General features: G+C 69.7%; 45 protein-coding genes (1 of these 45 running past the window's edge). 14 read left to right on the plus strand and 31 right to left on the minus strand.

Features of this window, described 5'->3' with window-relative positions; genetic code table 11:
* Positions 1-368: 368 nt before the first annotated feature.
* The 3 genes from AB6V31_RS00005 to AB6V31_RS00015 are packed head-to-tail and all read right to left on the minus strand — an operon-like array spanning position 369 to position 3,561.
* Positions 369-1,682: a glycosyltransferase family 2 protein gene (locus AB6V31_RS00005; protein WP_369363227.1), complete on the minus strand. Its 1,314-nt coding sequence runs from the start codon at positions 1,680-1,682 to the stop codon at positions 369-371.
* On the minus strand, positions 1,679-2,653 hold the full coding sequence (locus tag AB6V31_RS00010; protein WP_369363228.1) for a hypothetical protein: 975 nt from the start codon (positions 2,651-2,653) through the stop codon (positions 1,679-1,681). Before AB6V31_RS00010 ends, AB6V31_RS00005 begins: the two co-directional genes overlap by 4 nt.
* 17 nt (positions 2,654-2,670) lie before the next feature.
* Complete coding sequence (locus AB6V31_RS00015; RefSeq protein ID WP_369363230.1) at positions 2,671-3,561, minus strand: WcbI family polysaccharide biosynthesis putative acetyltransferase; 891 nt, start codon at positions 3,559-3,561, stop codon at positions 2,671-2,673.
* A gap of 109 nt (positions 3,562-3,670) precedes the next feature.
* Between AB6V31_RS00015 and AB6V31_RS00020 the strand changes: the two genes are divergently transcribed.
* Genes AB6V31_RS00020 through AB6V31_RS00035 form a run of 4 tightly spaced genes read left to right on the plus strand, consistent with a single transcriptional unit; the run spans position 3,671 to position 7,759 of the window.
* A complete protein-coding gene (locus AB6V31_RS00020; RefSeq protein WP_369363232.1) occupies positions 3,671-4,816 on the plus strand; it encodes a glycosyltransferase in 1,146 nt (381 codons plus the stop codon).
* Positions 4,813-5,949, plus strand: coding sequence for a glycosyltransferase (locus tag AB6V31_RS00025; RefSeq protein WP_369363234.1), 1,137 nt, complete (start codon positions 4,813-4,815; stop codon positions 5,947-5,949). The genes AB6V31_RS00020 and AB6V31_RS00025 overlap by 4 nt, the downstream gene beginning before the upstream one ends.
* The gene (locus AB6V31_RS00030) at positions 5,943-6,950 is read left to right on the plus strand and encodes a hypothetical protein (RefSeq protein ID WP_369363235.1); all 1,008 of its coding nucleotides are present in this window, start codon (positions 5,943-5,945) and stop codon (positions 6,948-6,950) included. Before AB6V31_RS00025 ends, AB6V31_RS00030 begins: the two co-directional genes overlap by 7 nt.
* Entirely contained in the window at positions 6,947-7,759 is an 813-nt protein-coding gene (locus tag AB6V31_RS00035; RefSeq protein WP_369363237.1) for a glycosyltransferase family 2 protein, read from the plus strand. Before AB6V31_RS00030 ends, AB6V31_RS00035 begins: the two co-directional genes overlap by 4 nt.
* Positions 7,760-7,768: 9 nt before the next feature.
* On the opposite strand, the gene AB6V31_RS00040 is transcribed toward AB6V31_RS00035, so the two are convergent.
* Genes AB6V31_RS00040 through AB6V31_RS00060 form a run of 5 tightly spaced genes read right to left on the minus strand, consistent with a single transcriptional unit; the run spans position 7,769 to position 13,056 of the window.
* Complete coding sequence (locus AB6V31_RS00040) at positions 7,769-8,929, minus strand: serine hydrolase domain-containing protein (protein ID WP_369363238.1); 1,161 nt, start codon at positions 8,927-8,929, stop codon at positions 7,769-7,771.
* Entirely contained in the window at positions 8,926-9,882 is a 957-nt protein-coding gene (locus AB6V31_RS00045) for a glycosyl hydrolase family 32 (protein WP_369363240.1), read from the minus strand. Before AB6V31_RS00045 ends, AB6V31_RS00040 begins: the two co-directional genes overlap by 4 nt.
* A 29-nt stretch (positions 9,883-9,911) precedes the next feature.
* Positions 9,912-10,736: a carbohydrate ABC transporter permease gene (locus AB6V31_RS00050; protein WP_056224270.1), complete on the minus strand. Its 825-nt coding sequence runs from the start codon at positions 10,734-10,736 to the stop codon at positions 9,912-9,914.
* Positions 10,733-11,704, minus strand: a complete 972-nt coding sequence (locus AB6V31_RS00055; protein ID WP_369363242.1) for a carbohydrate ABC transporter permease — start codon at positions 11,702-11,704, stop codon at positions 10,733-10,735. The genes AB6V31_RS00050 and AB6V31_RS00055 overlap by 4 nt, the downstream gene beginning before the upstream one ends.
* Positions 11,704-13,056 (minus strand): ABC transporter substrate-binding protein, encoded by a 1,353-nt coding sequence (locus tag AB6V31_RS00060; RefSeq protein ID WP_369363244.1) that lies wholly within the window; start codon positions 13,054-13,056, stop codon positions 11,704-11,706. The genes AB6V31_RS00055 and AB6V31_RS00060 overlap by 1 nt, the downstream gene beginning before the upstream one ends.
* Before the next feature lie 181 nt (positions 13,057-13,237).
* Here AB6V31_RS00060 and AB6V31_RS00065 point away from each other — a divergent pair, with 181 nt between their 5' ends.
* Positions 13,238-14,260 carry a LacI family DNA-binding transcriptional regulator gene (locus tag AB6V31_RS00065; protein ID WP_369363246.1) on the plus strand — a complete coding sequence of 341 codons (1,023 nt, stop codon included), beginning with the start codon at positions 13,238-13,240 and terminating at the stop codon, positions 14,258-14,260.
* Between the two features lie 164 nt (positions 14,261-14,424).
* Here the strand turns inward: AB6V31_RS00065 and AB6V31_RS00070 are convergent, their stop codons facing one another.
* The 4 genes from AB6V31_RS00070 to AB6V31_RS00085 form a co-directional block, all read right to left on the minus strand.
* A complete protein-coding gene (locus tag AB6V31_RS00070) occupies positions 14,425-16,107 on the minus strand; it encodes a glycoside hydrolase family 13 protein (protein ID WP_369363247.1) in 1,683 nt (560 codons plus the stop codon).
* A gap of 26 nt (positions 16,108-16,133) precedes the next feature.
* Positions 16,134-16,955 carry a carbohydrate ABC transporter permease gene (locus AB6V31_RS00075; RefSeq protein ID WP_369364106.1) on the minus strand — a complete coding sequence of 274 codons (822 nt, stop codon included), beginning with the start codon at positions 16,953-16,955 and terminating at the stop codon, positions 16,134-16,136.
* 110 nt (positions 16,956-17,065) lie between these two features.
* Positions 17,066-17,980: a carbohydrate ABC transporter permease gene (locus tag AB6V31_RS00080; RefSeq protein WP_369363249.1), complete on the minus strand. Its 915-nt coding sequence runs from the start codon at positions 17,978-17,980 to the stop codon at positions 17,066-17,068.
* Complete coding sequence (locus AB6V31_RS00085) at positions 17,977-19,290, minus strand: ABC transporter substrate-binding protein (RefSeq protein WP_369363251.1); 1,314 nt, start codon at positions 19,288-19,290, stop codon at positions 17,977-17,979. Before AB6V31_RS00085 ends, AB6V31_RS00080 begins: the two co-directional genes overlap by 4 nt.
* 145 nt (positions 19,291-19,435) lie before the next feature.
* Between AB6V31_RS00085 and AB6V31_RS00090 the strand changes: the two genes are divergently transcribed.
* Both AB6V31_RS00090 and AB6V31_RS00095 read left to right on the plus strand, forming a co-directional pair.
* Entirely contained in the window at positions 19,436-20,662 is a 1,227-nt protein-coding gene (locus AB6V31_RS00090) for an ROK family protein (protein ID WP_369363253.1), read from the plus strand.
* A 100-nt stretch (positions 20,663-20,762) separates the two neighbouring features.
* Positions 20,763-22,049 carry an alpha-amylase family glycosyl hydrolase gene (locus AB6V31_RS00095; RefSeq protein ID WP_369363255.1) on the plus strand — a complete coding sequence of 429 codons (1,287 nt, stop codon included), beginning with the start codon at positions 20,763-20,765 and terminating at the stop codon, positions 22,047-22,049.
* A 3-nt stretch (positions 22,050-22,052) separates the two neighbouring features.
* Here AB6V31_RS00095 and AB6V31_RS00100 read toward each other — a convergent pair whose 3' ends face one another.
* Together AB6V31_RS00100 and AB6V31_RS00105 are read right to left on the minus strand one after the other, a co-directional pair.
* Complete coding sequence (locus AB6V31_RS00100) at positions 22,053-22,703, minus strand: response regulator (RefSeq protein ID WP_074694788.1); 651 nt, start codon at positions 22,701-22,703, stop codon at positions 22,053-22,055.
* Entirely contained in the window at positions 22,700-24,331 is a 1,632-nt protein-coding gene (locus AB6V31_RS00105; protein ID WP_369363257.1) for an ATP-binding protein, read from the minus strand. Before AB6V31_RS00105 ends, AB6V31_RS00100 begins: the two co-directional genes overlap by 4 nt.
* A 168-nt stretch (positions 24,332-24,499) precedes the next feature.
* Here AB6V31_RS00105 and AB6V31_RS00110 point away from each other — a divergent pair, with 168 nt between their 5' ends.
* Positions 24,500-26,026 carry a CitMHS family transporter gene (locus AB6V31_RS00110; RefSeq protein WP_056224281.1) on the plus strand — a complete coding sequence of 509 codons (1,527 nt, stop codon included), beginning with the start codon at positions 24,500-24,502 and terminating at the stop codon, positions 26,024-26,026.
* Between the two features lie 165 nt (positions 26,027-26,191).
* On the opposite strand, the gene AB6V31_RS00115 is transcribed toward AB6V31_RS00110, so the two are convergent.
* The 14 genes from AB6V31_RS00115 to AB6V31_RS00180 form a co-directional block, all read right to left on the minus strand.
* The gene (locus tag AB6V31_RS00115) at positions 26,192-28,246 is read right to left on the minus strand and encodes a TIM-barrel domain-containing protein (protein ID WP_369363260.1); all 2,055 of its coding nucleotides are present in this window, start codon (positions 28,244-28,246) and stop codon (positions 26,192-26,194) included.
* Entirely contained in the window at positions 28,243-30,000 is a 1,758-nt protein-coding gene (locus tag AB6V31_RS00120; protein WP_369363262.1) for an amylo-alpha-1,6-glucosidase, read from the minus strand. Before AB6V31_RS00120 ends, AB6V31_RS00115 begins: the two co-directional genes overlap by 4 nt.
* Positions 30,001-30,017: 17 nt before the next feature.
* Positions 30,018-30,833, minus strand: coding sequence for a carbohydrate ABC transporter permease (locus AB6V31_RS00125; protein WP_369363264.1), 816 nt, complete (start codon positions 30,831-30,833; stop codon positions 30,018-30,020).
* A complete protein-coding gene (locus AB6V31_RS00130; RefSeq protein WP_144784450.1) occupies positions 30,833-31,807 on the minus strand; it encodes a carbohydrate ABC transporter permease in 975 nt (324 codons plus the stop codon). Before AB6V31_RS00130 ends, AB6V31_RS00125 begins: the two co-directional genes overlap by 1 nt.
* A gap of 28 nt (positions 31,808-31,835) precedes the next feature.
* Positions 31,836-33,086 carry an extracellular solute-binding protein gene (locus tag AB6V31_RS00135; protein WP_369363267.1) on the minus strand — a complete coding sequence of 417 codons (1,251 nt, stop codon included), beginning with the start codon at positions 33,084-33,086 and terminating at the stop codon, positions 31,836-31,838.
* A 101-nt stretch (positions 33,087-33,187) separates the two neighbouring features.
* Entirely contained in the window at positions 33,188-34,189 is a 1,002-nt protein-coding gene (locus AB6V31_RS00140) for a LacI family DNA-binding transcriptional regulator (protein ID WP_369363268.1), read from the minus strand.
* A gap of 171 nt (positions 34,190-34,360) precedes the next feature.
* On the minus strand, positions 34,361-38,521 hold the full coding sequence (locus tag AB6V31_RS00145; RefSeq protein WP_369363270.1) for a LamG-like jellyroll fold domain-containing protein: 4,161 nt from the start codon (positions 38,519-38,521) through the stop codon (positions 34,361-34,363).
* A gap of 233 nt (positions 38,522-38,754) precedes the next feature.
* Positions 38,755-43,095: a family 43 glycosylhydrolase gene (locus AB6V31_RS00150; protein ID WP_369363272.1), complete on the minus strand. Its 4,341-nt coding sequence runs from the start codon at positions 43,093-43,095 to the stop codon at positions 38,755-38,757.
* 254 nt (positions 43,096-43,349) lie between these two features.
* Positions 43,350-44,387 (minus strand): LacI family DNA-binding transcriptional regulator, encoded by a 1,038-nt coding sequence (locus AB6V31_RS00155; protein ID WP_056224297.1) that lies wholly within the window; start codon positions 44,385-44,387, stop codon positions 43,350-43,352.
* Positions 44,380-45,915 carry a sugar ABC transporter ATP-binding protein gene (locus AB6V31_RS00160; RefSeq protein WP_327037356.1) on the minus strand — a complete coding sequence of 512 codons (1,536 nt, stop codon included), beginning with the start codon at positions 45,913-45,915 and terminating at the stop codon, positions 44,380-44,382. The genes AB6V31_RS00155 and AB6V31_RS00160 overlap by 8 nt, the downstream gene beginning before the upstream one ends.
* 79 nt (positions 45,916-45,994) lie before the next feature.
* Positions 45,995-47,014 (minus strand): ABC transporter permease, encoded by a 1,020-nt coding sequence (locus tag AB6V31_RS00165; RefSeq protein WP_056224301.1) that lies wholly within the window; start codon positions 47,012-47,014, stop codon positions 45,995-45,997.
* The gene (locus AB6V31_RS00170) at positions 47,014-48,057 is read right to left on the minus strand and encodes an ABC transporter permease (RefSeq protein WP_056224302.1); all 1,044 of its coding nucleotides are present in this window, start codon (positions 48,055-48,057) and stop codon (positions 47,014-47,016) included. The genes AB6V31_RS00165 and AB6V31_RS00170 overlap by 1 nt, the downstream gene beginning before the upstream one ends.
* Positions 48,054-49,661 (minus strand): sugar ABC transporter ATP-binding protein, encoded by a 1,608-nt coding sequence (locus tag AB6V31_RS00175; protein ID WP_056224304.1) that lies wholly within the window; start codon positions 49,659-49,661, stop codon positions 48,054-48,056. Before AB6V31_RS00175 ends, AB6V31_RS00170 begins: the two co-directional genes overlap by 4 nt.
* A gap of 136 nt (positions 49,662-49,797) precedes the next feature.
* Positions 49,798-50,781 (minus strand): ABC transporter substrate-binding protein, encoded by a 984-nt coding sequence (locus tag AB6V31_RS00180; protein WP_056224306.1) that lies wholly within the window; start codon positions 50,779-50,781, stop codon positions 49,798-49,800.
* Between the two features lie 247 nt (positions 50,782-51,028).
* On the opposite strand from AB6V31_RS00180, the gene AB6V31_RS00185 reads away from it, so the two are divergent.
* Positions 51,029-51,592: a flavin reductase family protein gene (locus AB6V31_RS00185; protein WP_369363276.1), complete on the plus strand. Its 564-nt coding sequence runs from the start codon at positions 51,029-51,031 to the stop codon at positions 51,590-51,592.
* A gap of 104 nt (positions 51,593-51,696) precedes the next feature.
* Here AB6V31_RS00185 and AB6V31_RS00190 read toward each other — a convergent pair whose 3' ends face one another.
* Complete coding sequence (locus AB6V31_RS00190; RefSeq protein ID WP_074694784.1) at positions 51,697-52,680, minus strand: PDR/VanB family oxidoreductase; 984 nt, start codon at positions 52,678-52,680, stop codon at positions 51,697-51,699.
* Position 52,681: 1 nt separating this feature from the next.
* Positions 52,682-53,791, minus strand: coding sequence for a Rieske 2Fe-2S domain-containing protein (locus tag AB6V31_RS00195; protein ID WP_369363279.1), 1,110 nt, complete (start codon positions 53,789-53,791; stop codon positions 52,682-52,684).
* A 56-nt stretch (positions 53,792-53,847) separates the two neighbouring features.
* On the opposite strand from AB6V31_RS00195, the gene AB6V31_RS00200 reads away from it, so the two are divergent.
* A complete protein-coding gene (locus AB6V31_RS00200) occupies positions 53,848-54,471 on the plus strand; it encodes a PadR family transcriptional regulator (protein WP_369363281.1) in 624 nt (207 codons plus the stop codon).
* A gap of 61 nt (positions 54,472-54,532) precedes the next feature.
* Here the strand turns inward: AB6V31_RS00200 and AB6V31_RS00205 are convergent, their stop codons facing one another.
* Positions 54,533-55,006, minus strand: coding sequence for a MarR family winged helix-turn-helix transcriptional regulator (locus tag AB6V31_RS00205; RefSeq protein ID WP_369363283.1), 474 nt, complete (start codon positions 55,004-55,006; stop codon positions 54,533-54,535).
* Between the two features lie 78 nt (positions 55,007-55,084).
* Here AB6V31_RS00205 and AB6V31_RS00210 point away from each other — a divergent pair, with 78 nt between their 5' ends.
* The 4 genes in view from AB6V31_RS00210 to AB6V31_RS00225 are tightly spaced (at most 59 nt apart) and all read left to right on the plus strand, a layout consistent with a single transcriptional unit that may run on beyond the window.
* Positions 55,085-56,014 carry an SDR family NAD(P)-dependent oxidoreductase gene (locus AB6V31_RS00210; RefSeq protein ID WP_074694837.1) on the plus strand — a complete coding sequence of 310 codons (930 nt, stop codon included), beginning with the start codon at positions 55,085-55,087 and terminating at the stop codon, positions 56,012-56,014.
* A 5-nt stretch (positions 56,015-56,019) separates the two neighbouring features.
* Positions 56,020-56,922: an amidohydrolase family protein gene (locus tag AB6V31_RS00215; RefSeq protein ID WP_074694836.1), complete on the plus strand. Its 903-nt coding sequence runs from the start codon at positions 56,020-56,022 to the stop codon at positions 56,920-56,922.
* Positions 56,919-57,371: a MaoC family dehydratase gene (locus tag AB6V31_RS00220; protein ID WP_369363285.1), complete on the plus strand. Its 453-nt coding sequence runs from the start codon at positions 56,919-56,921 to the stop codon at positions 57,369-57,371. The genes AB6V31_RS00215 and AB6V31_RS00220 overlap by 4 nt, the downstream gene beginning before the upstream one ends.
* A gap of 59 nt (positions 57,372-57,430) precedes the next feature.
* Positions 57,431-57,671: the 5' end (the start) of a long-chain fatty acid--CoA ligase gene (locus AB6V31_RS00225; protein WP_369363287.1), read on the plus strand. Its footprint extends 1,295 nt past the window's final position; only the first 241 of its 1,536 coding nucleotides appear in the window; the start codon lies at positions 57,431-57,433; its stop codon lies beyond the right edge, outside the window.

Genomic DNA, 57,671 nt, shown 5'->3' on the forward strand with positions numbered 1-57,671 from the left:
GCACGCTGTTGAGTTCTCAAGGAACGGACGCACCCACAGAAACGATCTCTCGACCTACCCGTGAGGCAGTTCACTTCTATATGTCCACCATGGCGACACGCCAATAACTTCTCGCAAAACCCCAGAAAGGGTATCGCTGCAGTAAGGGTGTGTGCCGATTGGCAGGATCCCAACTCTAGACCAAAGAGTCGAAACTCTCAAGTGCTGATGTTGGGGGCCGTTCGCTGCTTGAGAGGACGCGGGGCCTTTCGGCCGCTCCGCTCTCCCCTGTGGGGCGAACAGGTAATAAGTTACGCGGGAACGACCGACGCGTCGAATCCAGGCACGTCCCGGGCGTGTCGCGCTCGTTCGAGAAAGCACGACGCGAGTCAGAGATACCTGTCGGGCCCTCCCCACCCGCCGACCCAGGCTTCGAGGTGCGGCCGCGCGCCGACGATGTGTGCGCCGTCCACGCGCACCCTCACGGTATCGAGCGCGTCATCCGTACCCCAGCGCTTCGCGCGACGACGCGCCCGTCGATTCACCGCGCGGCCCACGGTCTCTCCCCCGCCGGAGACGAACACGACCCCTCCGACGTCGGCACCCGACAGCAGCGTGAGAGCCCTCGCGAATGGGGCGGCATCCAGGACCACGATCGGCTGCTCGAGCTCGATCGTCACCCGGGGATCGACGCCCCCCGCGGGTGCCACCCGCGGGTCGGCCGCGAGCAGGGGGTGGTCTGCGGCATCCGTCACGACGCGCAGATGAGGAAGGGCCGCGAGCAGGGAGTCCACGGAGAGGAAGGCGGCATCGGCGGGGATCCCCGTGGGGAGATGTACTTCCACGTCGATGGCTCGTGACAGCAATCCACGGGGCCGCGACCCTTCGATCGGGATCTTCTCGGCCAGGCTGAGAGTCTGCCTGTTGCCCTGCGCGGCGTGCTCTTCGGGGCGGCCGGCCCAATCGGGACCGGCGTGCCAGGCCACGGCATCCGGAACATGAGCGAGCACTCCCCCCGCCTGCCACGCACGGTGCGCCCACTCCCAGTCTTCTCCGCCGTAGGTCGAGAACGTCTCGTCGAACCCGCCTACCTCGTCGAAGAAGGCCCGGGAACACGCGAGTACCGCGCTGATGACGTGGCGGTACGACCGGTCGTCGGCGTCGAGCAGATTTCGACTCGCGGCGTAGGCGTCGCGGAGCCAGGCCGGCTCGGTCAACTCGCGAACCGGGCCGAGCGCGGCGATCGGCGCGTCGACGCTCGCTCCCGCCAGGTCGGCGTGACGCCGTCGCCCCACGGTCACCGCCTCGAGGAGCAACGCGGGCAGGCGCGTGAGCCGGCGAACGTAATCGGGCTCCGGCGTCGTGTCGGCATCGAGGAAACACAGCACGTCACCGGATGCCGCCGCTGCTCCGAGGTTCCGCGCCGCGGCGGCGCGGAAGCCGCGGTCTTCCTGACGGACCAGACGCACCCCCGCGGGCACGACCGGTGTCTCGGGCGAACCGTCGTCGGCCACGATGACCTCGAGACGGTCAGCCGGGTGGTCCTGCCGAGCGAGCGCGGTGAGGGTGCGCTGCAGCTCGGTCGGCTGGGCGTAGTGCGTGACGATCACGCTCACGCGCGGAGGCTCGGGCTCGCGGTGGGCGAGCAGGTCCCAGCGATTGCCAGGGACCCACGGCATCCGGTCGTTCCAGGTGTCGCTCATGCGGTGAGGGCTCCCCACCACTCCAGATAGGCGCGAGCGGCGTCGGTTCGTCCAAAGGGCACGGGATGGATGCCGTGCCACGTGCTGTCGCCGGTGGCGCGCGCGAAAGCGATGGCGTCGGCGAGGCCCGCCTCGTCGACCGTGCTCACCGTGCCGGGGCGGAGAGCGGCCATCTCGTCCACGTACCGGTTGCGCAGGGCGAGGGGGCGACGTCCCCAGCCGATCCACGAGGCGAGGGAGCCGGAAGCGGAGACATGGCGGTGCGCGATCACGGGGACGGCGATGCGCCGGACGCGGGAAGCCATGTCGGCCTCGTCGAGCCAACCGGTGACCTCGACGGCGAGCCCGGCTGCCGCGGCCCGCCCGACGAAGGCGGAGAGGTCGTCGGCATGCCCGTCCGAGGCTCGACCGAGCACGGTCAGCCTCTTCAGGCCCGCTTCTGCAGCGGCAGCGAGCGCCTCGTCGTGCCCCTTGCCGGGGTAGAAGTAGCCGAGCACGCCGACGGACTCGTCGGGAACGGGGCGCTCTCTGACCGGCGAGGACTCCACCGGCAGGGGAACGACCTCGACCGGGCCGGTCCAGACTCCTTCTTCGCGGAGAAGGCTGCGCTCGTGGGCGCTGTTCACGGCGACGCCCACGGCCGCCTCCGTCACCGCGCGGTAGAACGCCCGGCGACGCGGGAGGTTGCGCGGTCCGTCGGAGGACTGGGGCACGTCGTGGAGGGTGACGGCGAGCGGGTGGCGCCGCGCCAGCTCTCGGACGCGCTCGGTGGCCTCCTCGGGAGAGGCACCCCACAAACGATCCGTGACGTGAGCGTGCACGGGGGTTCCGGGGACGAGCTCGGCGATCGCGTCGGGGGTCACGACGCGGGTCCCGGGGCTCTCGCGCTGCACCTCGACCGCGATCTCGCGGGCGTAGACGGCGACCCCGTGCGGCCCGGGCTGGGCGAGGAGCACGGGGGTGGCATCCATCCCCGGTGTCGAGGCGGTCACGCCGCGGCCGCCCAGGTGCGCAGGAGCGGTGTCATGCGCTCGACGACGGCGGCGAGAAGGGCGGGCCGTTCGCGGTAGTAGGCGAGGTGCGCCTCTCGCACGACAGCCGCGGCGAGGGTTTCGCCGGCCACGATCCAGTCCTCCCGGGGGGCCTCATCGAGCGCCCACGCGCCGACGACCCAGGATTCGAGCGGCGCACGCACCGAGGCGAGGATGGGGCGTCCGGGATCCACGGCGCCGCCCGGGTTTCCCAGAGCCGCGGCGATGCGCTCCCCGAGCGGCAGGAAGACGGCGTTGCCCGGATGATTGACGGTCCGCATCAGGTCGGCGACGACGGGGACGAAGAGGTCGGATGCCACGATGTCGAGCCCCCTCCCCTCGCGGCGCCGCAACTCGGCGACGGAGGCGTCGGCGATCGAGCGGACGGCGGCCGGGGGAAGCATCGCGGGGACCGAGAGCCCCGACGCCTCGGCGACGGTGCGCACGTCGTGATAGGCGACCAGCGGCGGGTCCTCGGGGAACGCGGGAAGGCGCAGGACGGCGTGGAAGGGATGCAGTCCCGCGTACCGGATGGCGGGGACGGTCACCGACCGGGCGCCGCCGGGAAGCGACCCGCGCAACTGCGCGGTGCCCAGGGGCAGGCCACGGTAGTCGTCGCGAATGGGCTGGGCGACCAGGAACGCCGCCTTCGAGAGCAGCGCGTGCAGTCGAGCGGTGTCGGCGGCGTCGAGCTCGTGCACGGCAGGCACCCGGATGGCGGGCAGCGCGTCGGACGAGATGACGAGGCGCAGGGACTCGGCCTGGCAGTTGCCGACGACGATGCCGTAGCCCGCGGGCGGCGCCTCATCGCCGAAGAAGGCGGCGTAGTGCGCTCGGCGCGCTATCACCGCGTCCCCGTGATCCGCAAGGCTTCCCAGCCTCGCCGTCTCGCCGCCCATGATGAGGAACGTATCCGTCGGTGCCATTGTCGTCACAACCGCCCCGTTGCATTGCGATGTGCCTGGTGATGCGGTACGCGCATCCCTACGCACGCAACGCTTCGAGGAGGAGAAGATCGTCACCACCGTCCCCCCGGTCCGGGTCGCGGCCGTTCCCTCGGCCCATCCGTACGTCACCGCCGTCGCGGACCCTGCCAGCGTGCGGCTTCTCGCCGACCCGCCCTCGCCCGGCGCACCCGCCGGTCAGTGGTGGCCGCCCCAGGTCCTGCTCCCCGAATGGCTCGAAGCGCACGCCGCGGAGTTCGACCTCGTGCACGTCCACTTCGGAATCGAGTCCTACACCGCGGACGAGCTCGCGCTCACCGTCGCCGCACTCGAGCGTCTGGGCAAGCCGCTGGTCTACACGGTGCACGATCTCGAGAACCCGCAACTGTCGTCGCAGGACGCCCACCGGGCCGGTCTCGCGGTGCTGGCGCACGCCGCCGACGAGCTGATCACCTTGACGGCTTCCGCTGCCGACGAGGTGGCCGCGATCACCGGGCGCACAGCCACCGTGGTCGCCCACCCCACACTGCTGGGGGAGGCGGAGCGACCGGCGGGCACCGCCCACGACACCGTGCGCGTCGGCGTCCATCTGCGAGACCTCCGGCCCAACATCGACGGCGTCGCGACCACGGCGACACTCGTGCGCGCGATCGCGGACCTGCGGGCGCAGGGCGCGCGGATCGAAGGCGTCGTGCGCATGAACGAGCGCGTCCGCGACGAGGAGGCCGCGGCATCCATCGTCCTCCTCGCCGAGGGATGCGACGGCGTACGCATCGAGAGAGGGCCGCGGCAGGACGACGACGAACTCGCCGCCTGGCTCGCGGATCTCGACGCGTGCCTGCTCCCCTATCGCCACGGCACCCAGTCGGGCTGGGCCGAACTCTGCTACGACCTGGCCGTGCCGGTGGTCGGGACCCGTGTGGGGCACATGGCGGCTCAGCATCCGACCGACTTCCACACCTTCGACCTCGGCGAACCGCTTTCGCTCGAGTGCGCCGTCATCGACGCCACGAATCCCGCCTGGTCGGTGCCCGGCTCGCGCCGACGCGCGGCCGAGATCGAGCGCCGACGAACCGAACGCCTCCGCGAGCTCGAACACGTGCGCCACGCGCACGTCGAGGTGTACCGCAGAGTCCTCGCACGGGAGCTCGCGGCATGATCCGCGACCAGCGCCCCCTGCGCGTGCTCGTCGTGGCCCCCTCGCGCTACGCGCTTCGCCAGCCGCACGCCGGCGGCCTCGAAGCGGCCGTCTGGGACCGCGTGCGCTGGCTGCGGGCCCGCGGTCACGATGTGACCCTGTGCGCCGCCGACGGCTCGGACTTCCTCGGCGACACGGACGAGTTCCGCCTGCCGACGCCCGAGTGGACCCGCCCCGAGGATGCCTCGGACACCGACTACCCGTCGGGGTACGCCGCCGCCGTCGACGCCGCCTTCGACGCCGCGCGCGACCGCTTGGTCGCCGACCGCCACCTCTTCGACGTCGTCGACAACCACAGCCTGCACCCGGCCCCCATCCGGTGGAGTCTCGAGGCCGACATCCCCGTCGTCACGACCCTTCACACCCCTCCGCTCGAGCCACTGCTCGAAGCGGCCGCGGAGGTGCGCGACAGCTCCCACCGCTTCGTCGCGGTGAGCCAGGCCACCGCCCGCGCCTGGTCGGTCGAGGGCGTCGACGCGTTCGTCTTCCCCAACGGCGTCGACACCGAACAGTGGACCCGCGGCGACGGCGGACGATCGTGGGTGTGGTCGGGGCGCGTCGTGCCCGAGAAGGCCCCGCACCTCGCCATCGAGGCCGCCCGCGAGGCGGGCGCGCACATCGTTCTGGCGGGCCGTATCGGCGACGTGGACTATTTCGAGCAGGAGATCGTGCCGCGCCTCGGCGCGCACGCGCGGTACGTCGGCCCTCTGCGACAGCCCGACCTGTGCCGCCTCGTGGGATCGTCGGCGGTTGCTCTCGTCACCCCGATGTGGGAGGAGCCGTTCGGCCTCGTCATCGTCGAGGCCCTCGCCACCGGAACGCCCGTCGCCGCGTTCGACATCGGCGGGGTATCCGAGGTGGTGGCCGGGATCCCGGGAACCACCACGGTCATGCCCGGAGACGTCGTCGCTCTCGCCAAGGCCGCCACGCAGCTGGCCGAGACCGGTGCGCGCGAACCCCTCACCCGCGTGTGGACGCGGCGCGCGACCATCCGCCAGCACTCGCTCGTTCAGCGATACCGCGAGGTCGAACGCGTTCTCGCCCACAGCGCGCAGCCGGTTCCCGCCCGCCGGATGCCGGCGGTGTCGTGGTGATCGGCTGGTACATCCACCACCACGGCTTCGGCCACCTCTCGCGGTTCCTCGCCGTGGCGCCGCACCTGCGGGAGCCGGTCGTGGCGTTCTCGTCGATGCCGCGGCCCGCGGGGCTGCCCGCCGACATCGAATGGATCGATCTGCCCCCGGACGCCGATCCCTTCGAATCCGCGGACGGCACCACCGTCGACCCGCGTGACGCCGAGCCGACCGCGCGGGGCGCCCTGCACTGGGCCCCGCACGACCACCCCGGGCACCGCGCCCGCCTGGCGGCCATCGCCACCACTGCCGCCGCGCGGGACCTGCGGGCGTTCGTCGTCGATGTGAGCGCCGAGGTGGTCGCGTTCGCGCGCCTCCTGGGGCTGCGTACGATCGCCGTGACCCAGCCGGGCGCGCGCACCGATGCCCCGCACGCCCTCGCCTACTCCCTCGCCGATCGCATCGTCGCTCCGTGGGCGCACGGGGCCGTGGCGACCCCGGCACTGTCGGAGCACTCCGACCGCGTCATGTGGACGGGTGGGATCTCGCGCTTCGACGGGCGCGATGTCGACGGCCCGCGCGACGAGCGGAGCGTGCTGCTGCTCGGCCGGATGCTCGACGACGACGCCCGTCACGAGGTCGTCTCGCTCCTGCGCGATCGCGGATGGGAGGTCACCACCGTCGGTCACGACGCCGCGTCGCGCATCGACGATCCGTGGCCGCTCCTGACCCGCAGCACGGTCGTGGTCAGCGCCGCGGGGCAGAACAGCGTCGCCGATCTCGCGGCATCCGGCGCCCGCACCGTCGTGATCTCGCAGGAGCGCCCCTTCGACGAGCAGCACCACACGGCCGAGGCCCTCGAACGCTGGGGTCTCGCTCGGCGGGCGGCGGCGGGAATCGCCCCCGCCGACCTCGTCGACCTCGTCGAACGAGCCGCCCGCGACGCGCCGGACTGGTCGCGGTGGCAAGTCGCAGGCGGCGCGCGCCGCATGGCTGCGGCGGTCGAGGCGGTCCTCCCGTGAGGACCGCCGTCATCACGGTCGCCTCGGCCGCACGCCGAGAGCACCTCGAGCGGCAGCGACGCATCCTCGCGGAGGTTGCCGGCGAGATCGTGCGCGTCGAGGCGTGGCTCGACGAGACGCCCCCGGAGGACGCCCCGGATGCCGAGACCCTCACGCTCCATGTGCCGCCGGGGCCGCACGGTCTGCGCGTGGGCGAGGGGCGGAACCGCGCCGCTGCCGCCGCCCTCGGAGCGGGAGCGGAACTGCTGGTCTTCCTCGACGTCGACTGCCTTCCCGGCGCGGGGCTGCTCCCCGCCTACCGGGCAGCCGCGTTGGCGCACCCCGACGCCGTGCTCTGCGGAGCGGTGACGTACCTCTCGAGCGTGCAGCGCCCGGATACGGCATCCGATCTGCCCTTCCTCGTCCGACCGCACCGCGCCCGCCCCGCCCTTCCCGCGGGTGGGACTCGCGCCGCGTCACGCGACGAATACGACCTGTTCTGGTCGCTGTCGTTCGCGGTCACCGCCTCGACCTGGAACCGCATCGGCGGCTTCCATCCCGGCTACGAGGGATACGGCGCCGAAGACACCGACCTCGCCTGGACCGCGCGCGAAGCCGACGTCGAGATGCGGTGGGTGGGGGGTGCGGACGCCTTTCACCAGTGGCATCCGGTGTCTTCTCCGCCCTGGCAGCACCTCGACGACATCCTGCGCAACGGGGCGACCTTCCACGAACGGTGGGGGTCGTGGCCGATGGGCGGGTGGCTCGACGCGTTCGCCGCGGCCGGGGCGATCGAGCGGCGCGGCGACGGCTGGGGGCGGGTGCGCTGAGCGGTCGGCTCAGCCCACGACGCTCCGCAGCGCATCCACGATCCGCGTCGCGCGCGGGTCGTCAGCCTCCATCCAGTTGGTGACGAACGCGAATCCGACCCGGGAATCGAGGTCGGCGAAGGCGACCTGGCCTCCGGCGCCGTCGTGGCCGAAGCTCGAGGGGCCGAGGTAGCGGCGGGCCTCGGAATCGAGCTGGAACCCGGCGGCCCAGCGCGGCCACGGCGCGGGCGCCGCGAAGACCGGTGCACCCGCCGTGCGTTCGCGCGTGACGACCTTGAGGGTGTCGTCCTGGAGCAGACGGACGCCGTCGGTCTCGGCCACCGTGGCCGACCACATCGCCGCCAGCGCGCGCGCGGTCGCGACCGCCCCCGCACCGGGGATGACGGCTTCGCGCACGTCGTCGGCGTTGAAGCCGTCATCGGCGGTGACGAGCGTCGCCGGCAACGCTCCGCCGAGGGTCATCGCGCGGTCCAGCCAGTCGATCGTCGCCGGATCTCGTTCGGCCGCCTGCCGGGCCACGAGGGCGTCGAGCGTCGGACCGACGCGCAGATGAGCGGCGGATGCCGTGACCTCGGCCGGCATCCCGAGCCACGCCCCGCCTCCCACGGCCTCGGCCATCGCCGCGAACGCGTCGCCGGGGGCGACGCCGCCCGCGCGCCGCACGATCTCGCCCGACAGCCAACCGTGGGTGAGCGCGTGATAGGCCCACCCGTCACCCGGCCGCCACAGGGGCTCCTGGTCGGCGACGATCTGCGCCATCGCCGCGAAATCGAGCAGCTGCGCGCGCGTGACGTCGACGCGCGGAGCGGAGACTCCTGCCCGGTGCGCCAGGGCGTCGCCGACGCTCACCCGGTCTTTGCCGTGCGCGGCGAACGCGGGCCAGATGTCGGCGAGCGGGCGGTCCAGATCGAGCCGGCCGGCTTCGACGAGCCGCGCCGCCAGGATCGACATGAGCCCCTTCGTGCACGAGAAGACCACCGTCGGGGTATCGCGCTCCCAGGGCCGGCCGTCGCGACTGTCGGCGATCCCGCCCCAGAGGTCGACGACCGCGCGTCCGTCGACGTGCACCGCGAGAGCGCCGCCCATCTCGGGCAGCCCCTCGAACGCCGCGGCGAAGGCCTCACCGACCACGTCGAAACCGGTCGAGACGGTCCCCTGCACCGCGGTCATCGTCCCGCCTCCGCCACGACGAGGCGATCGTCGTCCCACCGCAGCGGCAGCGGATCGGAGAGGGTTCCGACGAAGACCCCGTCGGTCGTGACGTTCTCGAACGCGAGCATCACGGCTCGGCCCTCGGCGTCAGCGGCGACACGGCCGCTGTACAGGCGCTCGTCGGCGACGAGACGCGCGCGCTCGACCGGATACGGCCCGCGCGGATCATCGAGGGCGACGGCCCAGATGCCGCCGGGCTGCCCCTCGCGCTCCCCCGCCAGGTGCGCGGCGTCGCACGAGAACACCAGCGCCCACCGGCCCGCGATCTGCACGACCTGCGGCACTTCGAGGTGCGCGAAACCCGCGCCGGGGACGCTCCGCGGGGGGCGGACCTCCCAGTGGTGCAGGTCAGCGGACCACGCGTGGCCGATGACCCCCCGATCACGCTCGCGGCCGTCGCGGGAGCGGGCGGTCACGAGCATGTGCCACCCGTCGTCGTCGGGATCGGCGAACACCCACGGGTCGCGCCACGCCTCTTCGTGCCAGGTTCCCGCGTCGAGGGTCTCGTACCAGCGAGGATCGGCAGCGATCACGACCTCCGGATCCTTGACCCACGTGGCGAGGTCGGTCGAGGCCGCGGCGAGCACCGTCTCGACGTTGGTGATCTCGCCGTCGCGGAGGAATCGCGAGCCCGTGTAGAACATGCGCCAGTCGGCATTCGCCCCCACGATGCTCCCGGTCCAGGTGGCCGTGGCATCCGGAGCATCGCCGCCCGATGGCTCGAGCACCGTTCCGTGCACGGTCCACGAACGCAAATCGTCGCTCGTGGCGTAGCCGACGCTGGCGTTTCGGTGACGCAGGTCGGGGTCACCGAGGCTCATCGGTGCCTGCAGGAACATCATGTGGTGGGTGTCGCCGTCGCGGGCGAGCCAGAAATCCCAGACCCAGTGGTCGGGCAGCGTAAACGTCATGAGATCCGTTTCGAGAGGAGGAGGGGCGATCAGCCCTTGACGGCGCCCTGCACGAGCGCGCGGATGAACTGGCGCTGGAAGACGAGGAACAGCAGCACCGCGGGGGTGATGATGATGAGTGCGCCGGCGTTGAGCAGGGGAATGCTCAGGGAGTACTGACCCTGGAAGAACGTCAGCGCGCCCGCCACGGTGCGCTGCAGGGGGTCGGCGATGAGCACGACCGGCAACAGGAACTGGTTCCACGTCCAGATGAACAGCAGGATGGCCAGCGCCGAGAGGGCGGGAGCGGCGAGCGGCAGCTGGATGCTGCGGAACTCGCGCCAGATCGAGGCGCCGTCGACCCGCGCGGCCTCGGAGAGTTCGCGCGGCACGTTGATGAAGTGCGCACGCATCCAGAAGACGCCGAACGGCATGTACAGCCCGATCAGCGGGAAGATCACAGCCCACGGGGTGTTCACGGTGCCCATCGACTGCGCCTGGTAGTACAGCGGGATGATCAGCGCCTCGAACGGGATCGTGAGGCCCAGGACGAAGAAGACCAGGATGCCGCGGCCGAAGCGCACCTGCAGCGACCCCAGCGCGAAGCCGGCGAGGGTGGCCGCGATGAGGCTCGCCGGCACGACACCCAGCACGATGACCAGGCTCGAGCCCATGAGCTGCCAGACGTGACCCGTCTCGAACGCGGTGGCGAAGTTGCCCCACTGCGGATCGGTGGGCCAGGTCAGACCGGTGGGATTGCGGTCGGCCGGCTGCAGCGCGGCGGAGAACATGCTGATCAGGGGCAGCAGCGTCACGATCGCGGCGACGCTGAGAAGGACGATGCCGAGCAGGCGCTCGGTGCGGCTGGCGATCACGAGTCGCTCGCTCTCGAGAGGCGTTGGATGGGGAGCACGACCACCAGCACCAGCACCATCAGCACGATGCCGAAGGCCGAGGCCAGGCCCACGTCGCTCTGGGTGAACCCGATGCGGAAGATCGACAGGCCCGGCACGAGCGTCGCGCGGCCGGGACCGCCCTGGGTGGAGGTGTAAATGATGTCGAAGCTCGACAGGGCGGCGATCACCGTGACGGTGACCAGCACCGCGATCTCCTGACGGAGCCCGGGCAGGGTGATGGTGAAGAACTCGCGCCACCAGCCCGCGCCGTCGAGGCGGATCGCCTCGTACAGCGACACGTCGATCTTGCCGAGACCGGTCAGCAACAGCACGGTGCACAGGCCCGTGAGCACCCACGAACCGATGAGTCCCACCGCCGGCAGGGCCGTGCCGTAGTCGGCGAGCCACGGGCGGGTGATCCAGCCGAGGCCGAGCCACCCGAGGATCTGATTGACCGCGCCGGTCTGGGCGTACATCCACGACCAGGCGATGCCGGCGGCGGCGAGGGGGATGATCTGCGGCAGAAAGAGAACCGTCTGGGCGGTGGCCGCGAAGGCTTTGTTCCGGATGCCGCGGATCAAGGTCGACAGCACGAGACCCAGCCCCACCGGGATGAAGGTGAAGAAGGCGATCAGGATGAAGGCGTTGCGGATGGCCCCGAGCAGGTCGGGGTCGGTGAAAACGGTGAGGTAGTTGTCGACGCCGACCCAGCGGGCGACGCCGATGCCGTTCCAGTCGTAGAACGAGTACTGCACGCCTTGGATGAGGGGCCACACCACGAACGCGACGTAGAAGCCCAGGGCAGGAACCAGCAGGAGCCACCCGACGAGGGCCGCCCGCCGGGCCACCGCGCGTGCGGCGGCCCGGCGAAGGGGTGCGGTCGTCGTCGCCGCATCGGCGTCGGCGGTTCGGGGGGCCGCCGCGACGGCGACCGCACGATCGGTCATTACTTGCCGACCTCGCTCTCGTAGAACTTCTGCACCCGGTCGACGAAGTCCTGGCCGGTGATCTGGCTGGTCACCAGCAGCTGCGACTCGGGGATGATCGAGCCGGCGTAGATGCCCGCCGTGGTGTTGGCCATGAAGTCGACCTGTCCGTTCTCGGCACCGATCTGCGCCGACATCTTCAGCGCGTTCTCGATCAGCGAGCCGGACTCGACCTTCGGCAGCTCCTGGGCCGGGTCGCCGCCGGGAGAGGCGCCCGTGACGTCGACGATGATCTGACGCGCAGTGGGGTCGGTGTGCACCCAGTTGAGGAAGTACACGATCTCGTTGATGTGCGGGGACTTCGCCGCGACCGAGAACGAGTTCGCCGCACCCATCGCGACGTGGTCGGCGCCCTTTTCCGCCGGCGGGACGAGGAAGAACTCGACGTTGGACCCGAGGGCTTTCTGGTAGTTCGCCGCCTCCCAGTTGCCGTTGAACGTGAACAGCCCCTCGCCCGCCGAGAAGCGGCTGGTGAAGGTGAAGTAGTCGATCGCGTTGATGTCGGAGGGGAAGTAACCGGCATCCGCCCACTTGCGCACGAGCTCGGCACCCTGCACGTTGCCGGATTCGTCGTAACGCGCGCCGGGCTCGTTGAACATCCACGACAGGAACTGGTCCTTGTCGACGTACTGGTTCATCGCGGCCTGCACCACGAAGTTGACGACGCCGTCCTTGTCGCCGGCCATGATCGGCAGGACTCCCCCGGCTTTCGCCTTCGCCATGTCGTCTTCGAGCTCAGCGAGGGTCTGCGGCGGGGAGTCGATGCCCAGCTGGTTCGCGAGGGTCGTGTTCATGTAGATGCCGGTGATGCTGTACCCGAGGCCGAGCTGGTAGAGCGAGCCGGATCCGCGTACGCCGTCCGCGCTCATACGCAGCGGCGCGAGCTGGGACGCCGGCCAGGTGCTCCAGCCGTACGCGTCGAAGTACGGGTCGAGGTTGGCCACGAGGCCGTCGCGCACCGTGTCGCCCAGGGTCGGGAGGCGGATCAGGTCGGGCGGGGTGGAGCTGGCGAGGAGCTTCGGCGCGTTCGCGGTGAGGTTCTGGAACGTGTCGCGGTTGATCGTGAACGTCACATTGGGGTGCTGCTTGGTGAATTCCTCGGTCAGCTTGTCGGTGACCGGGAATCCCGTCTCATCGGCGATCGTGAGCTGAACGGGGTCACTGGTGAGCTCTGTACTCACCTGGGTATCGGTCTGTGCGGCGGGAGCGGAGCTGCCGGGTGCGCATCCGGTCAGCGCGGCGCCGGTCAGACCCGCGATGGTCAGCAGCGCCAGGGATGCCCCTCTGCGACGGCGCGGGGAACGGGGGTTCATGTCGACTCCTTCGTCAATGCTGCGTAGCCGGCGCTCGGGTGGTTCCGGCGTCGGACTTTCTGGTGCGCTATCCTTTGCTGAAAGGATTTAGCAGCATCATTTACGCAGACGTCCGTGACGCTGTCAAGATCACTGCGAAGATCGTTACCGCGGCACCGGCGCCGCAGAACGGGGAGCATCGATGGGCAAGAGAGTCACGCTGGCTGACGTCGCCCGCCTCGCCGGGCTCTCGCCGGCGGCGGCCTCGATGATCCTGAACGGTCGGCCCGACACCCGCCTGTCGAAGGACGCGCACGAGCGGGTCCACGCCGCTGCGGCGGAGCTGGGATACCGACCCAACATGGCGGCACGGGCCCTTCGGACCGATACGTCGCACACCGTGGGATTCGTCTCCGACCTCGTCGCCACGACGCGCTTCGCGAGCGGTCTGATCAAGGGAGCGCTGGGTGCCGCCGAGGCAGCCGGGCAGGTGGTGCTCGTGGCGGAGACCGGCGGCGAGCCCGAGCGAGAGGCCGAAGCGGTCTCGGCCCTGTTGGATCGTCAAGTCGACGGGATCATCTTCGCCTCGATGCGTGCTCGAGAGACATTCGTCCCACCCCTGCCGACGGGGCTGCGCACGGTCATGCTCAACGCGACCAATGAACTGCACGGATGCAGCGTCCTGCCGGACGAGGAGACCGGTGGACGCCGCGCGATCGAACTCCTGGTGGAGGCGGGCATCCGCGACGGCATCCTTCTTCTCGGATACGACGCGGATGCAGAACGCGACCTCTTCCGCTCCGACACCGTCGCCGCGCGCGTTCGGGGAATCTCAGCGGCGATGTCCGACGCCGGAGCGAGCTTTCTGCACGAGGAGTCGATCTGGCTGTGGGAGCCCGCTCCCGGTTACGAGTTCACCGCGCGCCTGCTCAACGACGGAATGCGCCCTCGGGCGATCGTGTGCCTGAACGACCGGCTCGCTTTCGGCGCGCTCCAGGCTCTCGGCGATGCGGGACTCCGCGTCCCCGAGGACGTCTCGCTCGTGTCGTTCGACAATGACGAGCTCGCCGCCTACCTCCGCCCGGGCCTCACGACCATCGGCTTGCCGCACGAGGAGATGGGGCGCCGTGCGGTCGAGCTGCTGCTCATGCCGGGCGGCCCCCCCGTCGGTCGTCACCTCGTGGACATGCCGGTGGTGGTTCGGGAGTCGATCCAGCCGAGGTGATCCGCGCGTCGAGCCCGGGTCACGTGGTGCCATGCGACGGTCGCGCCACGAACCGAGCGTCCGCAACACCCGGAAGGATTCGGTGCCGGTGTCGTGGATGCCGCACGACGCATACAGGCGTGAGGAAGCCCCGGCGCTGATGAACGCCGGGGCTTGCCGAGACCTCAGCCCCGACGCAACCAGGCCGTCGTCTCGCCGGGGAGGGCGCCGTCGACGAGCGGGCGGCTCGACAGGAGCAGCTCGCCCGCCGGCAGGGCCACCGGTTCTTCGCCGAAGTTGGTCACGATCGTCCAGCCGTTCGGGCGCTCGAACGCCACGACATCGCAGGCCTCCGTCTCGACCCACGACAGCTCCTCGTCGGTCTGCAGCTCATGGCGGAGGTCGAGGGCGCGGCGGTAGAGCGTCAGGGTGGACGCGGGGTCGCCGTCCTGCAGATCGACGGCGTAGGTGGCGAACCAGTCCGGTTGCGGAAGATGCGCACCGCCCTCTCCGAAGCCGAAAGCCGGGCCCGACTCGGACCAGGGCAAGGGCACGCGGCATCCGTCTCGGCCCAGGTCGACGCCCGGGCTGCGGAAGAACGTGGGGTCCTGGCGCTGATCGTCGGGGATCTCGGCGACCTCGTGCAGGCCCAGCTCTTCGCCCTGGTACAGATAGGCGGACCCGGGCAGGCCCAGCACGAACAACGCGGCCGCGCGGGCACGGCGCTCGCCCCGCTCGGCGTCGAGGGTCGGCGACTGCCCGCCCGACAGCAGCCACTCGTTGCCGTGCTTGAGCGTCGGCCGACCGTCGTCGCCGCGCTCGGCGTCGGCAAGGCCGTACCGCGTGGCGTGACGGACGACGTCGTGGTTCGACAGCACCCACGTGGTCGACGAGCCCGACGTCGCGGCGAGGGCGAGGTTGTCGGCCACGATCGTACGGAACTGCCGCGCGTCGAAGTCGGCCTCGAGCAGGTCGAAGTTGAAGGACTGGCCGAGGCTGTCGGCACTGGCGTACAGCGGCACGCGCGAGGGATGCACCCACGCCTCGGCCACGGCCGTGCGCGGCGGGTCGTACGAGTTGAACACCGCCCGCCACTCGGCGTAGACCTCGTGAACGTCGTCGCGGTCGAGGAGCGGGTGGGTGCCATCGATCGGCATCGCGTCGAGCTCGGCCCGCGAGGGCAGGGGCTCGCTGAGGTCCTTGGTGAGCATGTGCGCGACGTCGATGCGGAACCCGTCGACGCCCCTGTCGCTCCAGAAGCGTAGGGTCGTGACGAAGTCGGCGCGCACCTCGGGGTTCGACCAGTTCAGGTCAGGCTGCGAGACGTCGAAATTGTGGAAGTACCACTGGCCGTCGGCGACGCGCTCCCACCCCGACCCGCCGAAGACCGACACCCAGTCGGTGGGCGGCTCGGACCCGTCGGGGCCGGTGCCCTCGCGGAAGATGTACCGCTCGCGCGCGGCCGACCCGCGGCCGGCGGCCAGGGCCTCCTGGAACCAGGCGTGGTCGTTCGAGGTGTGGTTCGGCACGATGTCGACGACGACGCGGATGCCATGGGCGTGCAGCTGCGCGATGAGCTCGTCCATGTCGGCCAGGGTCCCCAGCCGCGGGTCGACGTCGCGGTAGTCGGCCACGTCGTAGCCGCCGTCGGCGAGGGCCGAGGGGTAGAAGGGGCTGAGCCAGACGGCATCCACCCCCAACTCGGCCAGGTAGGGAACGCGCGAGGTGATGCCGGGGATGTCGCCGAGACCGTCGCCGTTCGTGTCGGCGAAGCTGCGGGGATAGACCTGATAGACGACGGCCTGGCGCCACCAGTCGGGGGCATCGGAGAGTTCGCGGGCGTGCACGGACGGTGCTGCGGTGGTCACGGTGGTCCTTTCGAGGGGATGGTCGGTCAGCCCTTGACGGCGCCCTGCGTGACGCCCGCCATCACCCATCGCTGGGTGAAGAGGTAGGCGACGATCGCGGGGGCCATGGCCATCAGATACGAGGCGAAGGCGACGTTGTAGTTGTTGGAGAACTGCGTCTGGAACAGGTTCTGACGCACGGGCAGGGTCTGCAGAGCCGGATCGCTGATGATGAGCGAGGGCATCATGAAGTCGTTCCAGGCGTAGAGGAAGGCGAAGATGCCGACCGTGGCGCTCATCGGCGCCAGCAGCGGGAAGATCAGCTGCCAGAACGTCTGCCAGGTGGTCGCGCCGTCGATGCGCGCGCTCTCCTCCAGCTCGAGGGGGATCGAGCGCAGGAACGCGGTGAACAGCAGCACGCTGAAGCTCAGTTGGAACATCGTGGCGAGGATGATCACGCCCAGCGGGTTGTCGAGACCGACCCGGCCCGTGAGCTGGATCTGCGGCAGCGCGACGACGGGGAACGGGATGAACATGGCCGCGAGCAGGTAGAAGAACGAGTAGCGGAAGAGCTTGCGGTCCCAGTTGCGGGCGATCGCGTACGAGGCGAAGGCCGCGAGGATGATCGTGGCGACGACGGTGCCGGCGGTGACCAGCAGCGAGATCGCGAGGCCCACCGGGAACTTGGTCAGCGTCCACGCCTGGACGAACCCGTCGAAGCTGATCGGCGAGGGGAACGAGAACGCATTGCCGTCGACGACCTGGGTGCCGCTCTTCAACGCCATCGAGACGGTGACGTACAGCGGCAGCAGCACGGTGAGGGCGCAGAGCACGAGGATGGTCGTCGTCGACCAGTTGACGCGCTCCATGCCGACGCGGCGGGAGCGGCGGCGCGACGGCCCGGCCCCGGCGGGCCCCTGGCGCTCGGGGAGGGTGAGCTCGGCCTGCTCCACGGCGAGGGCGGGCTGGTTGAGGGCGGTCATGACAGGGTGTTCCTTCCCCGGGTCAGCGAGAGCTGCAGGAGCGAGATGACGACGGCGACCACGAAGAAGAGCGCGGCGTTGGCCATCTGGTAGGCGTAGTCGCCTCCGTTGAATCCCAAGATGATCGACATCGCGACGCTGCGCGTCGCGGTGCCGGGGCCACCGCCGGTGAGACCGACGATGATGTCGTAGGCGTTCAAGAAGCCCTTGAAGCCGAGGATGACGTTGATCACGACGTACCCGGCCACCAGAGGCAGCGTGATGCGCAGCAGCTGCTGGATCTTGCTCGCCCCGTCGAGGCCGGCGGCCTCGTACACGTCACCGGGCACCGCCAGCAGACCCGCGATGTAGATCAGGAGCGTGCCGGGGATGGCCTGCCACGCGGTGACGATCACGATCGCGACCCACGCGAGGTCGGGGTTGGCGAGAAGGCTCGTCTCGAGCCACGGGATGCCGAGGGCGGACCCCGCCTCGGGCACCGAGTTGCTGAAGAGGAAGTTGAAAACGTAGGCGATGATGATGCCCGAGATCACCATCGGGATGACGAAGATCGTGCGCAGCGCCTTCTTGAAGCGGATCTGCGCGGTGAGCCCCACCGCCAGCAGGAAGGCCGCGACGTTGACCACGATGACCGTCGCCACCGAGAAGCCGAAGGTGAACAGGTAGGCCTGCAGGATCGCGGGGTCGCTGAAGATCGCGATGTAGTTGGTGAGCCCGGTGAAGTTCCACTCCCCCAGGCCGATCGAGTCGGTGAAGCTGAAGAAGATGCCGATGAGACCCGGAACCGTGATCGCGAGCGTGAACAGCACGAGCGTCGGCAGCAGGAACAGGTAGTAGATCGGCTCGACCCGACGGGAGCTGCGACGCACGGTCGCCTTGCCTCCCGTGACGATCGTGGTGGTGGTGGTCATCGCGCGGCCTCCTCGCCAGCGGCATCGTTCGTCGAGGCCGGGGGCTGGCGGAACGCCAGACGCGACCAGTCCTCGTCCATCGTGCGCAGGGTGGACTCGGGCGACGCGCCGAAGATCATCGCCTGGGCGTAGTTGAAGGTCGGAATGGTCTTGGGCACGAGCACCGAAGCACCCTGGTAGATGGCGCCCTCGTCGTAGTAGGGGATCATCCCGGCCACGCGCGGGTCGCTCGGCGAGGGGGCGTCGGTGGTGGGGGCGAACCCGAGCTGCGACTCGTTGTAGGCCTCGATGATCTCGGGCTGGTAGAGGTACTCGAGGAAGTCGCGGGCGGCGTCCTGATGGCGCGAGGCCTCGGGGATGATCGCCGCGAGGTCCATGTTGACGCGCACCTTGAGGTCGGCCGGGTCGTCGGTCATGGGCAGCGGGAACGTGCCGACGGGCAGGTCGGGCGCCGTCTTGGCGATCTCGCCGAGCGCCCACGGTCCCTGCAGGTACATGCCCGCCTCGCCCTGAGCGAAGGCGAGGTTGCCGTCGCCGTAGGCCCGGCTCTCGGCATCCGGATTCGTGTAGTCCTGCGCCAGCTCGAGCATGCGGTTCATGGGCTCGGTGAAATCCTTCGCGAACGACACCGACGAGTCGGGACCGACCTGGTCGCCCTCGGCGGCGAGGCCGTCGAAGAAGTCGATGACGTCGAGCGAGCCGCCCACGGAGTAGTCGTACCAGCCCTGCGCGACGGTCCAGTCGTCTTTGAAGGTGCCGTAGAACGGGGTGACGCCGTTCTGCTTCAGGGTCTCGGCGACTTGGATCAGCTCGTCGTAGGTGGTGGGGACCTGAAGCCCGAGCTGGTCGAAGATCTGCTTGTTGTAGATGACGGATGCGGCCATCAGCGAGTACGGCAGGGCGCTGGTGCGACCTTCGCACGAGCCGTACTGGTCCATGAGCGGCTGCAGGTCTTCGCGGACGCTCGCGGCGGCCGCGGTGCCGCTGAGGTCGCTGAGCGCGCAGCGCTGCACGAAGCGCGCGACCTCGTAGTTGTAGTTGGCGAGCATGATGTCGGGCGGGTTGCCGCGGACGAAGCTCGCCGACACGACGTCGACGCCGGAGCTGTCCATCTCGACGCGCACCTTGTCTTGAGAGGCGTTGTACTGCGCGACGACGTCGTTCATGAACGACAGCGCCTCGCGCTTGCTGAAGGTGAAGCGGATGGTCTCGCGCCCGTCGGCGGAGCAGCCCGCGAGCAGACTCGCCCCGAGCACCCCCACCGCGGTCGCCGCGAGCCACCGTCGCCCGGCTCTGGTCTTCGTCGACACCTGGTTTCCTCCTCCGCCGCACTGCGAATATGTTGTATCAGTGACTAAATCTAGTCGCCAAATCAATGTCGTGGAGGCAGTATTGCATCGGGGCGCACCCCGGTCAAGAGGTCCGGGACGCGAGATGACGAAGGGGCGGATGCCGATGGATGCGACGACCGCGACGCCCTCGCTGCGCCGACACAGCCTCGACGCGGTGCTGCGGCACGCGTGGGAGGCCGACGCCTTCACCGCGAGCGACGTGATCGCCGCCGTCGGGGTGACGCGCTCGACGGCGATCGACGTGCTCGACGAGCTCACCGCTCGGCGACTGCTGGCCGAGATGCCCAACGCCCGCGCCGTCGGGGAGTACTCGAAGGGCCGGCCCGCGCGACGCTTCGCCTTCCAGCCCGGCTCCGGCGTCGTCGTCGGCGTCGATGCCGGGCGCGGCCACGTGACCGCCACCGTCGCCGACCTGCGCGGAGAGACCCTCGCCACCTCGCGCGTGGCCGTCGATCCGGAGCGGGACTCCCCCGACCGGCGCCGTCGCGCGGCCGAGACGATCGTGGACGCGACCCTCACGCGCGCGCGACGAGGCCGCTCGGACATCGTTGCGATGTGCGTCGGGGTGCCCGCCCCCGTCGACCGCCACGGACGCTCGCCCGTGCACCACGACCGGTTCTGGGAGCGCATGAACCCCGGCTTCGTCGACACCTTCCAGGCGTGGTCGCCGGTCGTCCGCGTCGAGAACGACGCCTCTCTCGCGGCCGTCGCCGAACGCGCGCGGGGGGCCGCCGTCGGCTGCGACGACTTCGTCGCCCTGCTCGCCGGAGAACGATTCGGCGCCGGCATCCACCTCGACGGTCACCTGCTGCGCGGAAAACACGGCGGCGCGGGCGAGACCGTGGCCTTCGACCGCGTCGAAGGCGTCGGCGGCGCCGAGGGTCTCGCGCCCCGCTGCGTCGACGCGGCGCGAGCGGCGCTCGCCGATGAGAGCCTTCCGGCCGACAGTGCGTTGCGCGGGCTCGACCCCGAGTCGCTCGACGCCAAGACCGTGCTCGACCTCGCCGCGACGGGGGACACCGGGGCCCTCGCCATCGCGCGACAGGTGGGCGGGGCGTTGGCCGGGGTGGTCGGCATCTTCGGCAGCCTGTTCGACGTCGACCGCGTGATCGTCTCGGGCGCCATCGCCGCGGGCGCGGGCCCCATCATCGACGCCGCGATCGCCGCCCTGCCACGCGCCCTCGACCTGCCCGCCCCCGAGATCGTCGCATCGGGCCTCGGCGCCGACATCGTCTCGATCGGCGCGGTCGCCGCCGCCGTCGAGGCGGCGCGCGAGAACGCCCTCGACCTGCCCGTCTTCGCGCTGCCCGAGGATCGCGCGCGGGCCTGAGCCACGGCATCCGGAGCGACAGGACAACCCCCGCGGCGCGAATCGCGCGGACGGATAGCGTCGAGGGGTCCGGTCCGATCCCCGGACAGGTGGAGACCCCATGGCTGGGTGGCCCGAACACGTCATGTGGTGGCACGTCTACCCGCTCGGCTTCGTCGGCGCACCGATCCGCGACGGCGAGGGGCCGGATGCCGAGATCGAACACCGCCTGGACAGGCTCGAGCCGTGGCTGGACCACGTCATCGGGCTCGGCCTGAACGGGCTGCTGCTCGGACCGGTGTTCGCGTCGGAGACCCACGGCTACGACACCGTCGACCACCTGCGCATCGACCCGCGCCTCGGCGACGACGGAGATTTCGATCGCCTCCTCGCGGGGGCGCGGGAGCGCGGCATCCGGGTGCTGCTCGACGGGGTGTTCAACCACGTCGGGCGGGCGCACCCCGCCTTCCGCGACGCGTCGGAGGACGGACCGCAGCTGTTCCGCGGGCGCTGGGTCGACGGAACGCTCGAGGCCGAGGTGTTCGAGGGGCACGGCGCGCTCGTCGCCCTCGACCACTCGTCGCCGGCGGTCGCCGACCTCGTGGTCGACGTCATGTGCCACTGGCTCGAGCGCGGGATAGACGGGTGGCGACTGGATGCCGCGTACGCGATGCCGACCGAGTTCTGGGCCGAGGTGCTGCCGCGCGTGCGCGAGAGATTCCCGGAGGCGTGGTTCGTCGGCGAGGTCATCCACGGGGACGGACCCGCGATCGTGCACGCCTCGACGATGGACTCGCTGACGCAGTACGAGCTGTGGCAGGGCATCTGGCACGGCATCGCCGACGGCAACCTCTTCGAGCTGAGCCACGCGATCGAGCGGCACGACGAACTGCTCGCGACCTTTGCCCCGCAGACCTTCGTCGGCAACCACGACGTCACCCGCATCGCCTCGGCCATCGGGGCCGATCTTGTGCCGCACGCCCTCGCCGTGCTCTTCACCGTCGCGGGGACCCCGTCGGTCTACGCCGGCGACGAGTTCGGGTGGACCGGGGTGAAGGAAGAACGCGAGGGCGGCGACGACGCGGTGCGGCCGGAGTTCCCGGCATCCGCCGCGGAGGTCGGAGACGTCGACGAGCGGATCCTCGAGGCGCACCGGGCGCTCATTGCGCTGCGCCGCCGCAAGCCATGGCTGTGGCGGGCGCACACCGACGTGGTCGAGGTGGCCAACGCCGCGATCGTGCTGCGTACCGCCGTGGGAGACGACGCGGTGGTGGTCGCGCTGAACATCGGCGACGAGCCGGTGTCGGTGCCGGCCGCCGACGCGCGCACGATCGTCACCGGTGACGGCACCCTCACCGACGGGCGGGTCGAGCTCGGCCCGCGCGGGTGGGCGGTGCTGGAGGGCTGAGCCTCAGGCGCCGGCGCGGAAGCGGTGCTCGGGGCGGCCGGTCGACCCGTACCGCAGGCTCACCTGCACGAGCCCGCGCTCGGCGAGAGCGGTGAGGTGGCGCTGCGCGGTCGCACGCGAGACCCCGATCCGCTCGGCCACCTCGGACGCCGACGCCTCGTGGGCGCCGAGGGCGGCCAGGACGGTCTGCTCGGTCGCCGAGCGCGCGAGCGAGGGTCCGTCGCGCTCGCCCCGCATCGCCGCGGCCGCTCGGTCGATGTCGTCCTGCGAGAGCGGACGCGAACTTGACAGCAGATTGCGGTATCGGGCGAAGCGGTCGAGGCGCTCGGCGAGCACCCGCGTATCGAACGGCTTGACGAGATAGGCCAGCGCACCGGCCGAGAACGCGCGGCGCACGGTCGCGGCATCCGTCGCCGCCGACAGCACGAACGCGTCGACGTCGAGCGAGCGCACGAGCTCGATGCCGTCACCGTCGGGCAGGTACACGTCGGCCAGCACGAGGTCGGGCGCGTGCGCGGCGACCGCGGCGCGCGCCTCACCCACGGTGCGCGCGGGCTCGAGCGCGACGAAGCCCGGCCGCGCCGCCACCGCGTCGCGGTGCAGTCCCGCCACGCGGAAGTCGTCGTCGACGACCAGAACCCGGATGCCGTTCACTCGCTCGTTCCCTCTCGCTCGCTCGTCCCGCCTCGCACGCCCGGCAGTCGCGCCGCCACCACCGCGCCGTGGTCACCGCCGCCCGCGTCGACCACCCACACCTCGCCGCCCCGGCGCCGGGCGAACTCGCGCGAGAGCGGGAGTCCGATGCCGAGTCCGTGCACGGCATCCGGATCATCTCCGCGCTCGCGCGGCGCGAAGATCGCCTCGACGTCGGCGATGCCGGGACCCGTGTCGGCCACCGTCAGCACGACCGCGTCGGCGTCGTCGAGCACGCTCACCTCGACCCCGCGGGGTTCGGGAGCGGACGCCGCGGCCGTCACGGCATTGTCGATGAGGTTGCCGAGCACGGCGACCACGTCTTCGACGTCGTCGATCGAGGCGGTCGAGAACGTGTCGTCGGCCACGCGCAGGGCGACGCCGCGCTCGCGCGCCGACAGCGCCTTGGCACCGAGGAACGACTGCAGCATGGGGTCGCCGACGAGTTCGATGCCGGGCACGGCCCAGTCCACCGACCCGCGGTCGACGAGGTCGGCGAGAAACGCTCGCGCTTCGTCGGTGCGTCCGGCGTCGAGAAGACCCACCGCGGCGTGCAGGCGGTTGGCGTTCTCGTGGCGCTGCACGCGCAGGGCATCGCCCATGGCGCGCACGCTGTCGAGGCGCCCCGAGAGGGCGATGACGTCGGTGCGGTCCCGCAGCGTCGCTACCCGGCCGAGCGTGCGCGTTCCGCGGCGCACCGGACGCACGTCGAGGAAGACCACGCGATCACCCAGCGGGAGGCCGCTCGACGAACCCGATCCCGACAGAGCGTCGACGACGGCCGTCGGGAGGCCCAGCTCGTCGAGGCGGTGGCCCACGGCATCCGTGATCCCGAGGAGCCGCTCGGCGGAGGGCGTGCACACCCGCACGACACCCGCGTCGTCGAGGGCGAGCACTCCCTCGTCGGCGCTCTCGAGAACGGCGGTCTGCGTCTGCACGAGCGACACCAGCTCTTCGGGCTGGACGCCGAGGGTCAGTCGCTCGAGTCGGCGGCGCATCAGCAGGGCGACCACGGCCCCGATCGCCACGGCGAGCGCCACGGCGACCGCGATCCCACCGATGAGGGCCGGGAGGTCGTCGAACACGCTCGCGCGCTCGAAACCGACGCTCACCTCGCCCACGGGCGCTCCCCCACCGGGCGGATACACCGGCACTTTGGCGCGGGCCGATTCGCCGAGCGTCCCCGTCTCCCACGTCACGACCTCGCGCCCGGCGAGCGCGTCGACGAAGCTCGTGCTGACGACCTCGCCCAAGCGGTCCGGATCAGGGTGCGCGAGACGGATGCCGTGGTCGTCGGTGATCACGACGAACAGGCCCTGCGTGCGGGCGGTCACGTCGGCCGCGTACTGCTGCAGCTCACCGCCGCGGAGGCCCGCGGCATCCGGAGTGCCGGGATCGGCAGAGTATTGCGCCACGCGCTCGCGCACCTCGGGCGCTTCGGCCACGGAGCGGGCGATGTTGAGGGCCGAGGAATCCGCCTCGGCCTTGAGCTGCTGCACGCCGAGCCACGCGAAGACGGCGGTGCAGACGGCCACGACCACGAGCTGGGTGGCGATCTGCACGAGAAGCATGCGCGTGGCGAACCTCATGTGCACCTCCTCCGCTCCGCGACATCATCGTGCGCGAAATGCGCAGAACACACGGTACGCGCATAACGCCCCGCAATGCGAGCAAGCGCGCGGCCGAGCACCCCGCATCCGTAGTGTCACCGAATCGACGGCGCGCCCCGTGCCGGCATCCACGACGAAGGAGTCGCGATGACCCCCCTGATCCTTGCGGCCGAAGCCGAAGAGTACGCGGTGGCCTACACGCCCGCCGACGGTGTGCTCGTCGCCCTCGGCTTCCTTATGGTCCTGTCGTTCATGGCGCTGATCATGACGCGACGAATGACCCCGATGGTCGCCCTCATCCTCGTGCCCACCGTGTTCGGCCTCATCGCGGGCGCCGGCTTCGGCCTCGGCGACATGGTGATCGACGCGATCGGCAAGATGGCCCCCACGGCGGCGCTGCTGCTGTTCGCCATCATGTACTTCGGCATCATGATCGACGTCGGGCTGTTCGACCCGCTGATCCGTGTGATCACGCGCTTCCTCGGGAACGACCCGGCCAAGATCGTGCTCGGCACGGCGATCCTCGCGGGCGCGGTCTCGCTCGACGGCGACGGCTCGACCACCTTCATCATCACCACCTCGGCGATGCTGCCGCTCTACCTGCGCCTGGGTATGAGCCCCGTCGTGCTCACCTGCGTCGCGGGCCTCATGAACGGCACGCTGAACATCGTGCCGTGGGGTGGCCCGACCGTTCGCGCCGCCACCGCCCTGGGGCTTCAGCCCACCGACGTCTTCGTGCCGATGATCCCCTCGCTGCTCGCGGGCCTGGTCGTCTCGCTCGCCTTCGCCTGGTTCCTCGGCCTGTCGGAGCGCAAGCGCCTGGCCGGCTCGATCGACACCGCCAAGATCGACGGTCCCGGAGGCTTCGGTCGCCTCGGCGCCCCGAAGATCTTCCGCGGAGCCGAGCACAAGCCCGGCGCCCTCGCGTCGCTGCGCACCGGCAACATCGTCACCGTCCGCGGTGGACAGGGAGCCGTCGCCGCCCCGCAGCTCGTCGAGGCCGCCGACACCGCGATGGCCGACACGATGCTCGACCCCAACCGGGCGACCCTGCGACCCAAGCTCATCTGGTTCAACCTCGCGTTGACCGTCGCGGTGATGGTGCTGCTCGTGCTCGACCTGTTCCCCCTGGCCTTCGTGTTCATGGTCGGCGCCGCGATCGCGCTCGTGGTCAACTTCCCGAAGCTGCGCTCGCAGGCCGACGAGATCGTCGCCCACGCGCCCAGCATCGTCGGGGTCGTGTCGATGGTGCTCGCGGCCGGTGTGCTGGTCGGCGTGCTCAACGGCACGGGCATGGTCACCGCCATGGCCGACTGGATCACCCAGGTCATCCCCTCGTCGATGGGACCGTTCCTCGCCGTCATCACCGGTGTGCTGTCGATCCCGTTCACGTTCTTCATGTCGAACGACGCGTTCTACTTCGGCATCCTCCCGGTGCTCGCCGAGAGCGCCGCGAACTACGGCATCGCCCCGGTCGAGATGGCCCGCGCCTCGATCACCGGCCAGCCGGTGCACCTGCAGAGCCCGCTGGTCCCCGCGATCCTGCTGCTCGTCTCGCTGGCCGGGGTCAACCTCGGCGACCACCACAAGAAGGTGCTGTGGCGCGCGACGGTCGTCTCGCTCGTCATGCTGGCGGTGGGCGTGCTCGTGGGCGCGGTGCCGCTGCTGGGCTGACACCGAACGGAGAAGGACCCCGGATGCCATGGCATCCGGGGTCCTCGTCATGTGGGCTCCCGCCGACAAACGCCATTCCTCCCGAGACATGCCGCGGCACGGCGTTTCTAGCGAGGAATCGCGTTCATCGAGGAGAGCCCCCAGCCCGCCCGCTCCACCGCGATCTCACGCGATGCCGAGCGCCGACCGCACAGCTGCGACGACCTGGGGCACGGCGGCGTCGCGCACGAACACCGGGATCCGATCGAGCGGCGCCTCCACCTCGAGCTCGCCGCCGCCGGGTAACACCTCACCGTTCCACAGGTCGGTCCACTCCGCGCCGGCGGGCAGCACCACGGTCCGCGAGCCCGCGCCCGCCTCCATCACGGGCGCGACGAGCAGGTCGGGGCCGAAGAGGTACTGGTCCTTCACCGTCCAGCAGCGCTCGTCGTCCGGGAACTCGTGGAACAGCCCCCGCAGCACCGGCTGACCGTCGTCGTGCGCGTCGCGCATGACCGTGCGCAGGTACGGGCGCAGTGCCTCGCGCGCGAAGAGGTAGCGCTCGAGGATCGGTGTGGCCTCGTCGCCGAAGCTCCACACCTCGTTGGGCCCACCGGTCGGCGAGCGCCGTGACCCGTCGGCGGCGTGCACCTCTCGCGTGGGTAGGCGATCGCCGTGCAGTCGCATCACCGGGCTGAACGCTCCGAACTGGAACCATCGCACGAGCAATTCGCGGAAGCCCTCGTCGTCGGGGTCTCCGTGGTGGAAGCCGCCGATGTCGGTGGTGAACCACGGAATGCCCGCGACGCCCATATGGATTCCGGCCGTGATCTGCGCGCGCAGCGCCGCGAAGGTCGAGGCGATGTCGCCCGACCACACCAGGGCTCCGTACCGCTGCGACCCGGCCCAGGCCGTACGCAGCAGGTTCACGACCTCGGCCTCACCGTCACCCCACTGCCCCTCGGCGAAGGCGCGTGCGTAGTGCTGCGGGTACAGGTTGCCCACCTGCGGCACCGGACCCGCGTGATACCGATAGTTGTCGTAGTCGTAGAGCCCGAACTCGGGTTCGGCCTCGTCGAGCCAGAAGGTGCGGATGCCGTGCCGCCCGTAGTTCTGCCGACATCGCTGCCACACGAAGTCGCGTGCGCGCGGGTTCGTCGCGTCGAGGAAGGCGCTCGGGCCCTCGAACGACATGTGCACGTCGAGCCCGCGCTCGGCACGGACGAGGAGGTTCTCCTTCTTCATGAGCGCGTAGTTCTCGCTCTCGAGCGACACCTGAGGCCAGACCGACACCATCAACTCGACGCCGAGGCTGTCGAGCTCGCGCACCATCGCCTCAGGGTCGGGCCAGAACTCGTCCTCGAAGCGGAAGTCGCCCATCTTCGGCCAGTGGAAGAAGTCGGCGACGATCACGTCGAGCGGCAGCCCACGACGGGTGTGCTCCCGGGCGACGGCGAGCAGCTCGTCCTGGGAGGAGTACCGCAGCTTGCACTGCCAGAACCCGAGACCCCGCTCGGGCATCATCGGGGCGTGCCCCGTGGCATCCGCGTACGCCCGCGCGATCTCACGCGGCGTCTCACCCGCGGTCACCCAGTAGTCGAGCTGCTCGGTCGACTCGGCCTCCCATCGGGTGCCGTTCGCGGCGAACGTCGCCCGTCCGATCGCCGGGTTATGCCAGAGGAAGCCGTAACCGCGGCTCGACATCACGAACGGAACGCTGGACTGCGAGTTGCGATGTGCGAGCTCGAGGGAGCATCCCTTCAGGTCCAGAACGTCCTGCTGGTACTGCCCCATGCCGTAGAGCCGCTCGTCGGCGGCGGTCTCGAACGACGCGATCAGTCGCACGTCCCCGCCGGGGATCGGTCGGTGCTCTCGCGCCACGAGGGCCAGCGAGCCGCCGGCATCCCGCTCCTGGAAGAGCAGACGACCCGAGGCGTCGAAGAAGGCGAGATGGCAGAAGTTCCGGTCGTATCCGGTCTGCAGCTGGATGCCGGTGCTCGAGGTCGCCACCACCCGTAGGCGCCCGTTCGTCAGGGTCGCCCGCTCCGCATCGACCTCGATCGCCGCGTCGACGGGTTCGGCGGGAAGGAGCGCCCAGTCGTGGTCGGCGACATCGTGCATGAGGCGTGCGCGCACGCGGACGCTGTCTCGGCCCCACGGCTCGATCAACACGGTCTCGCCGTCTCCGCGCCAGAGGAGGCGAGTCCCGTCGACGGAGAAGTGCGCGGTGACGGCGGTCACACGCGCGCCTCGACGTCTGCCTCGCCCGTGGCCCGCGCCGCGCGCCGGCGTTCGACGTGGTCGTGCGCGAAGACGAGGTACACGCTCGCAGTCCAGGTGTAGGCGCGGTCGCGGAGCCCCTCACCGGTCAGGGCGTCGAAGTTCTCGGCGAAGCCGGAGCGCTCGCACAGGGCGCGGAACCGCTCGCTGATCGTGTCGGCGAGCCCGTCGCGACCGCCGCGGCGCAGGCCCTCCTCGATGAGCATCGTCGAGGGCGCCCAGATGGGACCTCGCCAGTACCCGTCGCTCTCGTACTCCTCGGTGTCGACGCGCTGAGTCGCCGGTCCCCACTCGGTCAGGTGCGCCGTGATCCCGTCGGCGAGCGTGTCGACCACCTCTCCGGGCAGCCGCGGCGAGGCGAGCACGGGCAGCAGATTGAGCAGGCTCGTGCGCTTGCTGCGCGCGCGGCTCAGAGCGCCCACGGCGAAGAAGCCGTCGTCGTCGCGCAGCTCGGTCAGCAGCGCCTGCTCCACCCGGTCGCGCTCGTCGCGCCAGTGGGATGCGTCGTCGAGTCCGAGCTCGTCGGCGAGATCGGCGACGACGTCGAGCTGCACGGCGAGGAAGGCCGCGAGGTCGGGCGCCTCGATGACGCGGTCGTGGTCGAAGGTCGTGGAGTTGTCCCAGCCACTGTCGTTGCCGTGCTGGTAGTAGGGCAGCGCGCGACCCGCGACCGTGCGCGAATCGAGCCAGAACCGCGACCAACGGGCGAGCCGCGCGTAGACCGTCTCGAGTTCGACGCGGTCGAGGGGGCGGCCCAGCCGTTCGCGCAGGCGGGTCAGCGCCCACCCGTGGATTGGCGGCTTGACGAAGTTGTAGAGCACTTCGGAGTGGGTGATCGAATCGGGCATCGCACCCGCGGCATCCTGATGGTCGAACGGCGCCAAGAACTGGTCGAGTGCCAGCTCGGGGGCCCCGGGGGCGAGGGCCAGGGCGTTGAAGGTGTGATCCCAGCTCCAGACCTTGTCCATCCAGTGCTTCGACATCAGCACCGACTCGCGGGTCACGAAGCCCGCGGGCGCCACCGTGGCCGACCACAGCACGTAGGCGGCGAGCGCCACAGCGGGGGTGTCGTCGCTGCGCCACCCGCCGACCGCGGCCAGATACTCCTCGAACTCCTCCGTCACGCGCTGCGCCACCTCGGCGAAGGTCTCGAGGGAGGTGAATGCGGGCGCGGCGGTCTCGATCTGCTCGACAGCGACCTCCCACCCGTCGGCGCCGCTCACCGTCACGGCGCGCACGCTCTGGCCGAGGGCCTCCTCCCCCTCTGCGGAGGCCGAACCCGTCAGCACGCTGATGCGGTAGCGCCGGCCCGTCTCGTACGAGGTGAACACCCACGATCCGTCGCGGGGCTCGCGGAAGAAGTACGAGCCGGTGAACGGGGTGAGCTCCTCGGCGGCATCCGCGAGCACGAGATCGGCCCCGGCGCCCCTCAGTCGCACGACGTCGCTCGATGCGAACACCGCCGAAGCGACGACCTCTCCCCCGACCAGCCACGACAGCGTCGAGGGGTCGGCCGAGGTCTCGGCATCCACCGACGAACCGTCCCGGCGCAGAGACAGACGCAGCACCGCGTGCATTCCGGTGAGGTGCGACACGAGGTGCACGTCTCTGACGCGGCGGTGCAGGCCGATCACGGGCGACAGGTTCATCCACGATCCGCGACGGCTGAAGGGGATCTCGCGCACGTCGAACGACGGCAAGGAGGGAACGGACACGAAGGGCCTTTCGAGGGTCAGTCTTTGACGGCGCCGGCGGTGACACCCGCCGCCACGTAACGCTGGGCGAGGATGAGCAGGACGGCGGCGGGAATGGATGCCACGACGGCGGTCGCCATGATCGCGTTCCACTCCTGGTTGTTGTTGCCGATGTAGCGATAGATGCCGATCGTGATGGGCTGCAGCTTGCCGCCGCTGTTCAACGTCGAGGCGAAGATGAAGTCCGACCACGACCACAGGAACGCGAACAGCGACACCGTCACGATCGAGTTGCGGCTGACCGGCAGCACGATCGAGCGGAAGGTGCGCCACGTGCCGGCCCCGTCGATGCGGGCGGCGGCGAGCAGTTCGTCGGGGATGCCGCGCATGAACGCGGTGAAGATCAGCACGCCGAACGGCACCGCGAGCGTGGAGTCGGCGAGGATCAGCCCCGGCACCGTGTTGAGGATGCCCGCGTTGAGGTAGATCGCGTAGAACCCCATCGCCATGATGATCCCCGGGATCATCTGCGCGATCAGCAGCGCGAAGCTCAACGCGTTGCCGCCGCGCGGGCGCAGTTTGGCGAGGGCGTACGCCGCCGGGGCCGACAGCACGAGGGTCAGCACCACCGTTCCGACGCCGATGACGAAGCTGGTGCCGAGGTAGGGCAGTTGGTCGGACACCACCTTCTCGTACCCCTCGAAGGTCGGGGTGAGCGGGAACAGGTCGGGCGGCGACTTGCGCATGTCGCTCTGCGGGGTGAGCGAGACGTTGATCATCCAGTAGATCGGGAACAGCATGATCCCGGTCAGGACCACCCCCACGAGGGTGATCCACCACGGTCGACGGTTCATCAGACCTCCAGACGGCGCTGGGCGCGGATGTAGATCAGCCCGAACACGAGGGCGATCACGATGAGCAGATTGCCGACCGCAGCTGCGGGGCTGAGATCGGGCAGGGCCGAACCGAAGCCCAACCGGTAGGACCAGATCGCGAACGTGGTGGAGCTGGAGCCCGGACCGCCGCGCGTCATGATCCAGATGATGTCGAAGACCTTCAGCGTGTAGACCAGCCCCAACAGGATGGTGATCGCCGAGACCGGGCGCAGCAGCGGGAAGGTGATGCGCCAGAACTTCTGCCACGCGTTCGCCCCGTCGATGGATGCCGCCTCGTAGATGTCGGTCGAGATGTTCTGCAGGCCGCTGTACAGGATGACGAGGTTGAACGGCACGCCGATCCAGATGTTCGCGATCAGCACGGACACCAGGGCCCACTGCGGAGACGTCAGCCAGTTCACCGGGTCGATGCCCGCCGCACTGAGGGCGGCGTTGACGACCCCCGAGTCGGAGTTGAGCATCCACGACCACGCCGAGGCCGAGACCAGCAGCGGCAGCAGCCACGGTACGAGGAAGAGCGCGCGAAGCGTCGCCGAGAGCGGGAAGCGCTGGAAGAAGAACACCGCCAGCGCCATGCCGATCGAGTACTGGAACGCGATCGAGACGAGGGTGAACGTGGCGGTGTTGGCGAGGGCCGGCCAGAAGGTGGGGTCTTGGAAGACCGCGACGTAATTGGCGAACCAGACGAAGGGCGCGTTCCCGTCGATGAACGAGCGGACCGTGTAGTCGCGCAGGCTCAGATCGAGGTTGCGGTAGAGCGGATAGGCGTAGAAGACGACCAGGTAGACGACGACGGGGGCGAGGAACGCCCACGCCGCCCACTGCCCCCGGCGCCGCGGACGGCGACCGGGGGTGGGGAGGGCAGCGGATCGCTCCGCCGCCCTCCCGGTGTCGCCGGTGCCCGTCGAAGCAGTGATCTGCGTCGCGGTCATGTCGGCGTACCCCTTTCGATGGATGGGATTACTTGGACGAGGCGGCCTGCTGGGCGGCCTTCAGGGCGTCCTGCGGCGACTGGGCGCCGGTGAGGGAGTTCTGCACCGCGGTCCACAACTGCTCGGAGATGACCGGGTACTTCACGCCGAGGTTGTCTCCGGTACGCGCCTTGGCGGCACCGACGGCCTCGATCCAGGGCTCGAGCGTGGAGTCCTTCGCGAGCTGCGCCTTCTGCGCCTCGGGAGTCGCCGCGATGTAGTTCAGCGTGTTGTCGGTGTCGACCACGTTCGCGGTGCTGGTGAGGCACTCGACGATCTTCGACGAGGTGGCGTAGCGGGCGGAGTCCTTCTGGACCGGCAGCGTCAGGAACTCGCCTCCCGTGGGAGCAGGCGCCGCACCGCCCTTGGCCGCGGGGATGGGCATGACCTCGTAGCCCGCCTTGGCGGCGCCGGCCTTCTGCCAGGTGCCGTTCTCGGCGAAACCGAAGTCGCCGGTCTGGAACTCCTGCCAGCTGGTGGTCTGCGTGTTGTTGATGACCGAGTTCGGTGCCCAGCCCTTCTTGACCCAGTCCGTCCAGAGCTGCACGGCCGAGGCGGCCTGCGAGGAGTCGAGCTGCGTGAGGTCGGCGCCCGCACCCCAGAACCAGGGCAGGAACTGGAAGCTGCCCTCTTCGGTGCCGATCCCCGAGAAGGTGATGCCCTTCTTGCCGGATGCCACGACCTTCTCGATCGCGCTGTTCAGGCTCGACCAGTCCTTGATCGAGGACGGGTCGACGCCCGCGGCGCTGAGAACGGTGGGGTTGTAGTAGAGGGCGAGGGTGTTCGCCCCGATCGGGACGCCGTAGGTCTTCCCGTCGACCACCGAGGCTCCGAGGATGTTCTCGGCGACGTCGCCGACCTGCAGGCCGTTCTCGTCGGTCGCCGTGACGATGCCCGCCTCGACCAGCGTCGAGACCGCGGGGTTGTCGATCAGGAGGATGTCGGGCGAATCGCCCTGCTGTCCCGCGAGGAGGGCCTTGCTGGTCAGGTCGCTGGTGTCGAAACCGGTGCGTTCGACGGTGACGCCGGCGTCGGCCGCGCACTTGTCGATGACTTTGGCCCAGTCCGAGCTGGCGTCGTACTGCGGGTACGGGTCCCAGAAGGTGTAGGTGCCGCCGGCGGCGTCGGTGCTACCGGAACCTCCGGCGCCACCGCCGGAGCAACCGGCCAGGACGCCGACGGCGACGGCGCCGATGGCGAGCGCTCCGAGAGCGCGGGTACGGGTGATTGACGTGCTCACTTGCGATTTCCTCTCTGAAATGTGACTGCGTTGTCGTGCGAGTGACGCGTTGAACCGGTTCGACGATGGGCCGACGAGAACGGGGCGCGCCTACCGCCCCGTCAGGCGGTGCTCCCCCGGTCGGTCAGTTCCGGCTCGATGAACCCGACTACGGGGGGCCCGTAGGCGGGGTCGGCGATGCGCCGGACGAGGTGCTGGACCGCCTTGCGGCCCAGACCGTCGGGGGAGGTCTCCACTGCCGTGTACGGCAGAAGGAAGGTGCGTCCGAAGTCCCTCGAGTAGAGGCTGACGACGGAAAGATCTCGGGGGACCACGGTGCCGCGCTCGCGGAGCACGCCCGGGAGCGCGGCGATCGAGGCATCGTTGTGGACGATGAGCGCCGTGGCGTCGGTGCGCGTGTCGAGGATCGCGTTCAAGCTCCGCTCGATGGCCGGCTGCTGCGATTCGCCGTAGTGAGCATGGATGCGGATGCCGTACCGTGCCGCGCGCTCGAGCGCGGCGTCGCGGAAACGCCAGGCGTAGGCGCCGCCACGCTCGAACACGTGCCGCGGGGGCGAGACGAGGACGATGTCGTGGTGGCCGAGGCCGTAGAGGTGGTCGACGATGAGGCGCGCCGCTTCGCCGAAGTCGAGGTCGAAGACGTCGAGACCCTCGGTGTCGCGCGGAAGACCCACGAGCGCACCGGGCTGTCGAGCCTGACGCAGCGCCTCGAGACGGGGGTCGTCGTGAGTGACGTCGAGCAGGACGACACCGTCGACCATGTTCGACGACGTGATGCGACGGATCGCTCCCGGACCATCACCGTCGGTGACCATGAGGATGTCGTAGCCGAGCTCGCGGGCAGCGTCTGACACGGCGAGGATGTACTGCAGCATGGCCGGCGGGAACTCGTCTTCGTGGAACTGCAACAGCAGCCCGAGGACCATGGTCTGCGAGGTGGCGAGGGCGCGAGCCCCCGCATTCACGGTGAATCCCAGCTCGGAGATTGCGGCGTCAATGCGCTCGCGAGTCTCGCGGGAGATGGGCCGGTTGCCGGAGAGCGCGTACGAGACGGTGCTGCGCGAGACTCCCGCGGCCTTGGCCACGTCACCGATGGTGGTCATATCCCCGCTCCCTTCATTGTCGAACCGGTTCGATCAGTGTAGCGCCACGAATCGCGCTCAGCAACATTTTTGCAGTCGAACGAGCGTGTTTATTTCCACCCGTCTCGGCTCCCTCCACATCGCGAAGACGCCCCGGGGTTCGGGTCCCCGGGGCGTCTTCGCGATGTGCGGTCAGGAGCGCGCGCGCTCCCGTCGACGGGCGATCAGGGCCACGCCGGCCGCGAGGATCGCCGCTCCGGCGAGGAGTCCACCGAAGCCCGCGAAGGTGGTGCCGGTCATCGCGAGGGAACCCGACGCGGACGCCGTCGTCGACGTGCCCGATCCGCCGGCCGCCGCTCCCCCGCCGTTGCCGGAGACACCGTCGCCCGCCCCGGCGCCACCGCCGACCGCTCCGCCGCCGACCGCGGCGGTGATCGCGAGAGCCGTCGACGCCGAACGCTGAGAGAGCGCCCCCGTGGCGATCAGTTGGTGGTCTCCGACCGGAGCCGATACCGGCACCGTGAGGGTCGCCGACACCGCCCCCGCGGCATCCGCCGTCGCCTCACCCAGCACGATCGGGTCGGAGTGCAGGACGAACCCGACCTTCTCACCCGGCGCGTATCCGGCGCCCGAGACCTCGATCGATTCCCCCGGCGCGACCGAGGACGCGTTGGTCGAGACCGTTGCGGCGGCCGGGGTCGCGGCGGGCCGAAGGGCGGTGAAGGTCATCCGGTCGAGATTCGGCGCCCACTGCGACCGAAGCCCCAGGGTCGGGTACCGCTCGGAGATGTACGTGACCCCGTTGAAGTCGGGCTGCTCCTCCGACGCGAAGCGGATCGAGTTCTCCCCCGCCTGCAACTGCACCTCGACGGTGAGCTCCCAGAACTGGTTGGCGTTGTAGCTCTGCGGGAACAGCACCTTCTGAACCGGGCCCCCATTGACGGAGATGTCGGCACGACGAGCCACCGGGTCGGGGTTGTAATGGGACGACGGCGACTGCTCCTCGTTGGAGTAGCGCAGGGTCATCGCGTACGTCCCCGCCTGGTCGACGGTCACCTTCTGGGTGAGGGTGTTGCCGTTACCGGGCGCTCCGCCGATGCCGACGACCGCCTTGCCGCCACTGGCGAGCGAGAGATCCTGGTACTTGGCGGATCCCGCGAGGGTTCCCGCCTCCGCCTCGATGGTCTGCGACGCCAGAGCCTTCTCCGACCCGCGCACCGCGACGCGATCCAGAGCGATCGTCCCCGATTGCCCCACGACCTCCACCTTGTTGACACCACCCACGAGGAAGGCCGGAACGGTCGCGGCGTCGGACACCGTCCCCAGGTCCACACCGTTCACCCGAAGCGTGGCAGTGCCACCCCCGAGTGTCTTCACCTCGAGGGCCTTCTCGGAGTCGTCGGCGTTGTAGACCCAGAAGGTGGCCGACTGACCGTTCGAGAGCGGCACGTAACCCGATCCCGAGACGCCTGCCCGGTCGTAGGCCGCCGAGGCGCCGTGCAGCACGGCGTTCTCCGCCTCGTAGATCGGCGTGTACGCGGGGTTGGGCTGGGTCAGGTCGATCTTGTCGATGATGGCCGTGCCGACGGTCTGCCTCGTTCCGTCGAGACTCTCCGCCGCGATCGTGATGCTGTTCTTTCCCGCCTTCAGATCGACCTTCGTGTCGGCGTGGTTCCAGACGACCCATTTGTAGCCGAGCTCCGCGTAGATCTCCTGCTCGGCGCCGCCGTCGACTGTCACGAACATGTTCACCGGCCCCTGCGCGAGGTTCAGAGCGTCCTTGTTGTAAGCGCTCGCGAGCACACTGAGGTCGTACGACCCCGCAGCCGGGACGTCGACGTCGAAGGTCATCCGCAGGTTGGATCCTGCGCGGATGCCGCCCACATCCTTCGTCCCCGAGGTGTAGAAGCCACCGACATTGCCGGGCGTTCCCTCGGGACCGTTGATTTCGGGGGTGGCTCCCTCGAACCGGGCGTTCTCCGCCTCGTAGACGCCGCGCCACGACACCGGCGACTGCGCCGGGCTCGAGGCGTTCTGCCCCGGAGTGACGATGATCTCGTAGGCCGAGTCGGTACGGAGCGGCGGCAGGCCACCCTGACCGAATCGGAGCCCGAGTGACCCGTTCGTCACGGGAGCATCGAACTCCGCGACCGTCTGCGGCTCGCCCGAGTCGCCGATCTGACCGGTCCAGCGGATGTCTCGCACCTGGACGTGAGCCGTTTGCGACAGATAGTCCGGCAAGCGGTCGAAGTACACGTTCTGGTCACCCGAGCTGCCACCCAGCAGAGCGTGGACCTTCTTGTCGGCGTCGTCCACGGTGGCGACGCCCTGCAGGGTGTAGCTCTGGCCGGGGCGCGGCGGATGCACCGTCACCGTGTCCCCGGTCATGTTGCCGTAGGCGTTCAGCAGCCACCACTGGCCATTGCCGCGGTTGGACTGGACGGCGGAGTCGCTCAGATTGCCGTCGATGTTCCAGTAGGCGATGTCGGCGTCGATCTTGCTGTCCTCGATCGCGGAGATCCATTGGACCATCTGCGCCGGGACCGAGGTGTGGTAATTGAACGCGTACTCGTTGACGTTGATCGGTAGGTGCTGACCCGCCCACTTCGTACCCGCGAAGAGCTCGTCCTCCCACCCGCGGTACTTCGCGACGGAGTCGCGGATCGTGGCGGGATTGCTGAGCTCGTGCCAGGTGAAGGCCTGTGGCACGGTGTCGTTGGCGATCGCGTGCTGGAGGAACCCGTAGTCCTGATCGAAGAGCACACTGGTGTTCGGTCCGCCGATTCGCGCATCGGGGATCTTCGAGGTGATGAGCCGATACGCGCGATCCCAGGCGCTGAAGAAGCGGTCGGGGTTGTCGAGCCAGCTCTGACCCCAGAACGACTGGCCGCCGTTGCCGTACATGTTGCCCTCGGGCTCGTTGAAGGGCACGAAGACGATGCGCTTGCGGTACTCCTCGGGTAGCTGAAGGACCTGGTCGACCTGTTTGCCGATCGAATCGAGGAACCACGCCTCTTTCTCCGCGCCGTTCGCCCCGGGCACCTCGTACGGGAAGCCGCGATTGATGTCGGTCATGTAGATGTACACGTCGCCGTTCGAGGAGTCGGCGAGCGGCTTGACCACCTCGAGGGCGTCGGCACCGGGGTGCTGCGGCCCGTCCTGAGCCTTGGTCGAGACGGTGCGCAGCTGGATACCGTCGATCAGATTGTTCGAGGGGAGGCCGGGACCGTAGAGCCCGTAGAGCGTCCCGGACGCGCCGCCCATGAACGCCCCGGTTCGGTCGCCGACGTCGATCGAGAACTCGTCGGGCGTCGTGACCCGCACTGTCGCGGTGACGGCCGTGTCGGTGCCGTCCACCGTGCCGGCGACGGTGAAGACACCGCGCTGGGCGTACGCGGATGCGGGGACATCGGCCCAGGTGACGGGAGCGAGGCGTTGCTGACCATCGTCGAATTCGGCTTTCACCCCGGGGAGGTTCGGAGCTGCGCCGATGTCGGTCTGCACCTCGACGCTCTTCTGCAGGACGGTTGTGAGCTTCGGCGCAGCGTCGCCGGCGAGTGCTCGCACCTGTCCGGGGGTCAGGGCGGTGTCGTAGACCTGGAAGTCGTCGATGGCGCCGGCGAAGAACGGGTGCACCCCGGTCCAGAAGGGCTGCCCGATGTAACCGGAGGTGGGGGACGAGGAGCCGAAGAGGGCCGAGGAGACATCGGCACCGACGGCGGTGCGGCTCACCTCGAGACCGTCCAGGTAGGAGACCAGCGCCCCGGAGTCGATGGTCGTGGTGACGAGGTGCCACTCACCGGTGGGCAGAGCCGTCGACCCCGACGCCCCGGCTTCACCCTGGGTGGTGGGCTTGACGCTGGAGCGGGCCTTGTCGTCGCCCTGGAACCGCGGGGTGTAGAACGCCGCGCTGTCCTTGTCTTTGCCCAGGGTGTAGAGCCACTGGAACGCGTCGCCGCCGTCCCATTTGACCCACGACGAGATGGTGGTCGAGGTCAGCCCCTGGAAGAGTCCCGCGGGAACCGTGATGTACGGCGAGGTGGTCGAGCCAGCCCCTCCGCCCGAGAGGTGCAGGGCCTTTCCGCCCGCCGGCCCGTCAACCAGCTGGGCCGACCCCGGGTTGGCAAGCAGGCCGTCGCGCCCCTTGCCGGATTCGTCCTTCACCGTCGCGGTGACGGATCCCGCGTCGTCGAAGTCGTAGTCGAGGATCACGTGATCGCTGGCATCGGCGGACACCGCCGCCTCGGCCTGCGGGGGATGTGCGGGGGAACCGATGGCGAGGGCGGCGACGGCCAGCCCTGCGGTGACGGTGGCGATGGGCGCGCGTGCGGCACGCCGTCGTGTCGACCTCATGGAACTCTTCTCTCATCGTCGAGGGGGGAAATACGGTTCGATCATCGAACCGGTTCGACACACAGTAGCCGGATGACCCGCGGAAGGTCAATGGGTGACTGCAAGGGTCGCGGGGTGGGCGCAGGTCGTCGCGCCTGTCGCTCGCGGTGCGCCCCTCATCCCGCGTCCGCTCCACGGGAAAAGGGGCCCGGATGCCATGGCATCCGGGCCCCTTCGTTTTCACCTTCTGTCGGCTAGGACACCGTGCGACGCGGTCGACGCGTCGCCCAGACCGCCGCTCCCGCGACCAGCAGGAACGTCGCCAGCAGCGCTCCCCCGAGGGGGCCCTGCGCACCGGTGGCGGCGAGCTGACCCTTCGGCACGACCGTGATCGGCAGGCGCTGGATGATCGAGCCATCCGCCGCGAAGACGACGATCGTGTGCGCGCCCGCTTCGAGGTCCGCGGGGATGCGGACGTCGAAGACGACCCGACCTGCCGCGTCGGCGACGGGGATGCCGGCGATGCGGATCGGCGTGCTGCGCAGTTCGGCGGTGACCTGCTCACCGGCCTTCAGGCCCGTCACGGTCACCCGCACCGTGCCGCCGCGCTCGACGGTCGACGTCGACACCGAGGCCGAGGGGCCCGCCGGAGACGCCGTCGGCTGCGCCGTGGGCTGCCCCGTCGGGGCGACGGTCGGCGACGGCGTCCCGGTGGGCGCGTCGCTCGGCGAGGGCGACGGGCTGCCGGTCGAGGAACCGCTGGGCGACGGCGACGGGCTCGGCTCCGGGTTCGTCTCCGTGGGGACCTCGCGCGGGGCGACGCTGGTGAGCGTCGGCTTCACCGTCTGGAAGAGCCCATCGGAGCCGATCTGGATCCGGTCGATCGTCGTCTCGCGGTTGGTCCCGCCACCGCCGGGGATCGCGAAGCGGTGGTACGCGATGTACCACTCATCGGTGCCGGGCACGTTGATGATCGAGCTGTGCGCCGGTCCGAGGATGCCCTGCGACGGATCCTTCTGCAGCAGGATGCCGCGGTAGGTCCACGGTCCGTCGATGCTCGTCGACGTGGCGTAGCCGACGCGGTAGTCGGGGGATCCGGTGTCGTCGATCGAGTACGTCAGGTGGTACGTCCCGTCTCGGAAGTTCATGAAGAGCCCCTCACGGAAGTCCGGCAGACCGGTGATCGGCTTGATCGTGCCCGTCTTGATGCTCTTCATGTCGTCGGACAGCTCGCCGTAGACGGGCTTGCCGTTGCCCCAGAACAGGTAGTACTTGCCGGTCTGAGGATCACGGAACGCGGCCGGATCGATCGCCTGCCCGCTGTTGACGCTCTCGCCGTTGGTGATCATCGGCTGCGCCTCGGCGGTGAACGGGCCCTCGGGGCTGTTTGCGACGGCCACACCGATCATCTTGCGGTTGGCGTTCGGCTCGTGGCCGCTGAAGTAGAAGTAGTACTTCCCGCCCTTCTCGATGATCGTCGGAGCCCACGCGTTGCCGGTGGCCCAGGGGACGTTGCCCTTGGCGCCGTCGAGCGTGAGGAACGGCTTGTCCGACCGCGTCCAGTCCACGAGGTTCTTGGACTTCCAGACGTAGAAGGTGTTGCCGCCCCAGCCCGGGGTGCCGTCGGTCGTGGCGTAGATGTAGTACGTGTCGCCGAACACCGCGATGTTCGGATCGGCGTACAGCCCCGGCAGGACCGGGCTCTTCATCTCGACTGCCGTCAGCGTCCAGACCGTGTCATCCTGCCCCGCCGTCTTGAGCGTGACCGTCACCGGGGAGCTCAGGTTGCGCAGCGTCCCCGAGGCCGGGGTCGCCGTCGTCCCCGACGCGGTGGTGAAGGTCGGACGGAGCTTCGTCAGGTCGGTGCCCGGCGTCACCGGGAACGTGATCGTTCGCGTCGCCGAGTCGATGATCGGCGCGACCTTCAGGACGCTGGGGTCCTGCAGGCTGACCTTCGACAGCACGCCGGGGTTCGCGGAGGCGACCTCGTCCGCGCTCAGGGCCCGGTTGTAGAGCGCGAACTCGCGAACCTGTCCACGGAGCAGGTTGTCGGCGTTGTAGACCGACTTGCCGATGTAGTTGGCGAGGGTGCGACCGCCGCCGATGTCGCCGGGGCGCACCGTGACGTTGGTGTTCTCCGCCACCTGCTGCCCGTCGAGGTACAGGCGTGCCGTCGACCCGCTGAGCGTGTAGGTGACGTTCACCCACCGGTCGCGCGGAAGGGCGGCCGAGGACTGCGCGTTCTGCTCGCCCGACCAGTTGCCCGTGGTGAGCGCCCCGCGCAACTGGTTGTTCCCCGTCGCGAAGAGGTAGCCGTTGCCGGTGCCGTCCTGCGCGGTGTTTCCGAACGCGTACAGGAAGTACGGGTTCTTCTGCGCCGCGTCCACGCGCATCTCGGCCTGGACCGTGATGTCGGTCGTGCCCGCGAGCACGTTGTCGGGCAGGTCGACGTAGTCGTCGGTGCCGTCGAAGGTGAGGGCGTCGGCGTTCCACACGGCGTTGCCCCTGATCTGCGCATCGCGCCCCGCGCCGGAGCGGTCGTGCAGGGTCGACCCTGACCCGTCGGTGAAGTCGTACCGCAGGAGCTCGCCCTTCTCGTTGGCCGCGAGCGGCTGCGGCAGGTTCGCACGCAGGGCCGTGAGTTCGGCCTGGGTGACGGGCATGACGGTTCCGTGCCGCGGGCTGCCGGGCAGGCGGTACGAGGCCGGGACCTTCCAGTCCGGGTTGGCGATGTCGGTGGTTGCGAGGGGGATGTACCCGCGTCCGCCGTACTCGTCGACGAAGAGGTAGTACTTGTCTCCGTTGACGTCGCCGGGGTTCGACTTGAAGATGCTCGGTCCCTCGACGGCCTGCGTGCCGGCGTTCTTGCCGATGCACGAGGTGACGAGCTTCCACTGGTCGAGCGGTGCCGTCAGCACGGCCGAGCTCTCCTGGATGATGTCGCTGCACCCGGTGGTGCCGGCGCCCTCGTCCTTGGTGAAGCGCTGGTAGACGCCGTTCGCCTTGATGACGGTGGAGTCGATACGCGACATGCCGCCCTGCCAGACCTTGGTGTCGCTGAAGGTCACGAAGTCGCGCGTGGTGGCGTACAGCATGCTGTTGGCGACGTTCGAGGTGTGGTTGGGGTCGTTCTCGGGGTAGAGCTTCGAGGCCCAGAAGACGACGTACTGGCCGAGCGACTCGTCCCAGTAGGCCTCGGGGGCCCAGGTGTTGCCCGCCGTGTCCGGCGACACCTTTACGTGGCGCTGAGCGCTCCAGGTGACGAGGTCGTGCGACTCCCACACCTCGAGGTACTTGGATCCCGTGCGCTGCGCGCGGTCCCAGTTGCCGTCGCGACCGATCGAGAGATCCGTGGCGATGAGGTAGAACGTGTCGCCCTCAGGGGAGCGGATGAGGAACGGGTCGCGGAGGCCCTTCTCGCCGAAGGTCGAGGTGAGCGTCGGCTGCCCGTTGTTGAGCTCCGTCCACGACAGCGCGTTGTTGCCGTTGCTCGCCGCGAAGTAGATGTTCTCTCCCGCGACGGAGTTGCCCGTGAAGTAGGCGAACGTGTACCCCTCGAAGGGCCCGATCTGCGCGGCCTTTCGGACGGTCGCGGTGAACGCCCGCGTCGAGGTGACGGCATTCTTCGTGATGGATGCCGTGAGCGTCACCGTCGCGTCCGCGCTCTGTCGCGTGACGACGCCGTCACCGGTGACCACCGAGGCGTTCGAGGTCGTCCAGGTGACGGGGAGCCCCTGCGAGGTGCCCGGCAGCGTGAGGTTGCCGCGGACGTCATCGATGTTCGTGACGGCCAGCGCGCTGAGCGCGGACTGCACTGCTGCGCTGTCCTCGGGGGTCTTGACCAGGCCCTTCACCTCGGTCGCAGTGAGCGCACGGTTGTAGATGCGGAAGTCGCGGAGGCTACCGGCCAGGCGCTTGTCGGGGGTGTAGTTGGACCGGCCGAGGTAGTTCGCCGTCGTGGTTCCGCCGCCGATCATGCTCGGTAGGGAGGTCGTGTTGGTGTTCTCGGCGATCTGAACGCCGTCGATGTACATGCGCGAGGTCTTCGACGCCGCATCGAGCGTGTAGGTCAACTTCTTCCAGACCCCGCGCTCGAGGGCGGTGGTGCTCTCGGCCTTCTGCTCGGTGGTCCAGTTGCCGAGGGCGATGCCGGTGCGCGCCGGGTTACCGGTTGCGAACAGGTAGCCGTTTCCGTACCAGTCCGTGGTGTTGCCGAGGCCCCAGATGAAGTAGTTGCCGCTCTGCTCCGGGCGCACGATGACGTCGGTGCTGACGGTGATGGAGTCGAGGCCTTTGAGGATGTCGTTGGGCAGCTTGACGTCGTCGTCGTTTCCGTCGAGGCGGACGCCGTCGGCGCCTGCCAGGGTCGGGCCGCCTTCGAATGTGGCGTTGCGTCCGTTGCCGGAGGTGTCGCGCGCGACTGTTCCGAAGGTCTCGTCGAGGGGGTAGGAGGCGACGAGGCCCGCGTCGGCGGCGACAGCGCCGGCGATCACGGGGGCGGTGAGGGGTGCCGCGACGAGGGCGGCGATGACCGGGACGGCGAGCGTCCAGCGAGAACGGCGTCGTGGCGGCGCCGAGCGATCGTAAGGGGTCACGGGGGTGGGGTCCTCTCGTGGGTGCGTCATTGCAGGAACCGTCGTCTTCGACGGTCCTCGCATGTTAGCGCTCACACGCCCGGACCACCAGCATGGTTACGTCAACAGCCGCGGGCCCGGTGCCCCGATGGCGTGTCATCACATCTCGTTTCGCGGCCGGCACGGCGTCCCGCTCCGCGGACGTGGTCGTCACGGCGGCGGTGGGGTCTCGGGGCCGCCTCGATCGCCCCGACACGCCGGCGGCGAGCTCGAGGTCAGCGAGGTCGGCGTGAGCCGACAGGCCGTTCGACCGGCGCCGAATCGCGCACGATGAGGCGCGTGGGCAGGGGCGTGCTCTCGCTCACCGTGTCGGGTTCTTCGACCGCCAGCAGCACCTTCTGCATGAGGATCTCGCCCAGGGCGGCGAAGTCCTGCCGCACGGTCGTCAGCGACGGGTAGAGGAACGCCGCCTCGGGGACGTCGTCGATTCCGACGACCCCGACGTCTTCGGGCACCCGCAGTCCGCGTTCGCGGAGGGCCGAGAGAACACCGATCGCCATGTGGTCGTTGGCGACGAAGATCCCCTCGCCGGGGGCGATGTCGGCCTCGCTCGCGATGCGGTAACCGCTCTCGGCCGACCAGTCGCCGTGGACGAGGGCGGTCGATTCGCTGCGCGAGGACGCGAGCTCCTCGCGCCATCCGCGGATGCGCTCCACCGCGTCGGGGTTGCGAGCGGGACCGGCGATATGACGGATCGGACCGTACCCCGCCTCGCGCAGGTGCCGCACGGCGCTGCGGCCCGCGCGATACTGATCGATCGCGACGAGCCGCGGGTGCGGACGACTGGTCGTGGCCGAGGCGACGATGGGGATGTCCAGGTCGAGGGCCTGGACGGATGCCAGCACCTCGGTGTCGACGACGATGAGCACGATGGCATCCACGCGCTGTTTGAGAAGACCGTCGATCGCGGCGCGCACAGCGACCGCGTCGCTCTGCGGGGAGCTGATGGCATCTACGTTGTACCGCGCCGCGCGCGCGGCGAAGTTGAAGTTCATGGCGATAGACGAGGGACCGTAGTCGACGTTGCCCGGGGTGACCAGACCGATCGTGCGGGTGCGCCGCGTCACGAGGGCGCGCGCCGCCGGCGAGGGGCTGTACCGCAGCTGGGCGATGGCCTGCTCGACGCGCGCGCGGGTGGCGGGACGCACGTTCGGCATGTTGTTGAGCACGCGCGAGACCGTCTGGTGCGAGACGCCCGCCAGCCGGGCCACATCGAAGATGTTCGCCGTGCGCGCCGCTTTGTCGTCAGCCATTCGCCGCCTCACCGGGACTCTCGGGCTTGGCCACGAGAGCCAGGAGGGCATCGGGGGTGAGATCGGCGGCGGGGACGATCTGCGCCAAGACGCCGTCACGCATGACGGCCACCAGGTGGGCGACGCGGAGCACCTCGTCGAGCTCGGCCGAGATGTAGATGATCGAGAGACCGTTGTCGGACAGCTCCCCCACGAGGCGCTGGATCTCGGCCTTGGCGCCGACGTCGATGCCGCGCGTGGGTTCGTCGAGCACGATCACGCGGGGAGAGAGCGCGAGAAGCCGCGCGAGGAGCACCTTCTGCTGATTGCCTCCGGACAGCGTCGAGACGGGGCGATCGATGTCCGCGGGGCGGATGTGCAGAGCCTCGACCCAGCTGGTTGCCAACTCACGACGTCGCGCGGTGCTCATCCGGCGCAGGACGCCGCGTTGCGCCTGGAGGGCGAGGCTGATGTTGTCGAGCACGCTGAGGTCGCCGATGACCCCCTCGGTGCGCCGGTTCTCGGACGAGTAGGCGATGCGACGGCTCATCGCCTCGCGCGGCGAGCCGAAGCGCACGGGAGCACCGTCGACGAACACCTCGCCCGATCCCGGGCGGTCGACCCCGGTCAACGCCCGTGCGAGTTCGCTGCGACCCGATCCGAGCAGGCCCGCGACCCCGATGACCTCACCCTCGGCGAGGTCGAGGTCGGCCTCACGTAGCCGCGGTCCGGCGGTGAGCCCGCGTGCGCTGACGACCGCCGGCCCCTCGCTGTCGTCGACGGTGCGCTGCCCGAGCGGGGCGAGGACCCCCGCGGCGGCGCCCAGCATCTTCTCGACGAGATCGATCCGCAGGAGCTCGCGCGTGGCGTACTCGCCGACCAGATGGCCGCCGCGCAGCACGGTGACGCGATCGCAGATCTCGTAGACCTGATCGAGGAAGTGCGAGACGAACACCACCGCGATACCGGTGTCCTTGAGCTCGCGGATGACGCGGAAGAGCTCGGCGACCTCGTCGGCGTCGAGACTCGAGGTGGGCTCGTCGAGGACGAGCACCTTCACCTCGACCGACACGGCGCGGGCGATCGCGACGAGCTGCTGCACCGCGAGCGGGTGGGACGACAGGACCGACGCCGGGTCGACGTCGACGCCGAGAGCCGCCAGGGCCGACGAGGCCCGGCGGCGCATCTCGGCGTGGTCGATCATCCCCCACCGGCGGGGCTCACGTCCGAGGGAGATGTTCTCGGCCACCGTGAGGTTGGGCAGCAGATCGATCTCTTGGTAGACCGTCGAGATGCCGGCGGCCTGGGCTTCGGCCGGAGACGACAGCCGCACCGGTCGTCCCTCGATGAGGATCTCGCCGTCGTCGAGACGCAACGCCCCGGTGATCGCCTTGATCAACGTCGACTTGCCGGCCCCGTTCTCGCCCATCAGCGAGTGGACCTCGCCGGCTCGCAGACGGAAGTCGACTCCGGACAAGGCCGCCTCGACCCCGAAACGCACCGACGCCCCGCGCACCTCGAGGAGGGGCGGGGCGACGGCGGCGGGCATGGGTTCCATCATGCCCGCGACGGAGCGAGAGCGCTAACACCGCCGCGGTGCATGTTTCGCGCCGCCGCGGGTGAAGGCCTCACCTGCTGAGGGCGGAGCGCGAGACGATCACCCGCTGCACGACCACGAACAGCAGCAGCAGGGCGCCGACGGTGATGCGCGTCCACGACTGCTCCGCACCCGAGAACGAGATGATCGTGCGGATGAGGCCGTACACGAAGACGCCGATCATCGACCCGATGACGAACCCGCTGCCTCCGGTCAGAAGGGTGCCGCCGATGACCACCGCGGCGATCGTGTCGAGCTCGGTGCCCACACCGTTCAGCGGGTAGCCGGCACCGGAGTACGCGGTCAGGACGATCCCGGCCAGTCCCGCGCACACCCCGCTGATGACGTAGACAGACAGCTTCGCGCGGACGACGGGCAGTCCCATGAGGCGAGCCGACTGCTCATTGCCGCCGACGGCGTAGACCGTTCGGCCGAAGCGCGTGTAGCGCAGCACGAACGCGGCGAGAGCGACGGTCAGCAACGCGATGATCCCGGTGGGGGTGATGTACCACCCCGCGAATGAGAAGCGCGTCGACTGGAGCCACAGCAGGCCCTCGTTGTCGACCTTGATCGATTCGAGGCTGACGACGAAGGCGAGACCGCGAGCGAGGAACATGCCGATCAGCGAGGCGATGAACGGCTGCACGTCGAAGAACTGCACCAGGATGCCGATGAGCAGACCGATCGCGGCGCCGATGAGCACCATCGCGGGGATCGCCACCGCGACCGGCACGCCGTCGCCGAGCATCTTCGCGCAGAGGATGCCGGTGAAGGCCATGACCGCCCCGACCGAGAGGTCGATGCCGCCGGTGAGGATGACGAACGTCATTCCCACCGCGAGGACGAGCAGGTAGGCGTTGTCGAGCAGGATCGACGACATGATGCGGTTCAGCTGGAAGTTCGGGAAGTACCACATGGCTCCCGCGATCATCACGACCAGGATGATCACCGCGGCGAACACCGGCACCCACGAGATGTGACGGCTGAGGAAGCGGCGGTACGAGACCGCGGACGACGACGTCGAGCGTCGTTCTTCGGTGAGAGTGGCCATCAGGACAGCACCTTTGCGTCAGGACGTCGGGTGATCGGACGGAGAGCACTGCGCCCCGCCGTGTGGAAGTACGCGCGGAAGCGACGCGACTGCAGCAGCACGACGATGAGCACGGCCGCGGCCATGAACACGGGGCTGACCGCCGGGGGGACGCCGAGGAACGTGATGGTGCTCTTCAGCGTCTGGATCGTGAAGACGCCCACGACCGTGCCGGCGAGACTGAACTTGCCGCCCGCGAGGGAGGTTCCGCCCAGAACGACCGCGAGGATGGCATCCAATTCGATGTACAGACCCGCCGCGTTGGCGTCGGCGGCCATGATGTTCGAGCTGTAGAGGATGCCCGCGATCCCCGCGAGAGCGCCGCTGGCGATGTAGGCGCCCCAGATGATGCCGCGCGAACGGACCCCCGCGAGTCGGCTGGCCTCAGGATTGATGCCCACCGCCTCGGTCAGCATGCCGAGGGCCGTTCGACGCTCGAGCACGCCGACCACGATCACCGCGAAGATCGCGACGAAGAACGCGAAGGGGAGCCCCAGGACGTATCCGCCGGCGATGAACTTGTAGGGATCGCTGTTGATGGTGGTGATGAAGCCGCCCGTGATGAGCAGGGCGACGCCGCGACCGGCGAGCATCAGCACGAGCGTGGCGATGATCGGTTGGATGCCGAGCACCGACACGAGGAAGCCGTTCCAAACTCCGAGGAGCAGGGCCACGCCGACGGCCGCGGCGATCGCCGTGAATACGACGCCGAGGTTGCCGGGGTCGGGCGAGGCCTCGATGACCGTGAGGGCGACGGCACCCGAGACAGCCATGATCGCGCCGACCGAGAGGTCGATGCCCCGGGTGGCGATGACCAGGGTCATGCCGAGGGCGACGAGCATGAGCGGCGCGCTGTTGCGCAGGATGTCGATCAGCGACCCGTAGAACTGACCGTTCTGCATGGTGATGCTGAGGAAGGACGGCCGCGAGATCGTGTTGATGGCGATGAGCGCGAGCAGAGCCGCGATCGGCCACACGAGGCGGTGGGTGAGGAATTTCTTCATGCGATCTTCTCCCGATCGGACGACAGTGTCTCGGGTGCGGTGTGTGACGCGGCTGCGGCCGATTCGGGCTGCCCCTCGGCGATGTAGGCCACGAGCGCGTCGAGGTCGACGTCGCGGGTGGCCAGTTCGCCGATCTTACGACGGTCGCGCAGAACGGCCACGCGCTGCGCGAGGCGCAGCACTTCTTCGAGCTCGGACGAGATGAAGATGACCGCGAGGCCCTTCTCGGCGAGCTCGGCGACCTTGCGCTGGATGTCGGCCTTCGCGCCGACGTCGATGCCGCGCGTGGGCTCGTCGAGGATGAGCAGCTCGGGAGCGGTCGCCAGCCAGCGCGCCAGGAGCACCTTCTGCTGATTGCCGCCCGAGAGGTTGCGGATGAGGGCGTTGGGGTCGGCGGGGCGCACGCCGAGGGCCGTGATGTATTCCTCGACGACGGCCTGCTTCTCCGCGGCGCTGATCTTGCGCAGGGCGCCGCGGCGCGCCTGGATGCCGAGCACGATGTTCTCGGCGACGGTCAGGTCGCCCACGATGCCCTCGGCGCGACGGTCCTCCGACGAGAACGCGATGCCGCGGTCGAGAGCGTGCCGCGGCGACCCGGTGCGCGCCCCGGAGCCCGACACCTGGACGGTGCCGTCGTCGGGACGATCCGCACCGGCGATGAGGCGGGCGAGCTCGGTGCGGCCGGAACCCAGGAGCCCGGCCAACCCCACGACCTCGCCCGGGTAGACGTCGAGGTCCACGGGCTCGAGGGCGTTCTTCCGCCCGAGCGAGAGGGTGCGCAGCACCGGCGTTCCGGTGCGGTCGATCGGGCGTTCGGCGCTGGCCGAGATGGCATCCAGCTCTCCGAGCTCGCGGCCGATCATCTTCGCCACGAGTTGTTCGCGGCCCAGTTCCGCGACGGGGTACTCCCCCACCAGGGTGCCGTTGCGGAGCACCGTGAGGCGGTCGGAGATCTCGTAGATCTGGTCCAGGAAGTGCGAGACGAAGAGGATGGCCACGCCGCGGTCGCGCAGATCGCGGACCACGCCGAACAGCTGCTCGACCTCGCCGCGGTCGAGGCTCGAGGTGGGTTCGTCGAGCACGAGCACCTTCGTGTCGACCACCATGGCACGGCTGATCGCGACCAGCTGCTGCACGGCGATCGAGTGGCTGGCGAGGATCGATCGGGTGTCGATATGCACGCCCAGCTCGGCGAGGTAGGTGGCGGCCGCGGCGTGCGTGGCCTTCCAGTCGACCATGCCGGCGCGTCGGATCTCGTTGCCGAGCATGACGTTCTCACCGACGGTGAGGTTCTGGCAGAGGTTGACCTCTTGATAGACGGTGGCGATTCCCGCGGCCTGGGCATCGGCGGTGGCCCGGAACTGTCGCTCGGTCCCTTCGACGCGGATGACGCCGTCGTCGATCCCGTAGACGCCGGTCAGGGCCTTGATGAGAGTGGACTTTCCGGCGCCGTTCTCTCCCATGAGGGAGTGGACTTCGCCGGCGTAGAGGGTGAAGTCGACGCCGTCGAGCGCCTTCACGCCGGGGAACTGGATGCTGATGCCGCGCATCTCCACCACGGCTGCCCGTTCGGAGGTCGTCGCGGCGGCCCGTTCGGATGTCATTGTCGATCGCTTTCTCGGATCGGGAGCGTGCGGGGCCGGTGGATACCGACCCCGCACGCCGGGGAGGATGTTCCGTCGATGCCGAGGCGATCGGACGGGGTGTCGCCGAGGGGAGTCGGCGACGGATCCCTGCGGATCAGTAGGGGCGGCTGTCCAGGACCTTCTTGGCCTGCTCCTGGTCGAACGCCTGGTCCTCGACGATGTAGCTCTTGTCGACGGATTCGCCGGCGACGACCTTCTTGACGACCTCGGCGGTCTTCTCACCGAGGAGCGGGTTGCACTCGACGATGTAGTTGAACTCGCCGTTCGAGAGGGCGGTCATGCCGTCCTTCACCGCGTCGATCGTGACGATCTTGATGTCGGTGCCGGGCTTGAGGCCGGCGGCCTTGATCGCCTCGAGGGCGCCGAGGCCCATGTCGTCGTTGTGGGCGAAGAGCAGGTTGATCTGCGAGCCGTACTTCTGGAGGAAGCCCTCCATGACCGTCTTGCCGTCGGCGCGGGTGAAGTTGCCGGTCTGCGAGTCGAGGACCTTGATGTCGGTGCCCTTGATCGCGTCGTTGAAGCCGGTGGCGCGGTCGGTGGCGGCGGACGAACCGGTGGTGCCCTCGAGGACGACCATGTTGGTGGGCGTCGTGCCGAAGTTGTCGGCGACCCACTTGCCGGCGGTCTCGCCCTCCTTCTTGAAGTCGAGGCCGATCCAGCTGGCGTAGAGGTCCTCGGATGCCGAGACCGTGCGGTCCTCAAGGATGACGGGGATGTTGGCGTCCTTGGCTTCCTTGAGGACGTCGTCCCAGCCGTCGCTCACGATGGGTGCGAGGACGATCGCGTCCACGCCCTGGTTGATGAAGCTGCGGACGGCGGCGATCTGCGCCTCGGGCTTGTTGTCGGCCGCGTTGAAGACGAGGTTGAAGCCGTTGGCCTCGCTGAACGCCTCCTTCATCGACTCGGTGTTGGCGCTGCGCCATCCGCTCTCGGAACCGGTCTGGGCGAAGCCGACCGTGATCTTGTCGCCGCTGCCGCCGCCGGCGTTTCCGCCGCCGCCCGCTCCGGCGCAGCCGGTGGCCGTGAACGCGATCGCGCCGACGAGCGCGATGCCCGCGATGATCTTGTTCGCCTTCATGATGAAACCTCCTCGTTTCGCCGGCTCCGATGCCGGTCATGTGATGCAGCCCCTCGGGTGAGCCGTGTGTGAATGTTAGCGCTCACAGAACGCGCCGTGTCAAGTAATTCGGGCGCTCGAATGATCACAGATTGATAAATGTGAAGCCTCACACGGAGGAGATCACCACGGACGTGATCGCTCAGAGCGTTTCGCCGTGTTGCGCCAGCAGAGCCTTCGCACCGCGCGAGCGCCTACCGTCGTATTCATGACTTCGCTTCCGCACGGCGCCCCCGAGAGCACCCCCGCCATCGGCACCTCCGTCTCGGCGGACGACTTCAAGAGGGCCTTCCGCGGCCACCCCGGCGGCATCGCCGTGATCACCGCGTTCGGCGAGAACGGCCCCGTCGCCCTCACCGCCTCGTCGGTGTCGTCGGTGAGCGCCGACCCGCCGCTGCTGATCTTCTCGGTCTCCGCGCTGTCGTCGGCGACGCCCACGATCATCGCGGCGGACACGATCGTGGTGCACCTGCTCGACGCGGAGGACATCTCGCTCGCTCGGGCGGGGGCCACCAGCGGCCTCGATCGCTTCGCCGACACCTCGACGTGGTCGCGCCTGCCCACCGGCGAGCCGGTCTACCACGGCGTGCGCGCGTGGCTCCGGTGCAAGGTCGTCAGCAGAATGGATGCCGGCGGCTCCACGGTCATCGCCGCTCAAGCCGTGCAGGTCGACGTCGAACGCGACCTCGAGCCCGGCGAATCCGGAGCCGCGCTGGTGTACCACAACCGCGCCTGGCACCGCCTCGGCGAGCACTCGCGCCTCGACGACTGACGCACGGGGTCACGCGCCCAGATCACCCGCGAGGCGCGGGGCGATCCACGATTCGTCGTCGTGTCGCGCAGCGCCCGCCATCTCGACGGCGCGCCACACGGCCCTCAGCTCGTGACGATCTCCACCACGGCGGAGCCGCCGTCCCGTGCGACGACGCGCGAGACGCAGCAGCACATCTTCGAGCGGGCGTCCTTCTGGCGCTCGCTGTAGAACACGTCCCGGTGGTCGATGTCGCCCGCGAGGCCGACGACGCGGACCTCGCAGAGACCGCACTCCCCCTTGCGGCAGTCCCACATCATGTCGGCGCCGGCGCCTTCGAGAGCCTCGAGCATCGACTGATTCGGACGGACGCGCGCCTCGATGCCGCTCGCCGGCACGCGGACGACGAACTCCTGCGCCTCGAACCAGCCGCTGTTGCCGAAGGTCTCCATGCGAAGATCCGCGATGGGGCGCCCCTGCGTCATCCACTCCCGCCGGATGGCATCCATCAGGCGGATCGGCCCGCAGACGTACACCTCCGTCCCCACCGCGATGCCGTCGACGAGGTCGGGGATCGACAGCGACGTGCCCTCGTCGCGCACGTGCAACCGCAGTCGCTCGCCGTGCGCCTCGCGCAGGTCGTCGACGTAGGCCATCAGCGGTCGACTACGACCGGCGTAGAGCAGCCGGTAGTCGGCCCGCCGGTCGCGCAGACGCGCGGCCATGCCCACCATCGCGGTGATGCCCACGCCGCCGGCGATCAGCACGTAGCGGTCGGCGCCGGGCCGGAGCGGGAAGTCGTTCAGCGGCTGGGTCAGCTCCAGCCGGTCCCCCGGCGTGAGGGCGTTCATCACCGCCGCGCCTCCGCGGCTCACCGGCGACGTGTAGACGCTCAGGGCGATGCGGCGGCCGCCGTCCGTGGCATCCACGATCGAGTACGACCGGCGGTCGCGCTCACCCGCGATGGTCAGACGCACGTCGACGTGTGCGCCGGGACTCACCGGCGCGGGCTGGTCGACGTCGATCTCGATGCGGCGGATCTCGGGCGTGAGGGCACGGGATGCCGCGACGGTGCCGTACTGCCAGACCTCGGTGCGCGAGACCGCCACCTCAGTGCACCACCTGCGCGCCCGAACGCGGTGCCGGGGCGTGATCGCGACCCTCGGCGAGCAGCATCCGCTCGAGGATCCGGCGCACCCACATGCCGCCCGCGTCGATGTTCAGGCTGTAGAACTCGTAATCGGGATTGGCGTCGATCGCGGCCTGCTGCGCGGCGAGCATCGCCTCGTCTTCTCCGAACACCCCGTGCACGCCGTCGCGCAGTTGCGTCGTGATGAGCTGGCTGTCGAGGCGGTAGTTGCGCTGGAACGACCAGAAGTAGTGGCTCGAACGCGCGGTCTCGGGCGTGATGGTGTTCATCACGTAGCCGTTGACCCCCTGCGACCGGTCGCCCTCGGGCGCACCCGTGCCGGCCTTGGCGACGCCGACGTCGATGCAGATGGTGGACGGCGCCTCGAAGTGGATGATCTGCCAGCGGTCGACGCGCCCCTCGAAGCCGGGGAACTTGTCTCTCATGTTCTTCAGCCAGAAAGGCGGGGCCTCGATGTCGTGCATCCAGCGCTCGACCGTCACCGTGGTGTCGGTGTGGCTGGTGACGAACTCGCTCTCGCTGAGCTCCTTCTGGCCGATGCTGCTCGAGTGCACGAACTCCTCGTGGGTGAGGTCCATCAGGTTGTCGAGGACGAGCTGGTAGTTGCACGGGGCGTGGATCGTCAGGCCGTCGCCGGTCCAGGCGGCATCCGTCATCTGGTGCATGTCGGGGATGAGGTCGGGGTCGGCCAGCGCCGGGTCGCCCACCCACACCCACACGTAGCGATTTCGGTCGACGACCGGGAACGAGGGGACGAGGGCGCTCGGGTTGATCGTCTCCTGCGCGGGCATCGAGGTGCAGCGGCCCCGGGCGTCGTAGGTGATGCCGTGGTACGGGCAGCGGATGTCTTCGGGGCCGGCCAGAGCGCCCTGCGACAGCGGTGCGAGGCGATGCCAGCACGCGTCGGCGAGGGCGACGGCTCGACCGTCCTCGGTCCGATAGAGCGCCAAGGGCCGGCCCGCGACCGTGCGCGAAAGGATCTTCTTGCGTCCGACCTCGTGATCCCACGCGGCGACGTACCAGGCGTTGCGCGGGTGGTCGAGCAGCTTGGCGGCCACGGTCTGTTGCATCGGAACTCCCTCGTCCACTCACTATCGGGATAGTTATAGCCGAGAAGATACGGTGGATGCCGAGCATCCGCAAGCACCCCGAGGAGTCGCCGATGAGCCTGCGGTACGCCCTGCTGGCCCTCTTGACCGCGCACCCCATGACCGGTTACGACCTGGCCAAGGCCTTCCACGTGTCGGTCGGGCACGTCTGGCACGCGCCCGACTCGCAGATCTACCCCGAGCTCAAGCGCATGGTCGCCGACGGGCTGCTGCGCGACGAGGCGGTCCCGTGGGGGGCGAGCTCCACGAAGACGCAGTACACCGTCACCGACGAGGGGGTCGACGCCTTTCGGGCGTGGATGGAGGAACCCATCGAATACGCGCGGGAACGCGACCCCGCGCACCTGCGCGCCGCGTACTTCGAGTGGGCCGATCCCGACGTCGCCCGCCGACACCTGCACGAGCACATCGCCCAGTACGAGCTGCGCCGCGCACAATGGCAGTCCCAGCTGGATGCCATCCGGAGGCACTCCCACCCGATCCTCGCGCGCCGGCTCGAAACCGACACCCGCCACGACCCCGACGCGGTGGTGGCGTTCAAGGTGTTCACCTACGAGGGATTCCTCGACCGCGCCGAGGGCGAGATCGCCTGGGCGCGCCACGGCCTCGACCTGCTCGACCGTCTGCACCCGCGCGACTGAGCGTCGGGCATGGCGTCGCCCCGGGGCGCGGGGCGGCTCGGATGCGTCGCAAGTGGCGTCGTCACTCCCCGCCGGGGAAGGCGACCACCCGCAGCAGGCGCGCCAACTCGGCGCGGTCGGCGCTCGAGAGCCCCGCGTGAGCGCGACGTTCGCCCGCCTCGACGTCGGCCTGCGCGCGCCGGTAGAGCGAACGCCCGGCGAGCGTGGCGGCCACGACGTTGGCCCGCCGATCCCGCGGGTCGGGCTCGCGCGTGACGAGACCGCGACGCTCGAGATCGTCGATGAGGGCGACCACCTGACTCGGATCCAGGCGCAGGAAGGCGGCGAGCTCACGCTGCGAGGGCCGACCGCCGGTCACCGCGAGCGCGAGGACGGAGTAGGAGCGCACCTTGAACTCGTGCGCGGCGAGGGCCTCGTTGGCCGCCGCCTGCGACACGGCCGAGGCCCGCGCGAGGAGGAAGCCGAGGTCGTCGGCGAGGGGCGAGTGCTCCAGGCGCGACGAGCCCGAGGGATCGTCGGGGGCCACGGAGGTCATGCCGCAAGTGTAGCGAAGAGCAATCATTGACATTTTCAACGATTGGATGCCACGATGTCACCGATCGAAGGAGTCACCATGACGCTCACCGGCAAAGTCGCCATCGTCACCGGTTCGGGCCGCGGCCTAGGCCTCGCCTACGCCCAGGAGCTCGCCCGCCAGGGGGCGGCCGTCGTCATCAACGACGTGGACGCCGCCACCGCCGACGCCGCGGTGAAGACCATCGTCGATGCGGGCGGCCAGGCGGTCGCAGTGGTCGCGCCGGTCGGACCCACCGAGACCGCCGACGCCCTCGTCGCCGCCGCCGTCGACGCCTACGGCCGACTCGACATCCTCGTCACCAATGCCGGCGTCCTGCGCGACACCGTGCTGTGGAAGATGAGCGACGACGACTTCGACACGGTGATCGGCGTGCACCTGCGAGGGACCTTCACCACGGTGCGCGCCGCGGCGACCTACATGCGGCAGAACGAGATCGCCGGGCGGATCATCTGCATCGGCTCGCCCACCGGTCAGCGCGGCAACTTCGGCCAGACGAACTACGCGGCGGCCAAGGCCGGAATCGTCGGCATGGTGCGCACCTGGGCCCTCGAACTCAAGAAGGCCGGGATCGCCGTCAACGCGGTCATCCCCGTCGCCGCCACCGCCATGACCGCGACGGTGCCCTACTTCGCCGCGGCCGTCGAGGCGGAGGCAGCGGGAGAGCCCATGCCCGCCTTCTTCCGACGCGACCTGGGTTTCGGCACCTCGGACGATGTCGCGGGGCTCATCGCCTTCCTCGCCTCCGACGCGGCAGCCGGGGTGAGCGGCCAGGCGATCGGCATCGGCGGTGACCGCCTGCAGCTGTGGTCGCACCCCGAGCCCGTCGCCACCGTCTATCGCGACGGCGGCTGGACCGCCGAAGCCCTCGCCGCGGGCTTCGCCGAGGCCGTCGGCGACCTGCAGAGCGTGGGCGAGCGCTTCCCGGCCCTCCCCGTCGAGCTCCAGCGCCCCGTTGCCACCGCGTGACGACCGTGGCCCACTACGAACCCGCCATCGACGTCGGGGCACTGACGGCGATCGACGTGCACGTGCACGTCGAGGTCGACGGGCACGGGCACTCCTCGCTTCCCGATGATCTCGCCGCGGCCGCGAGTCGCTACTTCGCGACCGACGCCGCGCGACCCGACCTCGACAGCATCGCGGCGTACTACCGCGAGCGCTCGATGGCCGCGGTGGTCTTCACGGTCGATGCCGAGGGCAACCTCGACCACCCGCCCCTCTCGAGCGCCGACATCGCCGCGGGCGCGGCTCGCCACAACGACGTGCTCATCCCGTTCGGCTCCGTCGACCCGAACCGCGCGGATGCCGTGGAGCGCGCTCAGCGCCTCATCGAGGAGTCCGGCGTGCGGGGGTTCAAGTTCCACCCCACCGTGCAGAGATTCGACCCGAGCGACGAGCGGCACTACCCGCTGTACGAGACGCTGCAGACGGCGGGGGTCGTCGCCCTGTTCCACACGGGACAGACGGGCATCGGCGCGGGAATGAAGGGCGGCCGAGGTCTGCGCCTGGGACTGTCGAACCCCATGCTGCTCGACGGCGTCGCAGCCGACTTCGGTGACCTGCAGATCATCATGGCCCACCCCTCGGTGCCGTGGCAGGACGAAGCGATCTCGGTGGCCACGCACAAGCACAACACCTGGATCGACCTGTCGGGCTGGAGCCCGAAGTACTTCCCCGCGCAGCTCGTTCGCGCCGCGAACTCCTTCCTGCGGGACCGCGTCCTCTTCGGATCCGACTTCCCGCTGCTCACGCCCGACCGCTGGCTGCGCGACGTCGAGCAGACCACCCTCAAGCCCGAGGTCATGCCCGGCATCGTCCGCGACAACGCCGCGCGGCTGCTCGGCCTGACCACCCCCTCCAAGGAGCACTCATGAGCACCACCGTCTCGTACGACGACATCGCCGGCCTCGCCGGCACCGATCTCGGCTGGTCGGAGTGGCTCAAGGTCACGCAGGACCGCGTGAACCTCTTCGCCGACGCCACCGACGACCACCAGTGGATTCACACCGATCCCGAGCGCGCGAAGGACGGCCCCTTCGGCGGCGCCATCGCCCACGGATTCTTGAGTCTTTCGCTCGCGGTGACGTTCTGGACCGAGCTGCTCGACGTCACCGGCGTGACCACGAAGGTCAATTACGGCCTCGACAAGGTGCGGTTCATCTCACCGGTGAAGGTCGGAGCCCGCGTGCGCATGAACGCCGTCATCGCCGAGGTCACCGAGATCGCCGGGGGCTACCAGCTCGCCGTCGACCAGACGATCCAGGTCGACGGCGGCGGCAAGCCCGCCGTGGTCGCGCGCGGCCTCTACCGCTTCTACGCCTGAGGGGGGAGGGGCCCGACCCCTCCCTTCTCCATCCCGCACCCTCGACGAAGAGATCGCGCATGAGAACCCAAGGTCTCGGAGCCTGGCTCCCCCGCCGGCGTCTCCGCTCCCCCGACAAGGCCGCCGTCGTCTACGGCGAGAACCAGCACCTGACCTACGCCCAGCTCGCGGATGCGGCGGAGGCGTTCTCGGCCGTCCTCGCCTCGCGGGGGATCGGCGCCGGAGACGCCGTCGCGTACCTGGGCGAGAACAGCCCCGACTTCTTGATCGCGCTGTTCGGCGCGACGCGGATCGGCGCGG

The organism is Microbacterium sp. 16-032 (genome assembly GCF_041079455.1).
In the GTDB taxonomy this organism is placed as follows: Bacteria; Actinomycetota; Actinomycetes; order Actinomycetales; family Microbacteriaceae; genus Microbacterium; species Microbacterium testaceum_A.

Bases quoted from the DNA above. Each gene is read 5' to 3' on its own strand.
- AB6V31_RS00005 (WP_369363227.1), bottom strand. From the start codon at position 1,682: ATGAGCGACACCTGGAACGACCGGATGCCGTGGGTCCCTGGCAATCGC.
- AB6V31_RS00010 (WP_369363228.1), bottom strand. From the start codon at position 2,653: ATGGATGCCACCCCCGTGCTCCTCGCCCAGCCCGGGCCGCACGGGGTC.
- AB6V31_RS00025 (WP_369363234.1), top strand. From the start codon at position 4,813: ATGATCCGCGACCAGCGCCCCCTGCGCGTGCTCGTCGTGGCCCCCTCG.
- AB6V31_RS00040 (WP_369363238.1), bottom strand. From the start codon at position 8,929: ATGACCGCGGTGCAGGGGACCGTCTCGACCGGTTTCGACGTGGTCGGT.
- AB6V31_RS00045 (WP_369363240.1), bottom strand. From the start codon at position 9,882: ATGACGTTTACGCTGCCCGACCACTGGGTCTGGGATTTCTGGCTCGCC.
- AB6V31_RS00055 (WP_369363242.1), bottom strand. From the start codon at position 11,704: ATGACCGATCGTGCGGTCGCCGTCGCGGCGGCCCCCCGAACCGCCGAC.
- AB6V31_RS00060 (WP_369363244.1), bottom strand. From the start codon at position 13,056: ATGAACCCCCGTTCCCCGCGCCGTCGCAGAGGGGCATCCCTGGCGCTG.
- AB6V31_RS00065 (WP_369363246.1), top strand. From the start codon at position 13,238: ATGGGCAAGAGAGTCACGCTGGCTGACGTCGCCCGCCTCGCCGGGCTC.
- AB6V31_RS00075 (WP_369364106.1), bottom strand. From the start codon at position 16,955: ATGGAGCGCGTCAACTGGTCGACGACGACCATCCTCGTGCTCTGCGCC.
- AB6V31_RS00080 (WP_369363249.1), bottom strand. From the start codon at position 17,980: ATGACCACCACCACCACGATCGTCACGGGAGGCAAGGCGACCGTGCGT.
- AB6V31_RS00090 (WP_369363253.1), top strand. From the start codon at position 19,436: ATGGATGCGACGACCGCGACGCCCTCGCTGCGCCGACACAGCCTCGAC.
- AB6V31_RS00095 (WP_369363255.1), top strand. From the start codon at position 20,763: ATGGCTGGGTGGCCCGAACACGTCATGTGGTGGCACGTCTACCCGCTC.
- AB6V31_RS00105 (WP_369363257.1), bottom strand. From the start codon at position 24,331: ATGAGGTTCGCCACGCGCATGCTTCTCGTGCAGATCGCCACCCAGCTC.
- AB6V31_RS00110 (WP_056224281.1), top strand. From the start codon at position 24,500: ATGACCCCCCTGATCCTTGCGGCCGAAGCCGAAGAGTACGCGGTGGCC.
- AB6V31_RS00125 (WP_369363264.1), bottom strand. From the start codon at position 30,833: ATGAACCGTCGACCGTGGTGGATCACCCTCGTGGGGGTGGTCCTGACC.
- AB6V31_RS00130 (WP_144784450.1), bottom strand. From the start codon at position 31,807: ATGACCGCGACGCAGATCACTGCTTCGACGGGCACCGGCGACACCGGG.
- AB6V31_RS00140 (WP_369363268.1), bottom strand. From the start codon at position 34,189: ATGACCACCATCGGTGACGTGGCCAAGGCCGCGGGAGTCTCGCGCAGC.
- AB6V31_RS00145 (WP_369363270.1), bottom strand. From the start codon at position 38,521: ATGAGGTCGACACGACGGCGTGCCGCACGCGCGCCCATCGCCACCGTC.
- AB6V31_RS00155 (WP_056224297.1), bottom strand. From the start codon at position 44,387: ATGGCTGACGACAAAGCGGCGCGCACGGCGAACATCTTCGATGTGGCC.
- AB6V31_RS00160 (WP_327037356.1), bottom strand. From the start codon at position 45,915: ATGCCCGCCGCCGTCGCCCCGCCCCTCCTCGAGGTGCGCGGGGCGTCG.
- AB6V31_RS00165 (WP_056224301.1), bottom strand. From the start codon at position 47,014: ATGGCCACTCTCACCGAAGAACGACGCTCGACGTCGTCGTCCGCGGTC.
- AB6V31_RS00170 (WP_056224302.1), bottom strand. From the start codon at position 48,057: ATGAAGAAATTCCTCACCCACCGCCTCGTGTGGCCGATCGCGGCTCTG.
- AB6V31_RS00175 (WP_056224304.1), bottom strand. From the start codon at position 49,661: ATGACATCCGAACGGGCCGCCGCGACGACCTCCGAACGGGCAGCCGTG.
- AB6V31_RS00180 (WP_056224306.1), bottom strand. From the start codon at position 50,781: ATGAAGGCGAACAAGATCATCGCGGGCATCGCGCTCGTCGGCGCGATC.
- AB6V31_RS00185 (WP_369363276.1), top strand. From the start codon at position 51,029: ATGACTTCGCTTCCGCACGGCGCCCCCGAGAGCACCCCCGCCATCGGC.
- AB6V31_RS00195 (WP_369363279.1), bottom strand. From the start codon at position 53,791: ATGCAACAGACCGTGGCCGCCAAGCTGCTCGACCACCCGCGCAACGCC.
- AB6V31_RS00200 (WP_369363281.1), top strand. From the start codon at position 53,848: ATGCCGAGCATCCGCAAGCACCCCGAGGAGTCGCCGATGAGCCTGCGG.
- AB6V31_RS00205 (WP_369363283.1), bottom strand. From the start codon at position 55,006: ATGACCTCCGTGGCCCCCGACGATCCCTCGGGCTCGTCGCGCCTGGAG.
- AB6V31_RS00210 (WP_074694837.1), top strand. From the start codon at position 55,085: ATGACGCTCACCGGCAAAGTCGCCATCGTCACCGGTTCGGGCCGCGGC.
- AB6V31_RS00220 (WP_369363285.1), top strand. From the start codon at position 56,919: ATGAGCACCACCGTCTCGTACGACGACATCGCCGGCCTCGCCGGCACC.